A 43,215-nucleotide genomic window follows, 5' to 3' on the forward strand; every position below is an offset into this window, starting at 1 on the left:
TGTGAAGAAGTGACCCCGTAAAAACACTCTCTTCAGAAAACTCGTACGGGAAGAAGGCAAACATCTGCAGGTTAGGCGCGCCATCGATTCGATACGCAACCTTATTGATGAGCCACCGTCGATTCCCTCGCGGACAATAGTGGTCGCCGCTACCGTTTCCATGCCGGGTGTACTCAACGCTAAACTGGCATTTCCATGCTGCTCGAAGCGGCTCGCCCTCAACCACCTAGAGCTTATGATCAACGCTTTTGCCGTTTCCAACTACCGCAGTCTGAAAAACGTTGTTTCGCCCCTGTCCGGTCTCAATGTAGTGACCGGGCCCAACGGGTGTGGCAAATCCAATCTGTACAAATCGCTACGGTTACTGGCAGACACCGCCAAAGGCAACCTGATCGCTTCAATTGCTCAGGAAGGTGGACTTGATTACACCTTCTGGGCTGGCCCGGAAAAACTCACCAACAGCATGAGAGACGGATCTGCCCCCATTGAGGGCGCCGCCAAAAAAAGCAATACCCGCCTTAGGCTGGGGTTCGTCGGAGAGGACTTTGGTTACGCCATTTCATTGGGGATGCCTGCGCCTCAGGGGTTTGCGGGCTACGGGGATCCGTCCATGTTTCAGTTCGACCCCGAGATAAAGCGTGAATGCATTTGGGCAGGCGATGTTTGCCGACCCAGCAGTTGCCTTATCGACCGCGTTGGCCCCGTGGTCAAAGTTCGTTCTGGTCGAAAGTGGGAGGTTTACAACGCCCACCTCAATAGCTACGAAAGCATTCTGAATGAAATCAGTGACCCGGTTGCCGTGCCTGAAGTCCATGCGGTTCGACAAACAATCCGCCACTGGCGCTTCTACGATCAGTTCCGAACCGATCCGCAATCCATCATTCGTACACCGCAAATCGGCACCCGCACGCCAGTGCTGGATCACGACGGCCGTGACCTAGTGGCCGCCTTAAGAACCATTCACGAAATCGGTGATCGTGAGGCACTGTATGCAGCAATTGAAGACGCCTTTCCAGGGAGCACCATCAATTTTGAGGCCGACGCGGGTAACCGTTTTGTGCTGCAGTTTCTGCAGGAAGGATTATTACGCCCTTTAAACCAGTCGGAATTATCCGACGGTACACTGCGCTATCTGCTGTTAGTGGCGGCGTTGCTCACCCCCAGGCCGCCTTCCCTGCTGGTATTAAATGAGCCAGAAACCAGTCTCCACCCAGATTTGCTACCCGCCCTGGGCCGCCTAATAATCCGTGCATCGCGGGACACCCAAGTTTGGGTGGTCTCCCACGCCCCACGCTTGGTAGCAACACTGGAACAAGATGAGGCCTGCCACTCTATTGCGCTGGATAAAGCGTTTGGCGAGACGACTATCCTGGGCCAGGGGTGGCTGGACGCACCGCCCTGGCAGTGGTTGGATTAAAAGCAGACCCATAACGATGTCCTGTTCGTTTAGCTCCGTCGCTAACGGCCTGACGACCAACCCCTCGCCAACGACGTCAATGTACGTTCAGTAATACTAGTATCTAAAGGATTGAGAGAATCCGGCAGTGGTGTAGGTGACCGCTGGATCAATCAGATAGCAAATGAAAAGGATCTCATCATGATTGAATCAATAGAAGAACTCGAAGCGATTAGAAAATCGTGCCATTCGATGGTCACCAAGAGTTCAAGCCTCTCTGCGGGCGCGGCGGTTATACCCATTCCAGGGGTGGATGTAGGCTCAGACGTTGCCATATTGATGCGGCTAATTCCCAGAATTAACCAGAAATTTGGTTTAACGCCTGAACAAATCGAAAGCCTGGATACAGAATCCAAGCTCTTTGTGATGACGGCCATCTCGAATACCGGCAGCAAAATGGCCGGTAAATACATCACGAAAAAACTTATCGTCATGCTTTTAAGCAAGATGGGCGTCAAAGTAGCGTCCAAAGGTGTTGCTAAGTTCGTTCCTTTTGTCGGTAGCGCCGTCGCTGGTGGTATTAGCTTCAGCGCGATGAAGTACATGGGCAGCCGCCATATCGAAGATTGTTACCAAATTGCCTTGGCAACACTGGAGAATGAGCGGCGGGAACATGAAATCGTGATTGGGTCAGAGCCTGACATATAACCTGCCTCTCACTGCCAAGATACTCATTAAAGCTGAATAACAGGCTTTCTAATGAGGCTCCGCTGATCGGCGGTGATATGCTCTAGCTGACTGCTAAACGATGACATCAGGAGAATTTAATGCCCGCTTATGTCGTAATGACCCGAGAACACACCCACGACGCCAAGGAAATGGAGCACTACGGCGAGAAGGCGAAAGCCGCTCGCGAAGGCCACGATCCGCAACCGCTCGCCTTCTACGGTGATTTTGAAGTACTCGAGGGCAGCGCCATGGAAGGGGCCGTGATTCTGCGCTTCCCGGATATGGCTGCCGCCCGCGCCTGGTATGAAAGCCCCGCCTACCAGGAAGCTCGCAAGCACCGTTTTCAAGGTGCCGATTACCGGGTGTTTATCGTAGATGGGATTGAAGAGGCGTAAAGCGCAAAACCCCCCGTTTAAAAGCGGGGGTTTGCGTTTGCTGCCTTGATAGCCAAATCCATCAGCTATCGTGGCGATATGACATCACCAGCGATAGCTCACTTTAGCGCTGATTTCACGCCCCGGATTATAGTAATCAGCCGTGCTTGAGCCGACCACGTGCTGCTCGTCGAGCAAGTTACTGACATTAACGGCTAGGTCAGCATCTTTGGTGAGCTGGTAGCTGAAGGCTGCGTCAAACAGCGTTGCTGCACTGCTCTTGGACGTATTGGCGGCATCAAAGTAGTAGGAGCCGATGTAACGGGCACCGAGACCAACACTCATATCCTGGCTAGGCAAGGTATAGTAGCCCCACAGCGACGCCGTATGTTTAGGTGCTGCGGTGAACTCGTTACCCTCTCTGGCTGCGTTACTGTCGCGTACCACTTCCGACTCCATATAGGAGTAACCACCGGCCACGCTAAAGCTATCGGTCAACTCAGCCTTGGCCTCCAGATCAAGACCCCGTACGCGGGACTCACCCACGGTTTCCCGCTCGATAACGCCATTATCCTGAACCACCGAGATAGTCACATCATCCCGGGTCAGGTCGTAGATGGCCGCCGAGAACAGCGCATTAGTGCCAAAGGGGGCATATTTTGCGCCAATTTCGTACTGTTCTCCCCGTTCGGGATCGACGCCAATCGTGGGCGGTGCGACCGACTCTACCATGCTGATATAGGTCGAAATTTCATCGGTGACGCGATAGGTCAGCGCACCGCGAAGTGAGGTCTCAGAGAAGTCATCGGAATCGCGAACGCCATCCATATTGGTGCTGGAGACATCCATCGAGTCGTTACGCACACCCGCTGTCACAATGAATCGGTCATAGAAGGACAAATTCTGGGTCAGGAAAACCGACTCGGTAGTGAAGTCCTGCTTGTTGCTGCTATAGACGTTGAGGCTACTCGGTGCCCCGCTAAAGACGGGATTTGCGATATCAATTGAGGTCGCATCCCCGTAAAACGAACTGTCTTCGGTTGAGGCATCGCGATACTCGACCCCCACCAACGTACTGCTATCGACCCGGTCGAAGCGCGCGTCGTACTGCAGGATAGCGTTACCGATCAGCTCCTGGGCTTCGTTGTCGGTACCAAAATAGTCTCGATCCACCACGCTGCCTACTCGCGCCGCAGAGTCAGTGATATAAACGTAACCGAAGTCATCGGTCAGATCGCTGTAGCGTAGATTACCGCGCAACGTCAGCCCGTTGTTGAAATCATGGGTAAGCTGCCCGGTGAGGCTGGTACGCTCGACATCATGATAGTTGAAACCAGGCTCACCAAAGAAGTCGCTGCGATCGTACTCCCGATCAAGTGGGTAACCACCGCTATTGGGCGTGTCGTCACGCTTCAGGTAGTCGAAAATAACGCTTGCTGAAGTGTACGCCGTTGGCTCCCAGGCCAGACCGCCCATCAAGAAACCATTGTTGTCTTTGGAGTGATCGTATTCCCGATCGCTGTCCCGAATAGTGCCGGTGAAACGGTAGGCCACGGTCTCGTCAGCGTTCAGCGTGTCACCCACATCAACACCGGCTTCTTTGGCGTCGAATGAACCGTAGGAGAGATAGCCTTCGCCAAAGCGTTCAAACCTTGGCCGTTTGCTTACAAAGTTGACCGAGCCACCTGGATCCGCCGGGCCGAACAATGTGGAGTTAGCCCCACGCAGAACCTCAACGCGTTCGTAGGCGTAGGGCTCCTCGCGAACACCGCGCATTGAGCCTAGCGTCAGCCCGTCACGGTAAGTGGTGGCCTGAAATCCGCGGATTTTGAAATAGTCGTTACGGTCATCGGTGCCGTAATAATCGGTGAGAATCCCGGGGGTATATTGCAGGACTTCCTCGGTGGTCGAGGCGTTGCGCTGTTCGATCTCTTTCTCAGTGATGACCGATACGGAGGCGGGCGTATCGAGAAGACTGGTGGCAACCTTGCCACCCACCCACAGCTCCTGGGCTACTATCGAGTTGGCATCATCATCGGCGTAGGCCGTGGCGTTGACGATAATAGGAGCAAGCCGATAGCCCTCATTATCGTCACTGCCTTCGCCGGTTTCCTGTGCGTTCCCGAGCATGGGAATAGTCACCAGCGTGGTGCCGCACAGGATGGAGGTAGTGGTCTGCTGCCACCGTAACCGACTTGCGTTGCGCCGGACTGTGCTACTGCTATCAGTCATGTTGAAGATCCCTTGAAATGAATAAACCTACCCTCGCGCCTTGTGGTTCTCTTTTAAAAGGCCGGAAGAGTATCCGAAGCTAGCATCCCCGAGTCAAGAGTGATAATGTCAATCACAATCATTTAGTTGAACTTTTGGTAATAATTGCAATACACAGTGACGCCATGCACCACCCGGACTACCCGTCATCTATCTAAACACTGCGTGCTAACCACGCGGTGAGAATTATCCGTTATTTACGTCTTAAGCTTTTGGAGAAGGCTATGGCACTGTTCCATAGAAGTCTGGGCGTTTGCGTGGCGCTTATCGCTGCGTGCAGCCTTAGCGCGGCACCGGTCGGCGCCCAGCAATATCCCCTTGAGATCGAGCACGCACTGGGCACCACCGTGCTACCCGAAAAGCCCGAGCGGGTCGCCACCGTGGCCTGGGCCAATCACGAAGTGCCGCTGGCGCTTGGCGTGGTGCCGGTGGGCTTTGCCGCCGCCAACTTTGGCGACGACAATGGCAATGGGCTACTGCCCTGGGTGGAGGCCCGCCTTGAAGAACTTGAGGCGGTACCTCCTGCCCTGTTCGATGAAGGCGACGGCATCGATTTTGAAGCCGTCGCTGCACGTCAGCCCGACGTGATTCTTGCCGCCTACTCAGGGCTTAGCCAGTCCGACTATGACACCTTGAGCCAGATTGCCCCGGTGGTCGCCTACACCGAAGGCCCCTGGGCAACCGGCTGGCGGGATATGATCCGGATTAACAGTACAGGCCTGGGCATGGCCGAAGAGGGTCAGGCGCTTATTGAACAGCTTGAAGCGAAGATTGCCGACACCGCTGCCAACCACCCTGACCTTGCGGGCAAGACGGCGATGTTCGTCACCCACCTTGATCCCACCAACCTGGGGCGCATTGCGTTCTATACCGACAACGACGCGCGGGTAGGCTTTTTTCACGATCTAGGGTTAGTCTCACCGGAGGTCGTCAAACAGAACTCAACCCCTGGTAAATTTGCTGGTGAGATAAGTTCTGAACTGATCGATGAACTCAACGATGTGGATATTCTCGTCACCTACGGCGGCCAGCCGCTCATTGATCAGCTTTCTGCCCACCCGCTCACTTCCCGCCTGCCGGTGGTAGAAAACGGCGCCATTGTCCTGCTCGGCAATAGCCCGCTAGGCACGGCAGCCAACCCTACCCCCATGTCGATTTCATGGTTGCTGGACGATTATGCAGACCTGCTCTCCGAAGCCGCACGTAAGTCAGAGTAATAGCGTTACCGCAGCTGAACTTAGGCCCAGCAAACCACGTAAAACATTGGCTACGCGTTTTGCTGGCGGCTTACTACTGTTGGTTTTGCTGATCCTTGCGTTAATGCTCTCTGTCGCGTTTGGCGCCCGCGAGGTGGGTTGGCCGGAAATAGCCGCCGCGCTGAGTGGGCAGGTTGAAACCATTGGCGACGCCGCCGTGGCCAGCCGCCTGCCGCGTACCCTGCTAGCCATTCTCGCCGGTGCAGCACTTGGCATTTCCGGCGGCGTCATGCAGGGCCTGACCCGCAACCCGCTGGCTGACCCCGGCCTTTTAGGCGTCAACGCTGGGGCGGCGCTGGCGGTGGTGGTTGGCATTGCCTGGTTCGGCATCGACGAGACGACCCACTATATCTGGACAGCCATTGTTGGGGCCGGACTCACCGCCGTCACGGTTTACGCGATTGCCAGCCTGGCGCGGGGCGGAGCCACGCCGCTTAGGCTGGCACTTGCAGGTGCTGCCACCACCGCAGCGCTAAGCTCGCTGGTTACCGCTGTCATCCTCCCCCGCGGCGATATCGCCGGGCTGGTGCAATCCTGGCTGGTGGGCGGCGTCGGCGGCGCCACCTATGATCAAATCCTTCCCGTACTGCCCTTTCTGCTTGTCGGCTTTGTTATCACGCTATTAGCAGCCCGTAAGCTCAACCTGCTCGCGCTGGGGGACGATACCGCCGCCGGGCTGGGTGAAAAAGTGGCCGTGGCCAGGGCCATGTCGGCGGTGGGTGCAGTCCTGCTATGCGGGCCGATCACTGCCGTGTGCGGCCCGATTGGCTTTGTTGGTCTGGTGGTGCCCCATGCCTGCCGTCTGCTGGTGGGTGGCGACTATCGCTGGCTGCTGCCCTTCTCCGCCCTGGGCGGCGCGGCACTGCTGACATTTTCTGACGTTGCCGGGCGGCTAGTAGCCCACCCATCCGAGCTGGACGTGGGCATCGTGACGGCCTTTATCGGCGCGCCGGTGTTTATCTGGATTGTGCGCAATCGCAAGGTAGGTTCGCTATGAACCAGCCGCCCCTCAACGCGATCAGTCACTTTAGCCACGTTCGCCGGGCGAGCGCCAAGCGCCGTGCTCGCATCATCACGCTCCTGGCCGCCTGCCTGCTCGCGGGCGTGGTGTTAACGCTCATGTTGGGGCAATCCTTCACGCCGCTTTCCACGGTGCTACGCGTACTGGGCGGTGCTGAGGTACCGGGCGTTGGCTTCACCGTGCGCGAGCTGCGCCTGCCCAGGGCGGTGGTATCAATACTGGTGGGCGCCTGCTTTGGCCTGGGCGGCATCGCCTTTCAAACCCTGCTGCGCAACCCGCTGGCAAGCCCGGACATCATTGGCATTAGCACTGGCGCCAGTACCGGCGCAGTATTCGCCATTGTGGTGCTCTCGCTAAGCGGCCCGGCGGTTTCACTGGCGGCCATTGGCTCAGGGCTGGGCGTCGCCCTGCTGATCTATGCGCTCTCCTGGCGCCAGGGGGTCACCGGCGGGCGGCTGATTCTGATCGGCATCGGCCTGGCTGCGATGCTGCAAAGCGTGACCGCCTATCTGCTTATGCGCGCCCCCAGCTGGACGCTGCAAGAGGCTCTGCGCTGGATCACCGGCAGCGTCAACGGCGTTCAGTTGGATCAGGCGCTGCCGCTGTTGGTCGCCCTTATCCTGTTTGGCGGGCTGCTGTTAAGCCGTCGCCGCGACCTGGAAACCCTGCGCATGGGTGATGACATTGCAGCGGGATTGGGCGTGCGGTTAGCCGCCACGCGCATGACCATTGTTATCTCCGCGGTCGCGCTGGTGGCATTTGCCACAGCGGTTTCCGGCCCCATCGCTTTCGTGGCATTTCTTTCCGGCCCCATTGCATCACGGCTGATGGGGCGTAACGGCTCGCTGCTCATTCCCTCAGCGCTGGTGGGCGCCCTGCTCGTTTTACTGGGTGATTATGCCGGACAATTCCTACTGCCCGCCCGCTACCCAGTGGGGATCGTGACCGGCGTACTGGGGGCTCCCTATCTGATTTATCTGATTATCCGCGACAACAAAAGCAGAGGCTCCCTATGAGCGCTTCCTCACTACTCGCCCAGAGCCTGGTGGCAGGCTACGGGGAGCGTACGGTACTCAATGACGTCAGCCTGACAGTGTCAGCGGGCCATACCACCGCCATCGTAGGCGCCAATGCCTGCGGAAAATCGACACTGCTGCGCGTGCTTTCGCGGCTGCTCGCCCCGGAGCAAGGTGAGGTGTTGCTCGACGGTAACGCCATTCACCGACTCAATACCCGACGCCTGGCGCAACAATTGGGCTTTCTTCCCCAATCGCCCATCGCGCCGGAAGGCATTAGCGTACTTGAACTGGTCAGCCGTGGCCGTCACCCGCATCAAGGAATGTTCAAACGCTGGAGCAGCGCCGACGAAGCAGCCGTCGCCGAGGCGCTGGCCGCCACGCATATGACCGAACTGGCCGAGTGCGCGGTGGAAGAACTCTCCGGCGGGCAGCGCCAGCGCGCCTGGATCGCCATGGCCCTTGCCCAGCAAACCGACGTGCTACTGCTTGATGAGCCCACCACTTTTCTGGATATCAACCACCAGGTTGAGGTGCTTGATCTTCTTACCGATCTCAACCGGGAACGCGGCACCACCATCGTGATGGTGCTCCACGAACTCAACCTGGCCGCCCGCTACGCCGACCGGCTGGTCGCCATGGCCAATGGCAAGGTTTACGCGGTAGGCCCGCCGGAAACAATTCTGACCGAACAGATGGTGCGCGACGTATTTGGCCTTGAGAGCCGGGTTATCGAAGACCCCGTTACCGGCAAGCCGATGATGATACCGCTTGGGCGGCATGGGAGGCCTGACTCAGCGTGCCTCGACAGCGGCGCGCCCCTTGATGATTGAGCGGACAAGCATTAGATACGCCACCGAACCACAGGCAGCCATGGCCAGGATAATCGCTTCAAGCGTATGCGGCAGCAAGGCAGACAATGCGCTCAGAATCCCAGCGATGCCGAACTGGGCTGCGCCCAGCAGCGCTGCGGCCGTTCCACTGCTGGTGGGAAAGAATTCCAAAAAGCAGGCCTGAATATTCGGTGAGATCGCCCCCACTGCACCGATGGTCAGCATCATGGCAGGCAGGAAGGCGTACAGCGGCCACTCCATAAAGGCAGCCATCAACAGCAAGAGTATGCCGACTGCCTGACACCCGGTCGCCAACTGCAGAATACGCAGCGACGGCAGCCTGGAAAGTAGCACACGATTGAGAATATTGAATATCAGCATCGCAACGATGTTCGCCGCAAACAACAACGAAAAGCTCGAGGGCGACTGGCCGAAGTGCCCCTGATAGATCAGTGAGGCGTAGGTGATAAACATCATCAGGGTGGAAAAAGAGGCAGCCTGCCAAACGATGAACGGCAGAGCAGGCTTTGTCGACAGCACCAGTTTGTAGCGCGCCAGCAGGCTCATTTGAGGGCTTTTCGCTCGCGACACCTTGCCCGTGCCGGTAAACAGCACCCGCACCAACAGCGGTACCAGCAGCAGCGCGTATACCGCCAAGGCGAAGAAGATAGTGTGCCAGGAGCCCAACAACAGAATCGCGCTACCTACACTCGGGGCAATGCCCGGCGCCAACACCATGATAAAGCCCATCATGGAGAACAGTTTCGCAGCGTCGCGGCCCGCCACCCGGTCGCGCACTAACGCCGGTACCGAGACCAGGGTCAAGCCAGCGCCAATGGCTTGAATTGCCCGCCCGCTGAGCAGGGTGTTCAAGGAATCCGCCATACCAATGACAAGGCTTGAGAGCGCAAAAATCGCCAGTCCGCTCATCAGCACCCGCTGGCGGCCGAAGCGATCCGAAAGCGCACCGCCGATCAACTGACCCAACGCCAACGCAAAGACATACACCGAAACACTCAACGATACCGCTTGCTGAGAAATCCCCAGCGATTCGCCGATGACCGGAAAGGCCGGCAGATACGTATCCATGGAAAACGGGCCCAGCATCATGGTCATTGCCAGGCTCAGTACCACAATGAAGGGCGTTTTAGATTGGGTCATAGAAGCTCACGGTAAAAAGGCGTAATGATAGACAACACCCACGATATGATACCGACTGATGCCATCAAGGCAATCCAATAGAGAATGAAGGGGTAGCCTGTTGGGCGGGAATCGACTAAACACCTCACCAGTTTGTTATCGGTTTGCTCGGTTTTGCATTAAAAACTATTCTAAAAACATGCTTAAAACCGATTTTAAAACCCAACTGACAGCACACCCAACGAGGAACGAGGAGGCAAGGATGTCTACCCCCCAGCCAGAACGGCTCCACCTAGATAGCGATGAAGTGACCGGCTATCCCAACTCCCCACTGCCCGTACTGATTTATCGCCAAGTTCTCGACATCAGCAATGCAGAGGAGCGAGCCGATGCCTTTGAAAGCATATTCAAACGCCACGGCTGGCCGCCAGCGTGGCGCTACCACCTGTATGACTTCGACCACTTTCACTCCACCGCCCACGAGGCGCTAGGCATTTTTCAAGGCCAAGCCAAAGCGCGACTGGGTGGCCCAAACGGCCAGGAGCTGATGCTTTACCCAGGCGATGTGCTGGTGCTGCCAGCGGGGGTTGGGCATGCCAGCCTGGAGGCAGACGACGATTTCTGCATGGTAGGCGCCTATCCACCCGGCCAAAAGCCGGAAATAGAGCGCGGTGACCCCGCACAGCTTGCGGCGGCACAAGAACGAGTGGCTGCCGTGGCCTTACCCGAGGATTCTCCGGTAGGTGGTTCACTAGCGGAGCTGTGGGGGTAAAATTCTTCGCAGGCGTATGCCCTACGTATTGGGTAAGTCAGTGATATATCAAAAAAGGGCCGCTCAAATGAACTGTCCTTTTAGTTTCGCTACGCTTTATCTAAACCTTTCACGCTGAGATATATTGCCTTCAAGCACATAAAAATGGCGTTAAGCGATAGCCTGAATACCGTTTTTTTCTATTATCGCGAGAAGGCGCAGCGCGGGCCCACCAGGCCGTTTTACGCCTCGCTCCCAATCAGAAACCAAATTCTTGCTGACGTTGAGATAACGGGCAAAAACAGGCTGAGAAAGGTGCTCACGCTCACGAAGTGCCCGGATCGCTTCAGGTGGGATCGATTGTGCATTTGTCAGGCAAGTATCATCAAAAGTGCGCATCGTCTTCTTATTGACCGCGCCCACCTCATGCAACGCTTCCATAGTTTCATGGATCGCGGCCATCGCCTCACTACGGTATTCCTTAGTCATTATCTTTCACCTCCGCAAACTGGCCCCTTCGAATCATCTCAGACAAATGCTCTTCTGACAGGCCGAGGATATACTGAGCTGCCTGCTTGAAGGCCGCCTGCTCTTCATTATTAATAGGCCCTTCGTCACTTCATGCGGATTTGGCCTGATCAAACAGGCGGCCCACCGGCCTCTTACAACAAAGGAGAGGCTCAAGCGCGCCCGTCATCAGAGGCTAAGTAAACATAACCATAAACGCTGTTCATTTACACAGCAAAACATTGTCGTGATTCTGTCAAGTAAAAGCGGGCGCTTCAACGCACAAAAACCATCACCGCTAGCACCAACGACAGCAGTAACAGGTACACCCTGGCATGAATACGATCAGGGATGCGTCCGATCCATATCGACGCCAGGCGGATACCGAGCCATGAGCCTATCGCTAACACCAGCAACGCGCGCAGATCCACATAGCCCGCATACCAAGTCCCCAAAGCGGTATTACTTGCTGACAGCAACACATACGTTGCGGTGCCACTTACCGCCATCGGCAACGACAACGGATTGGCCATGGCAGTGGCTGCCGTCATACTTGCGCCTCTCCGGCGCATCAGCGGTACGGTCATTACACTACCGCCAACGCCCAGCAAGGCGGCCATCGCACCAATCAATGTCCCCGTCATCGCCGTTACCCCACGACCCATAGGAAGCACATCACTCTCCGCCTGATGCAGAAAACCGGGCCGCAGAACGGCATCCGCAATCGTAATACCCAGATAGCCGATAAACGCCCAGCGCACCCACTCGCCACTTAACGACACCGCGGCTGCAGCACCGAGCACAGCACCCATTGCGATATAGCCGACCAGTGGACGCACCAGATGCCATTGCACGGTCTGCCGTTGGTGGTGGCGCCATGTCGAAAGGGAAGCTGCAAATACCATCAGCGCCGTCGAGGTGGCCACCGCGATATGCATGGCCGCCTGACTGATACCACTATCCGGCCCATGAACAGAAATCAGTAAGGTATACAGCAGAGGAACCACCACAAACCCACCACCGAAACCGAACAACACGGTGGTCACTCCGGCCAACCCGCCACAAATTAGCAATACGCTATACACCGGCTCTCTCCTAATGAACTCAATAGGAGAAACAATATTCCGGTGAGGGCTGGCCGACATTCGCCATTTGGACAATAATCATTGTGTTTCGGCCAAGTTGACGCCAATGCTCAATACACCCCTGTCAGACGTAGACGATGTAGCACGGCCCCTGGTAGCCATCGGCACTGACTACCGCCCTGGCACACTGCTCGACTTTCATACTCATCGCCGCGCCCAGTTTCTGTATGGGATGACAGGTCTTATGGAAGTCGACACGGATGACGGCACCTGGATGGTGCCCCCGTTCAGCGGCGTCTGGCTGCCTGCGGGCAAGCGCCACCAGGTGCGTATGAACGGGGTTAGCACACGAAGCCTGTATATCGAGCCCTACGTTTCACCACGCGCTTCGCCCAACTGCGAGGTGCTGGTCGTGATGCCTCTCCTGCATCACTTACTGCTGGCTTCCGTCCACATCCCCGCGCTCTATAACGAAAACGGCCGCGACGGTGCCCTGGCTAAACTACTCCTATACGAACTGGAACAGGCTCAGGCCTTGCCTCTATTTGCGCCCCTGCCCCAAGATCTTCTACTCGCCCGCCTGTGCAGAGAGTTTCTTGTCCATCCAAGCATTCACACTCTTCCGGAGGAGTGGGCGCGGCAGTTACATTGCAGTCAGCGCACCTTCAATCGCCTGTTCCGTCAGCAGACTGGACTCTCCTTTGGCGTATGGCGCCAGCAGGCCTGCCTGATGGCGGCAATTCCCAGACTGCTGGCCGGCAGTTCCGTTACTCGAACCGCGCTGGAACTGGGCTACGACAGCCCAGCCGCTTTCTCCAGCATGTTTCGCAAAGTACTCGGTCAATCCCCGACGGCCTTCGTCCAATCGGCTAGCCGCCAAAAGGAATAACTGCCCCAACATACCTAGCTTTTTCAGTTACTCTTCGGCAAGGTGATAACCCCTTTCAGATAAGGCGCCACGCGGCCTTTGATAATCACGCGCTCGCCTTCCACGGTGCAGCCAAGCGCGCCTTTACGGGCACCGCCCTGGCTTGCGGTTAGCGTTTGCTTGCCTAAGCGTATCGCCCAATAAGGTGCAAGCGACGTATGGGCCGAGCCTGTCACCGGGTCTTCTTCTACGCCCACTTTGGGGCCAAACCAGCGGGAAACAATGTCCACCTCATCGCCTTTAGCGGTGACTACCACACCCCGCCCCGGCAGCTGTTTAAGCTGTTGCATATCCGGCGCTAATGCCTCAATCAATCGCGCATCCTTAACCACCACCACGATATCGTCAGAGATCAGCAGTTCCTCAATGTCGATGCCGCCAAACGCCGCCGCTACCTCAGCGTGCATTGCCAAGGGTTCTAGCGTTTTTGCGGGAAAGTCCATCGCCAGCTCATCGCCCTCACGCTTTACTGATAACTGCCCACTGCGAGTTTGGAATTGCAGGGTTACTGCGCTATCGCCTAGCGCATTAGAAATTACCCACGCCGCCGCCAGCGTGGCATGGCCACACAAATCCACTTCCACTGAAGGGGTAAACCAGCGCAGGTGATAGCCGGATTCAGTGGGCACAAAAAAGGCCGTTTCAGACAGGTTATTTTCCGTGGCAATGGCCTGTAACAGCGCATCATCCAGCCACGCTTCCAGCGGGCAAACCGCCGCGGGATTGCCTTCAAAGGGCTTAGAGGCAAACGCATCTACTTGGTAAAGATCAATGTTCATCACAGATAGCCTTTTCTCACTTCAGAGGTCACTTCGGGGGCGGCTCTAAACACATCAACTGCCAAAATCAATCTTCCTTCAGCAGTATAAAATGCTCAATCAACCGTATCATTAACGTTTTCTGATCAGGCAAGCTTTCAGCCACTAACAGCGCTAATGCTACAAGCGTATTGTCGTTGATCAGTTGCTCCACGGGCCGGTCCAGTAGGGCTGCGTTGCGGCGCAGGTACCATAGAAACAGAAACGAACCACAACGCTTATTTCCATCGGCAAGAGGGTGATTCTTGATCACAAAATAAAGCAGGTGCGCAGATCGGGTGGCCACATTGGGGTAAAACAGTTCATCGCCAAAGCCCTGCTCAATAGTGGCCAAGGCTGATGTCAAACCGTCGCCCCGCACCTGCCCAAACAGCTCGGTTGCCTCGCCTTTGGCGATTAAGGTTTGCTTTAACTCACCAATGGCTCTCAAGGCTTCTTCCAATTCCAGCGAGTGCATACCAGGCTGCTTAATACTTAGCTCGGTTAATTGCTGCTCATCGTAGCCCTGCAGCAAGCTCCAGGAACGTGCGTAATCGCTAATCACACGCGCTACGGCCTCGCCTTCCGAGGATACCAAGCCTTGATTGGTCAAGGTTCGGCTGAGCAGTGTTAACGCCTGTTCGAACTCTATACCACGCTCGGATAAGCGTCGCTGATTCAGAGTATAGCCTTGAACTAAGTGGTCTTTTAGCACCTGAGTAGCCCACTTACGGAACTGGGTAGCCCGCTTTGAACTGACCCGATAACCCACCGAAATAATCGCATCCAGATTGTAGTGCTTTATGCGACGTCGAACCTGTCGCTTGCCCTCTTGGCGAACTACTAAGAAATCCTTAGTAGTTGCCTGCTCACCCAGTTCCTCGTCTTTAAAAATATTCTGCAAGTGCATGAGAACGTTTTCGGATGTGGTAGCGAACAAGCTCCCCATCTGCGCTTGGCTCAACCAAACGGTCTCCTGCTCCAGCGTCACCTCTAGGTGTGCTTGCCCATCTTCGGTGGTGAATATCTGTATTTGCTGGTTATTCATCAGTGTTGCCTCCAGGTTTACATCAAGTCTTATGCATCCCTAAAGCAAGCATCACTTAATGCAGCAACATTCACCTTTGCATACCAGAGCAAATACTCAAGCGCGCTTATCATTAGAGATTAAGTAAACCTTAGCATAAAAACTGTTCATTTATACAGCTTAAAATCTCAATATCCCATGCCATTAACCGTTGCCCCTTAAAGGATTGTATTAAGAGTGCAAACGCCGCCTGAGGTCATCCAGCAACCACTGGCCAGCCTTCCCGAGGGGTTGATTGCGCGCATGCGCGGCATAAATCGTTAGCCCTTCATCAGGCGTTGGATCGTTCTCAATATGAAGCGGAACCAGGCTTCCCGCAGATATCAGCTCGGCTACAAGATGTTCAGGCATACGGCACCACCCGAAACCGCCAAGCAAAAAGTCAAGACGTCGAGCCAGATCCACAAAGCGCCAACATCTCGCACTTGAAACCCCAAAGTTTGCACCGCCGGGATCAATGGGGTCGGACAGAACGAGCTGAACATGGGGCTCCAGATCGATTGGCGTTGCTGTTCGTCCGAGCTTAGCCAGCGGATGCCCAGGGGCTACCACCGCCTGCATCCGCACAACTTGTGACGGGCAGGAAGGCAACGGTACTGATTGCATCAGGCGGAGTCTATACCGAAGGCTACCCCATTCAGGATCGCGATATCGCCTCCCAGTACCTTCGCCTAATACTCAACGTGATCGGCATTAGTGACGTAACGTTGGTGGCTGGGGGCGGGGCAAAGGCGGTCGATTTAGGCGAGGAAACCATGCAAGGCTATGTGGAAAAACTCGGTGGGCAGCTTGAACAGGCAGCGAAAGCCTAGGCCTGACGTTTTATCGACGTAGGTCGCCCGCTTCTTATTCACGCCTTCTGTTAGTGCTGGCTGTTACAGCCAGCTCGGCATACTGGCGAGCGAGTGAGTCGTACAACCCTGCAGCCTAGCGAATGAGCCTCCCAGTCTTATAGCTGAGCCAGTCGAATACTGGCTCAGCCAAGACAGCGATCTTAGTTCCCGTCTTCCGGTAGCGCGTAGGCAATTACATAATCGCCTATCGGTGTTTCCATGAAGTGATGCCCGCCGGCCCCGATGACTACGTATTGGCGACCATCCGCCTCATAGGTTATGGGGTTGGCCTGCCCACCGGCCGGCAGCACATCTTTCCAAAGCACCTCACCGGTTTCCGTGTCGATGGCACGAATCAGATCGTCGGTGGCGGCAGCGATGAATATCAGACCGCTGGCCGTCAACAGAGGACCACCGTTGTTGGGTGTGCCGATCTTGAAAGGCATATATGAAGGTATGCCGAAGGGGCCATTCTTGCGTGCCGTGCCCAATGGCTCGTCCCAGAGCGTTTCCCCGGTCGCCAGATCAATGGCCCGAATGCCACCATAGGGAGGCGCGGTACATGGCATGCCGGTGACCGGAGCTCGCCAGCCGGCATTGACGTCGATTGCATAAGGAGAACCCACTTGCGGATCGCCGGCACCTTCAGCGGCCCCCTGAGTCTCGCTATCGGTGTTGTCACCTCCTGCATAGATGGGTCGAAGATTACGTTCCTCGGCTTCTTCACGGGGGATGAGACGGTTGAAGTTGGGAATGTCATTGTAATTAGCAATGATGATGCCGCGCTCTGCGTCTACCGCTGCACTGCCCCAGTCGTTGCCGCCATTGTAGCCGGGGTACTGAATGAAGCGCTGATCCACGGTCGGCGGCGTGTACATGCCTTTATAGGAGGCTCGGCGGAATTGAATACGACACCACAACTGGTCGATGGGCGTCATCCCCCACATGTCCTTCTCTTCTAGATTCGGAAAAGCGAGGGAGTGATAGCCTGAGCTAGGCTGTGTCGTGGAAAGGTTATCGGGCTCGACTCCACCGGTAGGCGCCTCGACCTCTTCCACAGGGAATAGCGATTCGCCGGTTTCACGGTTGAGCACGTAAATGTCGCCCTGTTTGGAGGGCAGAATAATCGCCGGCACCGTGCTGCCGTCATCTCGTGGGAAATCGACCAGGGTCGGTTGCGAACCGAGATCATAGTCCCAGACATCGTAATGGACGGTCTGGAAGTGCCAGGCCGGCTCTCCAGTATTGACATCCAGGGCGACGAGGGAAGTCGAGAATTCGTTTTCTTCCTCGCTGCGGTTTCCGCCCCAGTAGTCGACCGATGAGTTGCCCATCGGCAGGTAGACGTAACCCAACGCCTCATCGGAGGAAGCAGTGGTCCACATGTTGGGTGTGCCTCGGGTATAGGTCTCGCCCTCGGGTGGCAGCCCATCCAGATTGGGCTTGCCCATATCCCAGGCCCACTCCAATTCGCCGGTAACGGCATCATAGCCGCGAATCACGCCGGATGGCGCATCCTCCGCTTGTCCGTCCTTGACCTGGGCACCGGTCACCAGGACGCCCTGGACGACGACCGGTGGCGCGGTGACGGAGTACCAACCGGGAACCTTCTCGCCGATGCCTGCCCATAGATCTACCGTACCGCCGTCACCAAACTCCTGGCACAGCTCGCCCGTTTGCGCATCGACGGCAATCAATCGGGCGTCCAACGTCCCCTCGATGATGCGGGTTGCACAGAGCTCGTCATCTGCGGCATCCGGGACTTCGTAATAGGTCACACCGCGGCAGCTGGCGCTATAGGGAATGGCACCTGGATCGACCTGGGGATCATGGCGCCACTGCTCCTCGCCGGTCCGTGCATCGAGGGAGACCATGATGTTCATGGCCGAGCAGAGATACAGATTGTCACCAACCTTGAGCGGTGTAGTTTCAGGCGCGTATTTGCCCTCCCCTTCTTCCGGCATATCGCCAGTTCGATAGGTCCAGGCAACCTCCAAATGGCTGACATTGTCGGGCGTGATTTCATCCAGCGGCGAATGACGTGAGGCGCCGCTCTCTCGTCCCCAGGCGGGCCAATCGCCGGGCGCTGGGTCATCGCTGGGCTGCGGTGTCGCCGAGAAGGTCGGTGTCTGGGCCTCGCTTGAGGTGGGCTCCTCTGGGCCTTCGGTTTCACCCTCGGTATTCTGGGCAACGGCATGCGTCGCCAGTGACAGGCTGACGGCATAGGCCAGCACTCGCAGTGACGTGAACATGGCAGCGCTCCTCATATTGTGGCTTGGCGGCGTTTGAGAGTGGGCAGGAGCGCCAAGACGATGACACCCAGGACGATGTAACCGAATACCCGGGGCAGCAGCTCCCATGGCGACAAGCCAACCTCCCATAAAGCCCAAATCAGCGTGCCTAACAGGACCAGGAAATAGACCCAGACTCCCGTGAGCGAATCTCTGGCCATTAGGCCACCCGAAATGATCAGCCCCAGCCCGGCAATGAGGTAATACCAGGAGCCTCCCAGCGTCACCAGCCAGAGCCCCCCGGCTGCAAGAATCAGGCCGAGGATAACCAGAATGATGGCGAACACGAGCAGAAACCAACCGCCCACACCCCGAGATGCTTTATCGGTAGCCAAACCAAGTACCTCCGTTGTTCGTGGTTTACTGCTATCAAGAGCGCTTGGCAAACCCACTAACAATGCCTTTATAAAATCAAGCGCCGTCTTACTTAATCAAAGTAGACATTCTCGACCCTGTAAAGGGTCGCTTGACATAATTTATGTGTTGAAGCCTGCTATTCTCTTCTTCCAAATCACTATGAAAAGATCGTTATTTATTTATAAATATCATTCAGATCATCTTCGCCTTTGCTGCATTCTCAGTCGGCAGGAATAACCAAAAAGAGCGCTGCCAACAGTGATTGATGGCAGCGCTCCGGAGCATTCTCGAATACATTCAAAACATCGGGTATTCAAACATTAGCTATTCCGCCCCCCACTGCGGCTATCCTTGCCTCCTTCCTGGCCGGATTCAGAGGCTTTGTTAGGGTCGTCTTGTCATAATCGAGAAAAGCGAAGAGGGCGTACGGGCGAATAATATCGATTCTGTTTTCCGCCGGCGCCGACCCTCCCATAACCGGTAGCAACAGGGTCCCACCATCCAGTTCGCAAACCGCTCCCATCCAAATCTCATCAACGTTGATTAATGTGATTACCAAAGCAAGCCTCCAGCCTCACATTTAACACAACCATTGAGGGCAAACGGTTACCCTGCTACCAAAGTGCTTTTACGTCGAATTGATGGCCCCCGTAGTCAATATCACAATCCGGGGCAAGCTACAGGCTTTTCTTGCACGCCTAGCTAGCAACAAGCCAAGAAAAACCTTCAAGCGGAACATATGCTTATGTTATCGCTCATTTAATCATCTGGGGCTTAACGCATAGATAGGAAAGTATTACCTCGACCGCATGGGCACGCCGCTCAGCCAACCAATCCGGGTCAGCCAGATCCTGCTCGAAGATGATCGATAGCGTGTCGCGTTGATTGATGTGAATGATGGATAGCGAAAGAATCGAAATGTAGAGCTGGGTAGGGTCTACAGCCGAGCGAAATACCCCTGCCTCCTCCCCTCGCTTTAGGGTATCCCTGATCATGCCTACGAGCGGCGTCGTTTGCTGGACGACTTTGCTCGATTTGCGCAGCATGCGCCCACCCAGCAAGTTCTCATTGCGCACCAAGCTGGTGAACTCGGGATGCTCGGCCATATGATCGAAGGTGAATTCGACCAGCGCGCGCATACCTGCAACGGGCTCGAGATAGCTTAGATTGAGTGCCTGCTCCTTGGCGCGCAACTCCTCATAGACTCGTTCGAGAACAGTCAGGTAAAGACCTTCCTTGTCATCGAAATAGTGATACACCATGCGCACATTACAATCGGCTGCACGCACGATACGCTCCATGCGAGCGCCATCGTAGCCACGTTCGCAAAACTCTTGAGTCGCCGCTTGAAGCAGGCGCTCGCGTGTTTCATGACCATTACGGCGGGGTTTTTCCCGGGTGCGGGCACTCACTTTTACATCGGGCGTATCGCTTTTTGTCATGTATACATCCTTGTTCCTATCGGTGCTAGAGCCCTAACGCGATGCCATCGCTGCGGGGGTCATGGGCCGCGTAAAAGCCTTTCGTCGGGTCGATCACGACCGCGCCCGGGTGGCCAGCCAAGGCGCTCTGTGCGGGTAGCGGGCTCACCTGATGACCACGCCGGGTCAATTCAGTGAAGACAGCCTCTCCCGCATCCTGCTCCAGTTTTAACGTGTCACGGCCATCGGAAAAGGTTCGCCCCAGTAGAAAGCGCGGTGCTTTCAGCGCACTGAGCGGATCCATGCCATAGTCTATCAAGCGCGTCAGCACGGCAGCGAGGGTTTGCGGTTGTCCATCAGCGCCTTGCGTACCATAAAGTAAACGCGGCTTTCCACCGACACGATACATCCCCGGGTTAAGGGTATGGAAAGGGCGCTTTCCGGGGGCAAGCACATTCGGATGAGCAGGATCAAGACTGAACGCGGCACCACGGTTATGCCACAAAATCCCCGTATCACCGACACTAACCCCGCTGCCCCAGTCGTAATAAATCGTCTGCAGCATGGAGACGGCATTACCGAAACGATCAGCAGCCGCCAGATACACCGTATCACCATGCTGGTAAGCAAAAGGCCAATCCAATGCTTTCCCCGCCTCCACTTTTGCCGCTTCAGCATCAAGATGGGCAGGCGATAGCAACCTTTCACAAGGTACCGACGCGAAGTCGGGATCAGCCAGGTAGCTATTACGATCGAGGAAAGCACGCTTTACCGCCTCCACCAGCAGGTGGTAATAATCGGCGCTGCCTTCTTTGATCCTGGAGAGGTCAAAACGCGCCAGGATACCCATTATCTCCAGTGTCGTCATGCCTTGGGTTGGGGGGCGATGGGCCAGCAGCTCGCCACCCCGATAGGGCACCGACAGCGGCGTTTCTATTCGTGCTCGGGTAGCCGCCAGATCAGCGCCTGTGAGGGGAGACCCCGCCGCTGCCAGCCCAGCGGCGATTTTCGCCCCCAACTGCCCTTCATAAAAATCACGGTAGCCGTGGGTCGCAATGGACTGCAGTGAAGCGGCCAGCTGTGGCTGGTACAGTTTTTCACCCTCATGGGGAATCTTCCCGCCTGACATAAAGTGCTCTCGCACGCCGGGCATCATCGCCATGTCATCGCGACGAAAATCAAGCCAGAAGCGCTGCGATGGCGTCACTGGAAAACCCTCTCTCGCTAGCTGTATCGCTGGTTCAATGAGCGCTGCCCAGCCCATTTGGCCACCACAGTTCTGGCGGGAAATCTTATGCGCCTGCCCCCAGGTATCGACCGTGGCAGCCGTCGTTAACATGGAACCAGGCCCTCTCGCAGGCAATTGGCCAGACAGTTCCAACTTAGCCTGTGGCGCCTGGCCAATGCCTGACAGGGTTTGCACACCACCGTTTGCATCCGCAATGATCATGAAGGCATCGCCGCCAAGACCGGTAAAGTGCGGGCAAGTCACTGACAGACAGGCCCCCATGGTGATCGCAGCCTCAACCGCATTTCCACCTTTACGAAGTACCTCAAGACCCGCTTCTGTTGCCAGAGTATGTGGACTGGTTACAACCCCCTCATGGGAATGCGCCAGCGCTGATGAAGTTATACTAGAAGCCATTGCTACCATCCTTATTCTGGCTGTTTAGCTGCTATACACCATATTGGGTAGCCACATACTGATCGCGGGAATATAGGTCAGCAGTATCAAGGCAAACAGCGCAATGCCAATAAAGGGCAAGGCACCACGAACCGCCTGGACGTAATCGACTCCGCTGATAGTGCCCGCCACAAACAGGTTGAGGCCAAATGGCGGCGTAAACATGCCAATCGCCCCATTCACCGTCAACACTGCCCCCAGATGGACAGGATCAATACCAACACGGATGCCAACCGTGTAAAACAGGGGGGCGAGAATCACCATAATGGAAGAAGCATCGAGGAACATGCCGGCAATCAGTACCGTCACATTGATCAGCAGGAAGATATGGTACGGATTGTCGGATAACGACAGGATAGCGTTGGCCAACATCGCGGCTAACCCATTACTGGTAAGAAACCACGCCAGCACCGAGGCAGCCGCGAGAATAATCATTACCTGGGCCGTTGTGGTCGCCGCGTCAATCATGCTTTGAAATAACTCTGCAAAGCTCTTCTCACGATAAATCAGGGCTGAGACCAGCAGTGCATATATCACTGATACAGCGGCGGCTTCAGTGGGCGTAAAGATACCCAGGTAAATCCCACCCAAGACAACGAGAGGCACCCCTAACCCCCACGAAGCATCTTTGAATCCCAGCAGCACTTCACCCCAGCTAGGCGGCTTCATAGGGGTGACACCATCCTTCTTGGCGCGGTACCAACAGTAAGGCAACAAACAGGCGGCGTATAATAAACCGGCGCCGACCCCTGCCATGAATAGCGCACCCACTGATACCCCGGTGACAGCCGCGTAGACGATCATCACTACCGAAGGAGGAATGATAATGCCCAATGACCCGGCAGACACCAGCACACCAATCGAAAATTGACCGGAATATCCCTCCTTGCGCATGGCCGGATAAAGCAATGAGCCCACCGACACCACCGTGGCCGGGCTCGATCCGGAAATAGCACCAAAAAACATACTTGCTGATACCGCCGTCATCCCCATCCCACCGGTAAAGCGTCCTACCAACAAGTTGGCCAAGCGGATAATACGCTGCGATAACCCACCCGCACTCATCAAACTACCGGTGAGAATAAAAAAGGGAATGGCCATCAATGGAAACTTATCCAATCCGGCAAACAAGCGCTCAGCCACGATGGTCAACGGAATATGGCTAAAGCTTCCCATCGCCACCGCGACAGAACCTGCCAACGCAATAAAGATGGGCGTTCCCACTAACATCAACACAGCTAATAGAACCAGGAATGTTATAACCATGTTGTTATCCAATTTGATCAAGGTGGGCAGAGGCTTGCTCTCGACCAAGCAACGTCCGGAAGAAATGCTGGGTAAAGCGAATGCCCATCAAGAGAGCGCCTACTGGAATGGCCAACTGAACGATCCACATAGGCGCTTGTAGAGCAGAACTCACCTGACCAAACCGATGGGTTTGCTCGGTTAACTGGATACCGTAAAACACCAGGAAGAGGCAGAAAGCGATGGAAACCGCATGAACGAGCAACTCAATCCATTTCGCCAAAAGTGGAGGGCTAAACCTGAGCAGAATATCGATGCCAATATGGATCCCTTGCCGCGCAGCGACACTCGCGCCAAGCAGCACCATCCATACAATTTGGTAACGGACCAACTCTTCCGCCCATGAAAAACCATCGTTGAACACATAGCGTGCAATAACGTTAGCGAAAAGAATAAAAGAGGCAGATAAAATCAGCAGGCCAATCAAAACCTCCTCGGCACGCGATATTAGGCGATCAAGTATGCGCATAGCGGACTCCATCAGCGATGAAAACAAAGGGGAAGGAAAGGGCTATCGGGATCACCGATCAGCCCTTTAATGGGTTACGCGCTACTATTCGGCATCAGCAATAGCTTGCTGGAATTCCGCCATTAGATCCGCGCCAATTTCATTGGCAAACTCATCGTGCACCGACGCTGTCGACTCTCTGAAAGCCGTCAGTTGTGCATCATCCAGTGTGCTCACGTTAGTGCCACTGGCTTCGATAGTGGCAATGTAGCCCGTTTCACGGCGGGCGGTTTCTTCGCGCTGGAATGCGGTGGTTTCACGTGCGGCGTCCGTCAATAGCGCCTGATTCTCAGGGCTTAAGCTATCGAACCAACGCTGGCTAAACAGAAATGCATAGGCTAGATAAGCGTGGTTGCTGATGACCACATCCGACTGCACTTCATAAAATTTCATTTGTGTAATCGATACCAACGGATTTTCCTGGCAGTCGACAATGCGTTGTTGCAGCGCGTTGTAAGTTTCGCCGAAGGCAATCGGCACTGGGTTAGCGCCCATCGCTTTAAACTGTTCCATGATGATAGGGCTTTGCATCACACGAACCTTTTGGCCTGCGAAATCTTCGGGGCCATTAACGGGTTGGTCACAGGTAAATTGCTTGAAACCACTCTCCCAGAAAGTAACCCCCTTCAGACCCACCTGTTCCACAGTCGCCAATAGGTCATCACCGGCCTGCCCATCGAGAACGGTATGGGCGATTTCGGGAGAAGGGAACAAGAAAGGCAGGTCGACGATCTGCATAGCAGGAACGAAGCCCGATAGCTTAGCAGTCGGAATAATCGCAGCTTCCACAGCCCCCATCTGCAACTGTTGGGTGACTTCGACATCATCACCGAGTGTGTTATTGGGGAAAATTTCTACTGAAATCTCACCGCCGCTACGCTCAGCCACCATGTCCCTGAAGCGCTCAGCAGCTAGGTGCTGTGCGCTATCTTCAGGCAAATCATGATGGAACTTGATATGGATATCGGCACTCGCCATGCCGGTGTGTACCAAGGTGCCCAACGCGAAACTACAAGCGAGAGCCTTCAGCTTCATGTTCTTAAATTGCTTTTTCATGGTGTGATCCTTGCCATTGCGCCCATTCAGAAAACACTCTTCATGGAGCGAATTAAGTAACTATTTACTTACTTAAAGAAACAGCAATTATCGTGCCACCTTAAAAAATGAGAGATTCTGCGGGTTGTTGAGCTTGTCACTCAGGAAATCCGCACCAACTCAGTGCTAAAGGGCTCAATATGGTGCGAATTTATTCGGGGGCCTGATGCCACCCATCAAGCCAGCGTCGTGCATCTAAGTGACTTTGATTTACCGCTCGTTCAGCACTGTGGTGGCATGGCAAAGACACCGTTGTGAGCGCACAGTCTGAATCGCTTTGAAGCTATCGTCCTCTTAGTTAATTCTTGGCAGGATCAGACCGGCAGCTCTTTGCCGCCCGGCAGTTTTTGAACAGCTTTTGCATCGAGGGCTTGGGGGTCGAACAGAGCGCGCTACTTGAAGGCTTTGAGGCAGCGCGCAGTTACTCCGTTAAAAAGACGGCCAGTGGTGCTATTCCCAAATATACATGAGCCGACTGCATCATCTATTCAGATCATCTTATGAGCCGAATAAGGTTTATATTCGGCTCATGGGCTAGTCGGAGGGTATGTTGGGGTAAGAAGAATTTGTTAAGCAATTAAAGTGCCCGGCAGACCGCACCAGTTAGGCTTCAAAAGGGTTAATGACGTCCACATTGGCCGCCTCAAAAGGAGCCATATCTCGGGAGGCGACTTGATAGCCTTGTGATACGGCAATAGCAGCAATGTAGCCATCCGGCACAGGAAAACCACGCCCGGCGGTTCTGGCTGTCACGGCTAGCTCTGCATACTTGCGAGCGGCGTCAACGTCAAAGGACAAAATCCGCCCTCTGAACAACTCCACAAGGCCGCCCAAGGTCTCGCTCAACATGTCCTTGCGCTTCCCGTTGGGCAGCGCCGCAATACCAAATAACAACTCTGCAAGTGTGACACTAGACAGGTATAACGTTTCAGCCGACTGCTCATTAAGCCAAGCTCTGACGGCTGGATCAGGCTCGGGTTTCATCGCCTCGGAAACGACATTGGTATCCAGAACGATCATTCAAACCTCATCGGTTCAGCAGGCGTCTTGTCACGCACCTTTTCAAAGACCGCAACGTCTTCATTGGTCAACCCGATCTTGCGACCCAAATCAGCCAGGGCATCGCCCATTTTGAGGCGACTTTCTGGCCGTGTGATCTCTTCCAGAATGGCCCGCACCTCAGCCTCGGCGCTGCGGTGATTCTGCTTGGCTCGCGCTTTTAGTGCATTGTGTACTTCGTCAGGAATGCTTCTAATAGTCATCATGCCCATAGCCCAAACTCCTATTGCATGTGGTAAGCGCAGCTGCGCTCCAACTGCATTCAATATAGTATACTGGATGCAAAAGGCAAGCATTTGAATACTGCTTTTCAGATGTACGTACACTTTGAGGATACTTTGAAACCGCAAAGCGATGCCTGGATAACTAATCCCATGAAGAACACTCCCGCACCAATTGCTGACATATTTGGTCAAGAGGCTGCTTTTGTGGCCAAAAGACAATCAGATTATGGTCACACCGGCTTCTTTGCTGAGCGGGTACTACTGATCCGCCAAAACGGCTATTCATTACTGACTATGAACCATTGCATCAGGTTATTTCATGGCATGGGGAATGTCTGCCATCCTCAGCAACCAAATACAGAAAGGGCAGCCACTTGGACTGCCCTTTCGTTTTATGTGTGAAGCGGGAATACGTAAATGAAAGCACGGATCAGCGCTGACCTTCAGTACGCAGCTTTGCCACTTCACCTAGCGCCAAGCCTATCGCTTCAGCAATCTGCTCATCACTCAACACCTCACGCAGCCAACCCAATAATACCTCGCTGCCTGGGCGCTGAGGTGCGCCTTGACATGTGTATAGGGCAATAGCATCGTGCTGGGGCGATGGGTGTCCGGAATCAGTGAACCACTACATAAAGCAGTTTAGTGCCGTAAGGTTGGCGCGGATCCTTATGTAAACCAACTACTCGCCAACCAATGAAATTGGGTGGGCAAAAAGCTATTATCCAGCTAAAGAATTTTTTTGCCGCTAATTTTTCGGCTGCATCATGCGCGTTTATATCCTCTCACTGGACACTCTATGCATAACCTATGGATTCCCGTCGTCGCCATTTTCGTCGTTGCTGGCCTGGTGTTCGGTAGCCAGGCCTATTCCGAGGCCCAGCGTGATGCCCACATCGCCGCGACGATAGCTGAACGCCTCGACAGTCAGGCACCGGCCGAAATCTCCCACTTGACGCAAGTCAACAAGGGCTATGGGGTGTGCGGCGACTATGAGCTTTCACGCGCCGAGTCCGGTCGCTTCTACTACAACCACGCCACCAAGCGCCTGGCGTTGGGCACCGATGCCCCGCTGTATCACGACAACTGCGGGGGCGTCTCTGAATGACCCCTTAGCACCAGTTCACGAACTTTTAAGCAGTAACGTGATTGCGCCCAAACCCCATTACCCTTCTAACGGAGCGCTTTTCTGTGCAGTTGCCGATTACCCCAAGCAAGCTGCCAGATCGTAGGCGAACCGCCTTCTTATCAGGGGCGCAGCCTTCGCTTTTGTCGCTGCTTTAGTGGCCCTTTTTAGCCCTCGAAACTTCCCCCATATTCTCTCGGGACGAGATCAGTCTCTTCGTCGCCCATCCTGATAAGGTTGACGATCATTTGCGCGACCAATGACGGAGGGTGAGCTATCGAAGTTGCCTCCACCTCTTGCGCCTGTGCCGTGCTCAGGCCTGATTTCACCGAGCCATAGAACTCGGTCGCGGTCATGAAGGGGTGTATCAACGAGACGGTGATGCCAGCATCCGCCAGTTCAAGCCGTGCAACTTTCGAGATCATGTTAAGTGCTGACTTTGAGCTCGTATAAGCTGCCACACCTGGGTAAGTTGCTAAAGTCGCACCCGAGCTAACATTGACGATGCATCCGCCTCCTTGTTTGCGCATAAGAGGAATCACCGCTTGCATCATAATCAGAGGGGCAACTGTATTGAGATTTAGTAGCCCCCGAAAATCTTCAATGTCGATGTCTTCAATCGTGGCATATAGCCCCTGTCCCGCATTGTTGACCAAGACATCGATACGACCATATCGCTCCTGCGCGATCTGGACAGCTTTTTGAACCTCGGCTGGGCTGGTGACGTCGCAGGGTAAGGCAAGAACATCATTTCCCAGTTCTAACGCCAAGTCGTCGAGCCGGTCTTGACGTCTCGCCAACAACAAAGCACGCGCGCCAGCTTGAACGACCGCACGTGCTATCGCTTCACCAATACCGGATGAAGCCCCCGTCACGAGGACGACCGAATTTTTAAGCTCCATAGCGCATTCCCTTTCTAAAGACGTGACGTTGTGAAAATAAACAGAACTGAAACGCTAGAGCGTCCCTTAAAGAGTCCAACTGAACCGTCAATATTTATAACAGGGCGCCTAAACGGTGGCGTGTCTATTCCAGCCTATAAATTGCACATTCCTGCTTAATTCATGGATGTGCCATGCAAGCCATGCTAGAAGTAATGACATGAATAATTCGATTGAAAAACTCAGATCTCTGGTAGAAAAACGTGCGAAATCCGTGCTTACCCAGACTCACATCCCGCGTTTGGATATTCTCCGGGTTTGCGAACCGACCGAGCTTTTTCCAGAGATCTATCAGCCCCTGATTAGCCTGATCCTGCAAGGTAGCAAGAAGATTGTCATCGGAGATCAAGTCGTCAACTATCAGGCAGGCCAAAGCTTTATTACATCCGTCGAGCTGCCAGTGATTGGGGAAGTCGTAGAATCGAGTCCGACCACGCCCTACTTGGCTTTGCGCCTATCGCTCGACCGTGCTTTAGTCACAGAGATATTGTGTAAGGTTGATAGTCCTTTAAGCATGTCTGAGACGAGAGGTTTCTGCATCGACCGAGTGAGTGACGATCTGGCTGATGCTTGGTACAGGATGGTTCGCCTTACTGATCATCCGGAGGATATCGCCTTAATCGCGCCTCTCATTGAGCGCGAGATCCTGTATCGAATGCTGCGCGGCCCACAAGGTGCGGTGCTAAGACAAATAGCAGGCATCGATGATCGTTTTTTCCAAATCAGAAGTGCGATCACATGGATTCGCAAAAACTACGCAGCGGCATTCCGAGTTGAGGAGCTTGCGGCGACAGTGAATATGAGCCCTTCGGCTTTTCATCGACGTTTCAAGGCGACGGTTAGCTTGTCGCCCCTTCAGTATCAAAAGCAGATCAGACTCTATGAAGCGCGCAGAATGCTCTTCACTGAATCTGGTGGTGTCACCGCCGTCGCTTTATCGGTTGGCTATGAGAGCCTGTCACAATTCAGCCGAGAATATGCTCGGCTGTTTGGCGCGCCCCCTGCGCGCGACATAAGAACACTGCGCCAAGATCCACGAGGGAGGCAGCCAACAGAGTTCACTGACCCCGTCACTTTCAGCACGCTGAGCCGTTAAAAAGCACCACCGGAAACACCGACGTAAACCTTAGTCGACATGCGCCTTCTTATTAGGAACGAGGTGCAACGCCCCCACCACCACCGAGCCCACCAAAAAGCCAATCACCGCAGAGCACAGCGTATTGAAGCTCCAGCCCAGCGTGCCGCCCAAGGCACCGGTTGCCTCACTAATGCCATGCTCGATGTGGTGTACCCATTCATAGGGCGCGTTAAACCAACCCGTGCCATCGGCCCCCAGATTGGCCATCAGGATATGCCCACCCACCCAGAGCATCGCGACGGTGCCCACCACCGAGATGGTCGCTAGCACCTTGGGCATGGCTGTCACCAGACCACGGCCCAGTGTCTGTATTCCCGAATTATCCCGCTGAGCGAGCCTCAGGCCGATATCATCCATTCTGACCAACAGCGCCACCACGCCATACACCAGTATAGTGATGACAAACGCGACCACTACCAGGCTCACCATCTGCGACCAGAACCCTTGATGGGAAACGGTTGAAAGTGCGATCACCATGATTTCGGCGGACAGAATCAGGTCGGTACGAATGGCACCACTCACGATCTTTTTCTCGGCTTCCGGCCCCTTTTCTACCGCGGGTTTGTCGTCGTCATGCTGGCCAGAGAGCTTGTGCCACACCTTCTCAGCGCCTTCAAAGGCCAGGTAGGTGCCACCTACCATCAGGATGATCGGCAATAGCGCGGGCAAAAAGTGATTCAGTAGCAGCGCCACCGGCAGTATAAAAATCAGCTTGTTGCGAATCGACCCCAGCGCGATCTTCTTCACAATCGCCAGTTCCCGCTCCGCTGTCACTCCTTGCAAATATTGCGGCGTCACCGCTGTATCATCCACCACCACCCCGGCCGCCTTCGCCGTCGCACGCCCCGCGGCGGCACTCACATCGTCCAGTGATGCTGCGGACAACTTCGCCAATGCGGCAATGTCATCCAGTAATCCTATCAAGCCGCCTATGGCCATGGGTTCTTCCTCCGTGAATAACAGGTGCTGATAGTAACGCACATAGCTACTGAGTTACCTGCAAATGGATTTGAGACACTGCTTAAACACCTTGCTCAAGGGGCTGAACAAGTAAGAACCGGAGATTTCGTGGACGTTTTTTCGATGAATACATTAATCGGATAGAGAAATGTACTACAAAGTAAAGGACTGTCACTTGGAATGCCCTTCCGTTCTATAAGTGAATCGGGAATACGGAAATTAAAGCAGATTAGCACTTACCTTCAGTGCGCAGCTTCGCCACTCCATCTAGTGCCAGACCTGTCGCTTCAGCAATCTGCTCATCACTCAGCACTCCCAGCTTAAGCAGATTACGGGCTGTTTTCTCAATACCCAGCTTTTCGCCTTTCTCGCGTTCTTGCTGCGCCCAGTTTTCCAAATTTTCTGCCAACATGTCTTTATCCTCCACCAAACGGCTGATCTGACTGACCGTCGAGCTACACCACGATCACCCGCCACCACTACCGGTCTAGGCGTGCCACGCTTAAACCGGGCGCTTGACCGTGTCTCAACTTTCCCGGCGTCTGCCCAGTCGACCGCTTGAAAGCGCGACTAAAGGCGGCCTGAGAGCCGTAGCCCAGGCGCCAGGCGATCTGATCAATGGATAGCTGCCGCTCGGCAATCCATCTCGTGGCCAAGCGCATACGCAGTTGGGTGACATAGCCGAGCGGCGAGATACCCAGTGAGCTGCGGAAGCGTTCGGCGAACACCGAGCGAGAGCTGCCCGCCTCCGCCGCCATGGTGGCCACTGTCCAGTCACGCCCGGGCTCGCGGTGGACAGCGGCGATGACTTTACCCAGACGCGGATCGCGCAGCGCCTCGACCCAGCCACCGATATCACCGCAGCCACACTCAACCCAGCCTCGCACGATGCTGGCGGCTACCACATCCGCCAACCGGGAGAGAATGCCAGCAGAACCGGCCCGTTTGAGACTCGCTTCACGCGCCATCGCTTCCAGCATCGGCAACACCTCCGGATAGCGCGACAGCAGCGTCCCCACATGCATGACGTCAGGCATCATCGAGACCAGCGGTTGCATACCGCCGAGATCGAACTGCATGAAGCCGCTGAATAGACGCACCGATGGAGCGCCATCTGCAGTGTCCGGGCACTCGTTGACGCAACTAAAGTTATCACACACCGGCAGTGAGTCGATCTGTTCGATGTCGCGACTCATCACCTCGGGCGAAGAAAGCAGGCAGTGCTGGCCACCGCGAGGCAGGAGTATGGCATCGCCGGTCTCCAGCATCTGTTCCTCGCCGCCAAGCCGCAGGATGACAGCCCCCCGGGCGATAAAGTGAAATTGCGCACAGTTGGCGTCGGTCTCGAAATGAATGCCAAAGGGCGGCGCTACCTGGACATGCCGATAGCTCAACCCGGACAAGCGCATGCCAAGCAACAATTCGTTGATCCATTCGCTGGAGCTGATCTCAGAGCCAACAGTGGCGAAACTTTCGGACGTTTTATCAAACATACCGTACTCATAGTGATAGAGGGTCTTGAGCTAATACTTTAACCTACGCGTCATCCCAAGTCTTAATCGGAAGTATCGAAATGACGACATACGAACCTCAACATTCGACACACGAGTCGCAGACCCCATCGCGCTGGATCGCCGTGTTTTCGCTGACGATGGGCGTGTTCAGCCTAGTGATGGCTGAATTTCTGCCGGCCAGTCTGCTAACGCCGATGGCGGATTCGCTGATGATCAGCGCAGGGCAGGCCGGACAGGCCGTCACGGTCACCGCGGTGGTGGCGCTGCTCGCCAGCTTACTGGTGACCTCCGTCACACAGCGACTCGACCGTCGCCACGTGCTGCTGGCGCTCTCCGTGCTGATGATCGCCGCCAACCTGATCGTCGCATTCGCGCCGCATCTAGCCTGGTTGCTGGTCGGGCGGGTACTGCTCGGGGTAGCGCTGGGCGGGTTCTGGGCGCTCTCTGCCGCCACGGTCATGCGGCTGGTGTCGGAACATGACGTGCCGCGCGCGCTGTCGTTGCTGTTCACTGGCGTGCCCATTGCCACCATCAGCGCCGCCGCGTTGGGCAGCTATCTCGGCGACATGATCGGCTGGCGCAATGTTTTTCTGCTGGCGACAGCGCTCTCGGTGCTGACGCTGGTGCTGCAGTACTTCACTCTGCCGCGGATGGCACCCGGACGCCCGACGCCGCTCGGCACGCTGGTGAGCGTCATCAAGCGGCCGGGCATGGCGGTCGGCATCGTCGCCATTCTGCTGGTGTTCTGCGGCCATTTCGCCTTCTTTACCTATATTCGTCCGTTTCTCGAAGGCGTATCCCGGATGGGTATCAACGAGCTCTCTTCGACCCTGTTGGCGTTCGGTGTCGCGAACTTTGTCGGCACGCTAGCGGCGGGTTACCTGCTGGAGCGTAGCCTGCGCCTGACGCTGCTGCTGATGCCGCTGATCATGGGGGTACTGGGCTGGTTGCTGGCCACACTGGGCGGTTACTCGATGGGCACCGATATCTTCATGGTGGCGCTGTGGGGCTTCGCCTTCGGCGCTGTACCGGTCGCCTGGTCGACCTGGATCACCCGTGTCGTGCCGGATGAAGCCGAAAGCGGCGGTGGTCTCATCGTCGCCTCGATCCAGCTGGCGATCGCGCTGGGCGCCGCCGTCGGTGGCGTGATGTTCGATATCAGCGGCGTGCTTGGTGTGTGCGCGACGGCCGGCACGCTATTGCTGGCCGCTGCCGCCCTGGTGCTCGTCGGCGTGAAAACGCGGCCTACTGTCTCTACCGATGGCGATGCCGTCGCGGCGGCCTGTCAGTAAAGAAGGGAAACTTTCGCCAGCCGTGAAAAACAGCCACGGTCGATGGCCATTCCGGGCGACATCAAGCAGGAGAGGGGAGTCGCCTCCCCTCCTCCTCTCACACCACCGAACATCGAAGCGGTGGATCGGCGATTCATGAAAAGTAAAGGCTCTCAATCTAATTACTGATAGCAAAGCCGCGTCAACACTTGTTCTAATTGAAGACTACCTGCCCGACGCTTATCCTCGAAACGCTTGCGATGTAGCGTTTATCCCAAGTGCTCATCCAAGTCCCTCGGTAACGTGATCTGATAAGTCGGGTATAGACGACCACCGGGCACCAGAACGCGTTTACCGCTGCCGAGATCCACCCCATCTAACGAGATTCGTTTTAGCCATGCATGCTGGTACCGATCCGCCAAGGTGAGAAACAGTCGCTTTGCCTTGATGCTGCTGCAATGGCGCAACAACGCTGTCACGCGCTTTGGGCTCAATGTTGTCAAACTTTGCATTAACGTATCGGCTCCATAGACCAACGCCGCGCCGGAGGTGCCATTGCACAGTTCCAGAATCGCGCGCTCCGGCGTAGAACAAACGATAGTTCCTGCACCAGAAAGCACCTCTTGCCGCTTAAGGCCCTGCTCAAGTAGCTGATCCTTCTGCGTATCCACAGTGAAATCAGACAACGGCCAGTCAAAGGGAGGCTTGCCGCAGAACTCAAATCGATCAGGCATAGCCAACTGGCTAAGCCAACCAGGCGGTCGAGTAGACCCGTAAAGCGTTACCGTGGCAGCTTCGCCGAGCCGCAGGTAGTGTTCATACCCTTGCATTGCCAACGCGAAGCGCCCGCCGACGTATAACGCCAAGCTCTCCCGCTCTTGCAGGCTTCGCACTACGCCCTGCCACTGCAGCCGCCCTCCCTTTCTCAGATAGACGCCACGCGCCGGAGACACCAGCCAACCGCTGGCGACATAGCGCGCCACAAGGCTTCTCGAATAGCCATGCGCCTGCAGCCAGCGGCTGGAGACTAAATCCGTGTCTCCGAGATTGGCTAGCAACCGGTTTAATTTTAACGGTTTTTGCTCACTCATAGTGAACATAATACGGATTTCAAAAACGCCGTCTAGTAATTACGGGGTTTACCTAAAAGACTTTTTGATCACTATACGTGAGCCTATTAGCTATATCCTGAACTCGCTACTGATTCACGTCAAACGGCTATTCATTACTGAATCTAAACCACTTCACCTAACGCCAAGCCTGTCGCTTCAGAAATTTGCTCATCACTAAGCACACCCAGCTTGAGCAGATTACGGGCTGTTTTCTCAATACCCAGCTTCTCGCCTTTCACAATACCTAGCTTCTCGCCTTCCTGACGCTCTTGCTGAGCCCAATTTTCCAAATTTTCTGCCAACATGTCTTTATCCTCCATCAAACTGTTGCGCTGTTGGCTACGCGGTCAGCAATTCCATTTCCTCGCGGCTACGAACCGGATGGCGGATTGCCTCTTTGGCTATATTCACTTCCAATGCCATTTTCGCAGTCTCCAGCACAGCAGCATCAATTTGGTAGCCCCCTCGGGTCATCAGCCAGTAAAGCACCTCCGCCAGGTGCCAGATTGAGGCACTACCTTCGTGAACCGGCACAGGAAAAGTCGCTCGATGGGTAAGCATCAACTTCCGCATTGCCTGACGGGAAACACCCACAACGTCTGCGACATCCGTCAGGCCAACAAGATCCGGCGAAGCCTCGATCAGCCGCGCGGAAGGGATCGCTTTTTTTACGTCAACCAGGGCAGTGCGAACCGCTTCCGCGGCGCTGCCCGCTTCACGAGAGAATTCCAGCGCCAAGCGGCCCGGCTGCCCCACGCCCACCAGCGCATCATCGCAACCGGCCGTGCCCAAACGCTCCACCAGCGCATCTAGGTCGGAGTCACTATCAGCCAGTTGGTATTTCAGCGTAAAAACATATTCCATTCTTCAACCCTCCGGCTCCGCTTTGTCTCGACGCTTGTGGGTCGAGCACTTGTCCACCACTCTCCGAATTGCCCGGGCGTGGCTGCCGGGATTTTTCGGTGTACTCCACACGCTCGCGATACAAAACTCACCGCAGCGGCATTCATCATCATTATCGGGACAGTAAAACTTGCCCCAGGCGTGACTACCGCCGACTTCAACTCGCCAGCCCTCCGCTTCCGCATGTTTGAGGGCAGTTTCGATCTCTTTTTTCGGATGTGCTGGACGAGTCATTATTTGCCTCTGAGTATGAAGCCCTCCTAAATGGTTGTCAATTGACAACCATTGAGGCAGCAATTTGCTCATCACTAAGCACACCCAGCTTGAGCAGATTACGGGCTGTTTTCTCAATACCCAGCTTTTCGCCTTTCTCAATACCCAGCTTCTCGCCTTCCTGACGCTCTTGCTGAGCCCAATTTTCCAAATTTTCTGCCAACATGTCTTTATCCTCCACCAAACTGTTGAGCTGATTGAGGTCGACCTCAGCCCCGAGCCGCTGCAAGTGGCGTTTAAGCCAGCGGGTAATAATCTTATCTATACGTTCTTTATGAAGATCGGCCTGGATAATCGCCACAATACGATCCACAGCTTGCTGCAGCCCCTGGCGATTTGTGGAAGCCTTCGTGATACTGACCACACCATGTCCTCAATTTTTCTTCGAACAATGCAGGCCAAAGAACAGACTCATCCCACCTATTCAGATCATTTTATGAGCCAATTATGGTTTATATTTGGCTCATAATATAGCCGCGCACTAATTGAAATTTGGCAGAATAGACTCAATAGTCGAAAAAAACTTGATGCAGCTATTGCTGGAGGGCATGCGTAGAGTTAAAACCAACATTGAAGAGGCAATTAGATGGCCAAAAAACTCACCCCGTTTGTTATTGCCTATGATTTTGATGGTATTTTAGCTCCTGGTAATATGCAGGAGCACAACTTTATGCCTGCATTACGTGTCAAGCCTAGTGAATTTTGGCAGGATGCCAAGCGCATAGCCAAAGAGCAGGATGCTGATGAAATCCTGTCTTATATAAGGGTAGTCTCGACGTACACGACAACTCGATCATTAATAAATTTGTCGAACCTGATAACCGCCCAGTCCCCTTCCAAAACATGCTATTTATAGGTGACGGCGAAACTGACATTCCCAGCATGCGCTTGGTGAAAGATCAGGGCGGCCACTCGATTGCGGTCTATCCTGCAAACAAGCGTGGTGCAAAGGGAAAAGCCAAACAACTTGTTGATGAACGGCGCGCAAATCTAGCAACTTTAGCCGATTACACAGCAGACTCAGCCATAGATCGCGCAGTTAAGGCAATGATCGACAAAGTGGTTGCCCAGCGTGAGATTACCGGAGCAGGGAGCTAAGATGGCCGACAACGACCTGATTCTCTACACCACCGACGATGGTGAAGCTCAACTGGTGCTTCGCGAAATAGGTGGCCAAGTGTGGCTGACCCAGCTAGAAATGGCAGACCTATACCAATCAAGCAAACAGAATATCGGCAAACATGTGAAAGCGGTTTTGTCAGAAGGTGAGCTCGCTGAGGAGGCAGTTGTAAACCGCAAGTTTACAACTGCCGCAGATGGCAAGGAGTATCTGACATTGCTCTATGCCTTGCCTATGGTCATTGCCGTAGGCTACCGCGTTCGTTCACCCCGCGGTACCCAATTTCGAAAGTGGGCGACACGAACTCTCGCAGAATACATCACCAAAGGCTTTGTCATGGACGATGAGCGGTTGAAAAGCCCGCCCGTTGGCCACTCTACAGCGCCAGATTACTTCGATGAGATGCTGGAGCGGATTCGCGATATCCGGGCTAGCGAACGCCGGGTCTATCTGCGTATACGTGAAATTTTCGCCCTTGCAGCAGATTATGAACCATCGTTGAAAGAAACCACTAAGTTCTTTCAAACCATACAGAACAAGCTGCATTACGCCTGTTCTGGCCATACAGCTGCAGAGCTCATCTATTACAGGTCAGATGCCACAAAACCCAATATGGGTCTCACCCATTTAAAAGGAGCCGAGGTACGCAAGCAGGATGTCACTACTGCCAAGAATTACCTGAGTGAAAACGAAATTCGCGAACTTAACCGTATCGTCAGCATGTGGCTGGATTTTGCAGAAGATCAAGCCAGCCGCCGCAAACAGGTATTTCTAAATGACTGGCAGCAAAAGCTCGATCAATTCCTGCAATTTAATGACCGCGATGTACTGACCAATGCGGGCAGTATGAGTAAGAAAGATGCCGATGCCAAAGCGCTAGTCGAGTACGAACGCTATGCACAACAGAGGCGCATTGTTAAAGAAGTGAAAGGCGAGCAAGATATTGCCGAACTACTAAATTGGCGGCCACCGAAAAAGAACAAAAATAATGAATGAGAAACAAATGCTAAAAGGGAGCCAACAAGGCGTAATAAGGAGCGTGCTCAAAACCCCCAAGAGTTACTTACCCACGGGATTCGGCGACTGCCGTTTAGGCCAAAAGGAAATCAGGTTGCCACTAGCTTGTTTTGCTAAGCGCGCACTTCTGATTCACGTCAAACAGCTATTCACTACTGAATATGAACCACTGCATCAGGTTCTTTCGTGGCATGGGGAATGTCTGCCATCCTCAGCAGCCACATACAGAAAGGGCCGTCACTTGTGGACTGCCCTTTCGTTTAATGTGTAAATCGGGAATACGGAAATGAAAGCAAAGATCAGCGCTTACCCCTCAATGCGCAGCTTAGCCACTTCATCTAACGCCAAGCCGGTCGCTTCAGCAATTTGCTCATCACTAAGCACACCCAGCTTGAGCAGATTACGGGCTGTTTTCTCAATACCCAGCTTTTCGCCTTTCTCAATACCCAGCTTCTCGCCTTTCACAATACCTAGCTTCTCGCCTTCCTGACGTTCTTGTTGAGCCCAGTTTTCCAAATTTTCTGCCAACATGTCTTTATCCTCCACCAAACTGTTGAGCTGATTGAGGTCGACCTCAGCCCCTAGCCGCTGCAAGTGGCGTTTAAGCCAGCGGGTAATAATCTTGTCGATACGCTCTTTGTGAGCTCGTACAAACCTTAGCATCACTCATCACCCAACACCTCACGCAGCCAACCCAATAACGCTTCGCTGCCTGCGCGTTGGGGTGCGCCCTGGCGTGTGTATAGGGCGATGGCATCGTGCTGGGGCAAGCTCTCGGCCACCGGGCGGATCAGATCGCCATTTTCAATTAATCGTTGTGTTGTGCGCCGCCATCCCAAGGCGATACCGTGCCCCGCAACAGCCGCTTGCAGTAGCAGTGGGTAGCTGTCGAAAACAGCACTCTCCGCTGATGAGAGTTCAAAGTGCCCCATGGCACGCAACCAATCATCCCACTCTAGCCAATCCGCCGGGTCAGCGTGGTGGTGCAGTAGCCGCTGGTTCAGCAAAGCGTTGAGACTCAACGGCGTAGTGGCCCCTTTCAAGTAAGCTGGGCTGCAGACCGGAAATATCTCGTCCTCGGCGGTAAACACCAATCGATGGCTGCCGCTGGGGCGCCCGTTGGTTTGCAGCGCAATGTCGAAGCGGCCACTAAATTCGGTAATCGGCCGTGTCGACGTCGCCAGCTGAATCTCAATTTCAGGGTAGCGACGGTTAAAGTCAGCCAGCTGTGGCATCAGCCAATAGAACGCTTCGCATAACTGGCAGAACAGCACGACGCGCTTATCGTCCGGGTCGCCACGCAGCCCCTGAGCCCCCGTGGCAATACTTTCCAACGCCTGGGAGACCGTACGGCCAAACTCGCGCCCTTCACGGGTAAGAAAAACACTGCGATTACGGCGCTCGAAAAGCATCACGCCAAGATCTTCCTCCAGCGCACGGATCTGTCGGCTGATAGCCGCCTGGGTCAGGTAGAGTTCATCGGCCGCGCGCGAAAAGCTTTCAAGCCTGGCGGCTGCTTCAAAGGGGCGCAGCGTCGCCAGCGGTGGAAGAGACTTGATGAAGTTATCCATAATCTGAGCTCATGCATTGTGACGCAGAAGTCGTTTGAAGCACTGCTAGCGGCAGCGGCATTCTAGAGCGGAATTCAACTCTGGAACGCTGCAATGAAGGCCACCGCTGAACCACAAGATAATATCCTACAGGGCATAAGCCTTATCGTGGGGGCTGTGTTTCTGCTGGCGTTGACCGACGCCCTGGTTAAGCATCTAAGTGCCAGTATGTCGCTATGGCAACTCTATGTCATCGGGTCATCAGTATCGCTGCCGATACTGTTAGCGTTGATCATTGGCCATTCAGGCCCCCGCCCCAAGGTAAAATCACGCCGCTGGGTGGCGATAAGAAGCCTGCTGCTGTTACTGATGTGGATAGCCTACTACACAGCTCTGCCGTTGATTCCGCTTTCGGTGGCAGCGGTCGCCATTTACACCACACCGCTGTTTATTGCCGTGCTGGCTGCTTTTGGGGCAGGCGAGCATCTTTCACGCCAGGCGTGGCTGGGCATCTTCTGCGGATTCCTGGGCGTGGTGGTGGTGTTGCGCCCTGGCGGCGACACCTTCACACCTGCCACACTGCTACCCGTACTTGCCGCCCTCTTTTATGCGCTAGCCATGCTGGTCACACGCCACCACTGCCAAAGAGAACACCCCCTACTTCTCACCCTGGGATTAAATCTAGCCTTCCTGGCAGCAGGCAGTCTCTTCAGTGTATTGGTGGCAATCAACAGCACCGCATCGCTCGCCGAACGCGCACCATTCCTGTTCGCCGGTTGGCAACCGCTAGACGCCACAGCGCTATTGATCGTGAGCGCCTACGCCCTACTGCTGATCATTGTGAATACCGGGGTGGCAAGGGCTTATCAAATTGCCCCTTCGGCTTTGATCGGCACCTTTGATTACGCCTACCTCATCTTTGCCAGCCTTTGGGGCTACCTGCTATTCAGCGAGGTGCCCGATGCTATGACTTGCCTGGGTATGGGCATGATCTTAATCGCGGGGGTGATGGTGTTACGGCAACAGCGGAGCTGACGCCTATTTTCATGATGAACTTCCGAGACATCCTAGGTAGTTGCTTAACCTAGTATCACCGAATAACACTTACTCCGCCTACCGCTTCAGACTCTGGTGCTGTTATGCAAGTGGTTAATTCGGCCGGCTCTAATCCCAGCTGGCGGACCTCACAGAGCCAACATCCCGGAGCTCACCTTCGATTTCGCTGGTACGAATAGCATTCTGGTTCAGTGCATCGACCTCCATCCAGATCGGCCTAACCGTGAACCGTCTCAGTTTTACCCAATACCCGGGCCGCACATCATTTAACGTAGGCCGCAAGGCGGATTCATCCCACTTAAAATGCGTCCAACGTCGCTGTTTCTAGATATACTTGAGCCGATTTCCGCACCTGCTCGAATCAATTTATGATTCGATTATGGGTTATATTAGGCTCATAGATTACTCAAAAAATTGCTTCTGGTGCCCGGTAACGGCATAACGGTGGTATGAGTCCAAGACAGGCAGAGGAAAATTACTAGATTAACTATAAACATGTGGCCAGTTTTACTTGACCACTACATTTTCAACCCTCACAGCCTTAAAGACTATTTTTTCGCATGAAACAAAAAGCAAAAAAAGCCCTACTTACTTTCCATACATTATTAGCCAATTTCAACATGCATTGCTTATCATTAAAAAACAGTTACTTGGCACTTATGAGACTTGCTCTTTAATTTCAGTCGTGGCACCATCGTACTGCTATCAAAATCATAAATGATAACATCTGGGTGGTAAGCATCATAAGCTTGGCCAATAAAAACAGCAGCTGCATTAGAAACGCAAGTGAACAAGTGTATTGTGTTGACATTGCACTCAGATTTAAGCTTGTGTAAAAGAGACTGTAGTTCAGCAGTCAAAGCTTTGCCATCTTCAGGGTGAGAAATTGCTCCATTACCCATAAATTCTTTCGTAGCTCTAATAGTTATGATTTGAGCATTTTTCGCTGCACTTACAGCTTCCGAAGCAGAAATTAAAATTTGCGGCTCGGCAGTTAAAACGATATTCATGATGATATCGGTGTTTTCTTTTAAACTTTCTAGCCCATCAATTTCATAAAAACACCCTACTGCCACATCACTAGGCCAAGACCAGCCCCCTTCTTCCCTAAAACGTAGCATAGGTATAACATTATTTTTATTACCCAACTTAGCACCTAATCCAATAAGTGCAGAAATTGGCCCAAAGCCAAACAAAGCGGCATTGAAGCCGAACCCCCTTATTTGTTGGATTATTTTTTCTGCAGCATTATTAATCAAATCAGGCATCAACCTCCAAAGTATATCTGGCGAGCTACTCAATAAGTCTTCGTTATCACTCAAAATATTTATCTGTTCGTGCACTCTTCGCTTGATTCTGGATAGGCTATTGGCAACCTGAAGATGAGAGGGTGGTGAGACAGTTTGAGAATTTACTGGCCATAGTACGGCGTAAACTGGAATTGGCTGGTATTTAAGACCATTCAGCAAGCTATTAGCAACACTACTAAAATCTTTTTTCATTTCTGATAATATGGAAGCGGTATAGTCACTTGCAGCCACTTTATCTATAAGTCGATGATGCTTGTCACATAGAAGCAAAATATTTTCAGGATCATTTGAAAGCTGACTAGACAGCTCTGTTATTCCTCTGGCACCCTGCTCTGAAGATGAAACGTTATGCGCTAAATAAGCATAATTTCCTGTTGTTCCAGAAATAGTATCGTGATCTAATTTCTCACCGCATCCGGTGAACATGCACCGACTGAAGCTTTCTCTCCAGACTGAATTTTTTGTATCAGCAGTAAAATCTTTTCCTCTGCCTTTTTGCTTCCGGCCATCCTCAAAACGTACAAATAAATCCTTCAACTCCTTGAACTTTATATTAGCACTTTGCCTTTCCGCTCTAGCCCATACACTACCTATTGATTCTAATGTTAACAGGTCTTCCCTTTTTATTTGATAACCTTGAGCACTCCTATAAATAAAAAAATCTTTACCCACAGATAATTTTGATAAACATTTTGCTGTATCATGTGGCTGTAGACACAATCTTAAAGCAGCTACCACACTTTCACTACAAACAAGTAAAATAACAGTATTCCTATTATTCTCATCTGTTAAAACACCTACTCCATCCCAGCTCACTAGCTCTTTAAGATTGGTAAGGTACTGAGAAAAAGCATCTGGCGAATCAATTGGAGAAGCCTCTGTTTGATTAAAAAACTGACTTTCCTTATTATTCATTAAATCACCCTCGATATTATTACCAATAAGTTAGCACATATATTAATATAAACATTAATTTTAAAAATGTAACAACCGATGAAAGCTGTTATTTTAAAATCCATATCTACTATCGTATTCATCACGACAGTAGATAATAGTTATTAGAGCAATTTCTCCAAGTTAACCCTCATACTCCTAAACGATCAATAGCTCAATAACGTCTCCCTTCTCTAAGGTATAAACCGATGTCGTTTTTATACCTACGACAATAAAAAATAGTAAGCGATCAGGGTTGTCCTGCACATGGGTAAGCCAGTCAGTTTTATCAGGGCTTGAAGGACGCGGTACATCTTGAGGGTGAGTATGCCAGGTTCCAACGTAGCCTAACAAACGATCTGATTCAGTATAGGCTTTCTCAATTTCTGCCTGATGAGCCAATGCATCTAGCTTGAATGTCGTCCGAGTTCTTTTATCGGATACTTTTGGAGTAGTAAAGGTATCTATCAGGACTTCATCGACCTGGTTGTAATACCCAACGAGAAGCCCAGCTGACTCTAAAGATGTTGGTTCTTCTTGCCGGTAGGTAGACAATTTCTGATGAAGAGCCTGAGGTAGATGAAGGCGCTTTCCACACATGCTTTGAAAGGTGATGTAATCTTTGGGCTGGCAAACATCACATTGAGGATTCCGTAAAGGCAGCTTTTTCAAAGAGGATGTAAAAATTTGATACCTTTGAGTCAGATTAAGTCCTTCACGCTCTGCATCGGAGCTATCGCCTCTCCAGCTAATCTTCTTTGACTCTGTCAACTTTTTTTCCAGATAACCGACAGCCAGCTCTGCAGCGAGAAGAGCAGTTTGTGTGGAGCTGATTGCGCCATACGGGATAAACATCTCGCCACAACCAGCGTAGTTTTTAACTACATCTTGGTTAGCTTCTATAAAATTGAGGTTGGATGCTAGACCACGCCCCCCACTATTTGGCTCAACATAAGCACATCGCAAACAGCCCGGTTCATTTGGAATATCAAGAACTGCATGACCGCCAATACCATATCCTTC

At 53.8% G+C, this 43,215-nt stretch carries 45 protein-coding genes; 18 read left to right on the plus strand and 27 right to left on the minus strand.

Annotated features, from left to right (window positions below; genetic code table 11):
• Positions 1–235 precede the first annotated feature (235 nt).
• The 3 genes from ACT3UM_RS23195 (at position 236) to ACT3UM_RS23205 (ending at position 2,520) form a co-directional block, all read left to right on the plus strand.
• Positions 236–1,417, plus strand: coding sequence for an AAA family ATPase (locus tag ACT3UM_RS23195; RefSeq protein ID WP_498902369.1), 1,182 nt, complete (start codon positions 236–238; stop codon positions 1,415–1,417).
• 180 nt (positions 1,418–1,597) lie between these two features.
• Positions 1,598–2,104 (plus strand): hypothetical protein, encoded by a 507-nt coding sequence (locus tag ACT3UM_RS23200; protein WP_498902370.1) that lies wholly within the window; start codon positions 1,598–1,600, stop codon positions 2,102–2,104.
• 119 nt (positions 2,105–2,223) lie between these two features.
• Positions 2,224–2,520, plus strand: a complete 297-nt coding sequence (locus ACT3UM_RS23205) for a DUF1330 domain-containing protein (protein WP_498902371.1) — start codon at positions 2,224–2,226, stop codon at positions 2,518–2,520.
• 84 nt (positions 2,521–2,604) lie between these two features.
• Here the strand turns inward: ACT3UM_RS23205 and ACT3UM_RS23210 are convergent, their stop codons facing one another.
• A complete protein-coding gene (locus ACT3UM_RS23210) occupies positions 2,605–4,731 on the minus strand; it encodes a TonB-dependent siderophore receptor (RefSeq protein ID WP_498902372.1) in 2,127 nt (708 codons plus the stop codon).
• A 263-nt stretch (positions 4,732–4,994) separates the two neighbouring features.
• Between ACT3UM_RS23210 and ACT3UM_RS23215 the strand changes: the two genes are divergently transcribed.
• The 4 genes from ACT3UM_RS23215 to ACT3UM_RS23230 are packed head-to-tail and all read left to right on the plus strand — an operon-like array spanning position 4,995 to position 8,896.
• Positions 4,995–5,987, plus strand: a complete 993-nt coding sequence (locus tag ACT3UM_RS23215; RefSeq protein ID WP_498902373.1) for an iron-siderophore ABC transporter substrate-binding protein — start codon at positions 4,995–4,997, stop codon at positions 5,985–5,987.
• 46 nt (positions 5,988–6,033) lie between these two features.
• Positions 6,034–7,023, plus strand: coding sequence for a FecCD family ABC transporter permease (locus tag ACT3UM_RS23220; protein ID WP_498902374.1), 990 nt, complete (start codon positions 6,034–6,036; stop codon positions 7,021–7,023).
• Positions 7,020–8,063 (plus strand): FecCD family ABC transporter permease, encoded by a 1,044-nt coding sequence (locus ACT3UM_RS23225; protein ID WP_498902375.1) that lies wholly within the window; start codon positions 7,020–7,022, stop codon positions 8,061–8,063. Before ACT3UM_RS23220 ends, ACT3UM_RS23225 begins: the two co-directional genes overlap by 4 nt.
• Entirely contained in the window at positions 8,060–8,896 is an 837-nt protein-coding gene (locus ACT3UM_RS23230; RefSeq protein WP_498902376.1) for an ABC transporter ATP-binding protein, read from the plus strand. Before ACT3UM_RS23225 ends, ACT3UM_RS23230 begins: the two co-directional genes overlap by 4 nt.
• Here the strand turns inward: ACT3UM_RS23230 and ACT3UM_RS23235 are convergent.
• Entirely contained in the window at positions 8,858–10,057 is a 1,200-nt protein-coding gene (locus ACT3UM_RS23235) for a Bcr/CflA family efflux MFS transporter (RefSeq protein ID WP_498902377.1), read from the minus strand. The genes ACT3UM_RS23230 and ACT3UM_RS23235 overlap by 39 nt on opposite strands.
• Before the next feature lie 241 nt (positions 10,058–10,298).
• On the opposite strand from ACT3UM_RS23235, the gene ACT3UM_RS23240 reads away from it, so the two are divergent.
• Positions 10,299–10,808: a cupin gene (locus tag ACT3UM_RS23240; RefSeq protein ID WP_498902378.1), complete on the plus strand. Its 510-nt coding sequence runs from the start codon at positions 10,299–10,301 to the stop codon at positions 10,806–10,808.
• Between the two features lie 150 nt (positions 10,809–10,958).
• Here the strand turns inward: ACT3UM_RS23240 and ACT3UM_RS23245 are convergent, their stop codons facing one another.
• Both ACT3UM_RS23245 and ACT3UM_RS23250 read right to left on the minus strand, forming a co-directional pair.
• Positions 10,959–11,276: a helix-turn-helix domain-containing protein gene (locus tag ACT3UM_RS23245; RefSeq protein ID WP_498902379.1), complete on the minus strand. Its 318-nt coding sequence runs from the start codon at positions 11,274–11,276 to the stop codon at positions 10,959–10,961.
• Positions 11,277–11,569: 293 nt separating this feature from the next.
• Positions 11,570–12,379, minus strand: coding sequence for a sulfite exporter TauE/SafE family protein (locus ACT3UM_RS23250; protein WP_498902380.1), 810 nt, complete (start codon positions 12,377–12,379; stop codon positions 11,570–11,572).
• Between the two features lie 106 nt (positions 12,380–12,485).
• Here ACT3UM_RS23250 and ACT3UM_RS23255 point away from each other — a divergent pair, with 106 nt between their 5' ends.
• A complete protein-coding gene (locus tag ACT3UM_RS23255; protein WP_498902381.1) occupies positions 12,486–13,268 on the plus strand; it encodes an AraC family transcriptional regulator in 783 nt (260 codons plus the stop codon).
• A 23-nt stretch (positions 13,269–13,291) separates the two neighbouring features.
• Here ACT3UM_RS23255 and ACT3UM_RS23260 read toward each other — a convergent pair whose 3' ends face one another.
• The 3 genes from ACT3UM_RS23260 to ACT3UM_RS23270 all read right to left on the minus strand — a co-directional run bounded on the left by ACT3UM_RS23260 (position 13,292) and on the right by ACT3UM_RS23270 (position 15,752).
• Positions 13,292–14,086, minus strand: a complete 795-nt coding sequence (locus tag ACT3UM_RS23260; protein WP_498902382.1) for a PhzF family phenazine biosynthesis protein — start codon at positions 14,084–14,086, stop codon at positions 13,292–13,294.
• 67 nt (positions 14,087–14,153) lie between these two features.
• The gene (locus ACT3UM_RS23265) at positions 14,154–15,152 is read right to left on the minus strand and encodes a virulence RhuM family protein/type II toxin-antitoxin system death-on-curing family toxin (RefSeq protein ID WP_498902383.1); all 999 of its coding nucleotides are present in this window, start codon (positions 15,150–15,152) and stop codon (positions 14,154–14,156) included.
• Between the two features lie 210 nt (positions 15,153–15,362).
• Positions 15,363–15,752 carry a LysR substrate-binding domain-containing protein gene (locus tag ACT3UM_RS23270; RefSeq protein ID WP_498902384.1) on the minus strand — a complete coding sequence of 130 codons (390 nt, stop codon included), beginning with the start codon at positions 15,750–15,752 and terminating at the stop codon, positions 15,363–15,365.
• 11 nt (positions 15,753–15,763) lie between these two features.
• Between ACT3UM_RS23270 and ACT3UM_RS23275 the strand changes: the two genes are divergently transcribed.
• A complete protein-coding gene (locus ACT3UM_RS23275; RefSeq protein ID WP_498902385.1) occupies positions 15,764–16,003 on the plus strand; it encodes an NAD(P)H-dependent oxidoreductase in 240 nt (79 codons plus the stop codon).
• A 182-nt stretch (positions 16,004–16,185) separates the two neighbouring features.
• Here ACT3UM_RS23275 and ACT3UM_RS23280 read toward each other — a convergent pair whose 3' ends face one another.
• The 8 genes from ACT3UM_RS23280 to ACT3UM_RS23315 all read right to left on the minus strand — a co-directional run bounded on the left by ACT3UM_RS23280 (position 16,186) and on the right by ACT3UM_RS23315 (position 25,956).
• Positions 16,186–18,615: a pyrroloquinoline quinone-dependent dehydrogenase gene (locus tag ACT3UM_RS23280; protein WP_498902386.1), complete on the minus strand. Its 2,430-nt coding sequence runs from the start codon at positions 18,613–18,615 to the stop codon at positions 16,186–16,188.
• An 812-nt stretch (positions 18,616–19,427) separates the two neighbouring features.
• Positions 19,428–20,114: a TetR/AcrR family transcriptional regulator gene (locus tag ACT3UM_RS23285; protein WP_498902387.1), complete on the minus strand. Its 687-nt coding sequence runs from the start codon at positions 20,112–20,114 to the stop codon at positions 19,428–19,430.
• A gap of 25 nt (positions 20,115–20,139) precedes the next feature.
• Entirely contained in the window at positions 20,140–21,738 is a 1,599-nt protein-coding gene (ggt, locus tag ACT3UM_RS23290) for a gamma-glutamyltransferase (protein WP_498902388.1), read from the minus strand.
• Positions 21,739–21,762: 24 nt separating this feature from the next.
• Positions 21,763–23,043, minus strand: coding sequence for a TRAP transporter large permease (locus tag ACT3UM_RS23295; protein ID WP_498902389.1), 1,281 nt, complete (start codon positions 23,041–23,043; stop codon positions 21,763–21,765).
• Positions 23,044–23,047: 4 nt separating this feature from the next.
• Positions 23,048–23,551, minus strand: a complete 504-nt coding sequence (locus tag ACT3UM_RS23300; RefSeq protein ID WP_498902390.1) for a TRAP transporter small permease — start codon at positions 23,549–23,551, stop codon at positions 23,048–23,050.
• Positions 23,552–23,635: 84 nt separating this feature from the next.
• On the minus strand, positions 23,636–24,646 hold the full coding sequence (locus ACT3UM_RS23305; protein ID WP_498902391.1) for a TRAP transporter substrate-binding protein: 1,011 nt from the start codon (positions 24,644–24,646) through the stop codon (positions 23,636–23,638).
• Positions 24,647–25,288: 642 nt separating this feature from the next.
• Positions 25,289–25,705, minus strand: a complete 417-nt coding sequence (locus tag ACT3UM_RS23310; protein ID WP_022519783.1) for a type II toxin-antitoxin system VapC family toxin — start codon at positions 25,703–25,705, stop codon at positions 25,289–25,291.
• Positions 25,702–25,956: a FitA-like ribbon-helix-helix domain-containing protein gene (locus tag ACT3UM_RS23315; protein ID WP_022519784.1), complete on the minus strand. Its 255-nt coding sequence runs from the start codon at positions 25,954–25,956 to the stop codon at positions 25,702–25,704. The genes ACT3UM_RS23310 and ACT3UM_RS23315 overlap by 4 nt, the downstream gene beginning before the upstream one ends.
• A gap of 84 nt (positions 25,957–26,040) precedes the next feature.
• Here ACT3UM_RS23315 and ACT3UM_RS23320 point away from each other — a divergent pair, with 84 nt between their 5' ends.
• Entirely contained in the window at positions 26,041–26,370 is a 330-nt protein-coding gene (locus tag ACT3UM_RS23320) for a hypothetical protein (RefSeq protein WP_498902392.1), read from the plus strand.
• 397 nt (positions 26,371–26,767) lie between these two features.
• Positions 26,768–27,076: a hypothetical protein gene (locus ACT3UM_RS23325; protein WP_498902393.1), complete on the plus strand. Its 309-nt coding sequence runs from the start codon at positions 26,768–26,770 to the stop codon at positions 27,074–27,076.
• Positions 27,077–27,261: 185 nt separating this feature from the next.
• On the opposite strand, the gene ACT3UM_RS23330 is transcribed toward ACT3UM_RS23325, so the two are convergent.
• Positions 27,262–27,996, minus strand: coding sequence for an SDR family oxidoreductase (locus ACT3UM_RS23330; protein WP_498902394.1), 735 nt, complete (start codon positions 27,994–27,996; stop codon positions 27,262–27,264).
• Positions 27,997–28,195: 199 nt separating this feature from the next.
• On the opposite strand from ACT3UM_RS23330, the gene ACT3UM_RS23335 reads away from it, so the two are divergent.
• Positions 28,196–29,131 (plus strand): AraC family transcriptional regulator, encoded by a 936-nt coding sequence (locus ACT3UM_RS23335; protein WP_498902395.1) that lies wholly within the window; start codon positions 28,196–28,198, stop codon positions 29,129–29,131.
• A 30-nt stretch (positions 29,132–29,161) separates the two neighbouring features.
• Here ACT3UM_RS23335 and ACT3UM_RS23340 read toward each other — a convergent pair whose 3' ends face one another.
• From ACT3UM_RS23340 to ACT3UM_RS23350, 3 genes are all read right to left on the minus strand, one after another.
• Complete coding sequence (locus tag ACT3UM_RS23340; RefSeq protein ID WP_498902396.1) at positions 29,162–30,112, minus strand: DUF808 domain-containing protein; 951 nt, start codon at positions 30,110–30,112, stop codon at positions 29,162–29,164.
• 250 nt (positions 30,113–30,362) lie between these two features.
• Complete coding sequence (locus ACT3UM_RS23345; protein WP_498902397.1) at positions 30,363–30,545, minus strand: hypothetical protein; 183 nt, start codon at positions 30,543–30,545, stop codon at positions 30,363–30,365.
• A gap of 67 nt (positions 30,546–30,612) precedes the next feature.
• Positions 30,613–31,626: an AraC family transcriptional regulator gene (locus ACT3UM_RS23350; protein ID WP_498902398.1), complete on the minus strand. Its 1,014-nt coding sequence runs from the start codon at positions 31,624–31,626 to the stop codon at positions 30,613–30,615.
• Between the two features lie 80 nt (positions 31,627–31,706).
• Here ACT3UM_RS23350 and ACT3UM_RS23355 point away from each other — a divergent pair, with 80 nt between their 5' ends.
• Positions 31,707–32,939, plus strand: a complete 1,233-nt coding sequence (locus ACT3UM_RS23355; RefSeq protein WP_498902399.1) for an MFS transporter — start codon at positions 31,707–31,709, stop codon at positions 32,937–32,939.
• A gap of 248 nt (positions 32,940–33,187) precedes the next feature.
• Here the strand turns inward: ACT3UM_RS23355 and ACT3UM_RS23360 are convergent, their stop codons facing one another.
• The 4 genes from ACT3UM_RS23360 to ACT3UM_RS23375 all read right to left on the minus strand — a co-directional run bounded on the left by ACT3UM_RS23360 (position 33,188) and on the right by ACT3UM_RS23375 (position 35,570).
• A complete protein-coding gene (locus tag ACT3UM_RS23360; protein WP_498902400.1) occupies positions 33,188–34,009 on the minus strand; it encodes a type IV toxin-antitoxin system AbiEi family antitoxin domain-containing protein in 822 nt (273 codons plus the stop codon).
• A gap of 143 nt (positions 34,010–34,152) precedes the next feature.
• A complete protein-coding gene (locus ACT3UM_RS23365) occupies positions 34,153–34,335 on the minus strand; it encodes a hypothetical protein (RefSeq protein ID WP_498902401.1) in 183 nt (60 codons plus the stop codon).
• Between the two features lie 34 nt (positions 34,336–34,369).
• A complete protein-coding gene (locus ACT3UM_RS23370) occupies positions 34,370–34,894 on the minus strand; it encodes a helix-turn-helix transcriptional regulator (protein ID WP_498902402.1) in 525 nt (174 codons plus the stop codon).
• A gap of 310 nt (positions 34,895–35,204) precedes the next feature.
• Entirely contained in the window at positions 35,205–35,570 is a 366-nt protein-coding gene (locus ACT3UM_RS23375; protein ID WP_498902403.1) for an RpnC/YadD family protein, read from the minus strand.
• Positions 35,571–35,792: 222 nt separating this feature from the next.
• Here ACT3UM_RS23375 and ACT3UM_RS23380 point away from each other — a divergent pair, with 222 nt between their 5' ends.
• From ACT3UM_RS23380 to ACT3UM_RS23390, 3 genes are read left to right on the plus strand one after another with little or no spacing between them, the layout of a single operon-like run.
• Positions 35,793–36,062, plus strand: a complete 270-nt coding sequence (locus tag ACT3UM_RS23380) for a hypothetical protein (protein WP_498902404.1) — start codon at positions 35,793–35,795, stop codon at positions 36,060–36,062.
• 26 nt (positions 36,063–36,088) lie between these two features.
• Complete coding sequence (locus ACT3UM_RS23385; RefSeq protein WP_498902405.1) at positions 36,089–36,304, plus strand: hypothetical protein; 216 nt, start codon at positions 36,089–36,091, stop codon at positions 36,302–36,304.
• A gap of 1 nt (position 36,305) precedes the next feature.
• Positions 36,306–37,322: a virulence RhuM family protein gene (locus ACT3UM_RS23390; protein WP_498902406.1), complete on the plus strand. Its 1,017-nt coding sequence runs from the start codon at positions 36,306–36,308 to the stop codon at positions 37,320–37,322.
• Between the two features lie 327 nt (positions 37,323–37,649).
• Here ACT3UM_RS23390 and ACT3UM_RS23395 read toward each other — a convergent pair whose 3' ends face one another.
• Positions 37,650–38,006, minus strand: coding sequence for a hypothetical protein (locus tag ACT3UM_RS23395; RefSeq protein ID WP_498902407.1), 357 nt, complete (start codon positions 38,004–38,006; stop codon positions 37,650–37,652).
• On the minus strand, positions 38,006–38,914 hold the full coding sequence (locus ACT3UM_RS23400) for a LysR substrate-binding domain-containing protein (protein WP_498902408.1): 909 nt from the start codon (positions 38,912–38,914) through the stop codon (positions 38,006–38,008). The genes ACT3UM_RS23395 and ACT3UM_RS23400 overlap by 1 nt, the downstream gene beginning before the upstream one ends.
• A 93-nt stretch (positions 38,915–39,007) precedes the next feature.
• Between ACT3UM_RS23400 and ACT3UM_RS23405 the strand changes: the two genes are divergently transcribed.
• Positions 39,008–39,928: a DMT family transporter gene (locus ACT3UM_RS23405; RefSeq protein ID WP_498902409.1), complete on the plus strand. Its 921-nt coding sequence runs from the start codon at positions 39,008–39,010 to the stop codon at positions 39,926–39,928.
• A gap of 656 nt (positions 39,929–40,584) precedes the next feature.
• Here ACT3UM_RS23405 and ACT3UM_RS23410 read toward each other — a convergent pair.
• Together ACT3UM_RS23410 and ACT3UM_RS23415 are read right to left on the minus strand one after the other, a co-directional pair.
• Positions 40,585–42,174, minus strand: coding sequence for an SAVED domain-containing protein (locus tag ACT3UM_RS23410; RefSeq protein ID WP_498902410.1), 1,590 nt, complete (start codon positions 42,172–42,174; stop codon positions 40,585–40,587).
• Positions 42,175–42,351: 177 nt separating this feature from the next.
• The coding region (locus ACT3UM_RS23415) for a Mov34/MPN/PAD-1 family protein (protein WP_498902411.1) at positions 42,352–43,215 on the minus strand (864 nt) is incomplete at its 5' end.

The sequence above is a fragment of the Halomonas sp. AOP13-D3-9 genome, from assembly GCF_052379125.1.
Taxonomy (GTDB): domain Bacteria; phylum Pseudomonadota; class Gammaproteobacteria; order Pseudomonadales; family Halomonadaceae; genus Vreelandella.

Excerpts from the sequence above, each read along its gene's own strand:
- ACT3UM_RS23230 (WP_498902376.1), top strand. The coding sequence starts at position 8,060 with ATGAGCGCTTCCTCACTACTCGCCCAGAGCCTGGTGGCAGGCTACGGG.
- ACT3UM_RS23405 (WP_498902409.1), top strand. The coding sequence starts at position 39,008 with ATGAAGGCCACCGCTGAACCACAAGATAATATCCTACAGGGCATAAGC.
- ACT3UM_RS23310 (WP_022519783.1), bottom strand. The coding sequence starts at position 25,705 with ATGATCGTTCTGGATACCAATGTCGTTTCCGAGGCGATGAAACCCGAG.
- ACT3UM_RS23380 (WP_498902404.1), top strand. The coding sequence starts at position 35,793 with ATGGCCAAAAAACTCACCCCGTTTGTTATTGCCTATGATTTTGATGGT.
- ACT3UM_RS23330 (WP_498902394.1), bottom strand. The coding sequence starts at position 27,996 with ATGGAGCTTAAAAATTCGGTCGTCCTCGTGACGGGGGCTTCATCCGGT.
- ACT3UM_RS23215 (WP_498902373.1), top strand. The coding sequence starts at position 4,995 with ATGGCACTGTTCCATAGAAGTCTGGGCGTTTGCGTGGCGCTTATCGCT.
- ACT3UM_RS23210 (WP_498902372.1), bottom strand. The coding sequence starts at position 4,731 with ATGACTGATAGCAGTAGCACAGTCCGGCGCAACGCAAGTCGGTTACGG.
- ACT3UM_RS23315 (WP_022519784.1), bottom strand. The coding sequence starts at position 25,956 with ATGGGCATGATGACTATTAGAAGCATTCCTGACGAAGTACACAATGCA.
- ACT3UM_RS23350 (WP_498902398.1), bottom strand. The coding sequence starts at position 31,626 with ATGTTTGATAAAACGTCCGAAAGTTTCGCCACTGTTGGCTCTGAGATC.
- ACT3UM_RS23325 (WP_498902393.1), top strand. The coding sequence starts at position 26,768 with ATGCATAACCTATGGATTCCCGTCGTCGCCATTTTCGTCGTTGCTGGC.
- ACT3UM_RS23295 (WP_498902389.1), bottom strand. The coding sequence starts at position 23,043 with ATGGTTATAACATTCCTGGTTCTATTAGCTGTGTTGATGTTAGTGGGA.
- ACT3UM_RS23205 (WP_498902371.1), top strand. The coding sequence starts at position 2,224 with ATGCCCGCTTATGTCGTAATGACCCGAGAACACACCCACGACGCCAAG.
- ACT3UM_RS23235 (WP_498902377.1), bottom strand. The coding sequence starts at position 10,057 with ATGACCCAATCTAAAACGCCCTTCATTGTGGTACTGAGCCTGGCAATG.
- ACT3UM_RS23370 (WP_498902402.1), bottom strand. The coding sequence starts at position 34,894 with ATGGAATATGTTTTTACGCTGAAATACCAACTGGCTGATAGTGACTCC.
- ACT3UM_RS23395 (WP_498902407.1), bottom strand. The coding sequence starts at position 38,006 with ATGCTAAGGTTTGTACGAGCTCACAAAGAGCGTATCGACAAGATTATT.
- ACT3UM_RS23305 (WP_498902391.1), bottom strand. The coding sequence starts at position 24,646 with ATGAAAAAGCAATTTAAGAACATGAAGCTGAAGGCTCTCGCTTGTAGT.
- ACT3UM_RS23365 (WP_498902401.1), bottom strand. The coding sequence starts at position 34,335 with ATGTTGGCAGAAAATTTGGAAAATTGGGCTCAGCAAGAGCGTCAGGAA.
- ACT3UM_RS23335 (WP_498902395.1), top strand. The coding sequence starts at position 28,196 with ATGAATAATTCGATTGAAAAACTCAGATCTCTGGTAGAAAAACGTGCG.
- ACT3UM_RS23345 (WP_498902397.1), bottom strand. The coding sequence starts at position 30,545 with ATGTTGGCAGAAAATTTGGAAAACTGGGCGCAGCAAGAACGCGAGAAA.
- ACT3UM_RS23340 (WP_498902396.1), bottom strand. The coding sequence starts at position 30,112 with ATGGCCATAGGCGGCTTGATAGGATTACTGGATGACATTGCCGCATTG.
- ACT3UM_RS23260 (WP_498902382.1), bottom strand. The coding sequence starts at position 14,086 with ATGAACATTGATCTTTACCAAGTAGATGCGTTTGCCTCTAAGCCCTTT.
- ACT3UM_RS23200 (WP_498902370.1), top strand. The coding sequence starts at position 1,598 with ATGATTGAATCAATAGAAGAACTCGAAGCGATTAGAAAATCGTGCCAT.
- ACT3UM_RS23410 (WP_498902410.1), bottom strand. The coding sequence starts at position 42,174 with ATGAATAATAAGGAAAGTCAGTTTTTTAATCAAACAGAGGCTTCTCCA.
- ACT3UM_RS23265 (WP_498902383.1), bottom strand. The coding sequence starts at position 15,152 with ATGAATAACCAGCAAATACAGATATTCACCACCGAAGATGGGCAAGCA.
- ACT3UM_RS23240 (WP_498902378.1), top strand. The coding sequence starts at position 10,299 with ATGTCTACCCCCCAGCCAGAACGGCTCCACCTAGATAGCGATGAAGTG.
- ACT3UM_RS23285 (WP_498902387.1), bottom strand. The coding sequence starts at position 20,114 with ATGACAAAAAGCGATACGCCCGATGTAAAAGTGAGTGCCCGCACCCGG.
- ACT3UM_RS23390 (WP_498902406.1), top strand. The coding sequence starts at position 36,306 with ATGGCCGACAACGACCTGATTCTCTACACCACCGACGATGGTGAAGCT.
- ACT3UM_RS23255 (WP_498902381.1), top strand. The coding sequence starts at position 12,486 with ATGCTCAATACACCCCTGTCAGACGTAGACGATGTAGCACGGCCCCTG.
- ACT3UM_RS23300 (WP_498902390.1), bottom strand. The coding sequence starts at position 23,551 with ATGCGCATACTTGATCGCCTAATATCGCGTGCCGAGGAGGTTTTGATT.
- ACT3UM_RS23355 (WP_498902399.1), top strand. The coding sequence starts at position 31,707 with ATGACGACATACGAACCTCAACATTCGACACACGAGTCGCAGACCCCA.
- ACT3UM_RS23400 (WP_498902408.1), bottom strand. The coding sequence starts at position 38,914 with ATGGATAACTTCATCAAGTCTCTTCCACCGCTGGCGACGCTGCGCCCC.
- ACT3UM_RS23245 (WP_498902379.1), bottom strand. The coding sequence starts at position 11,276 with ATGACTAAGGAATACCGTAGTGAGGCGATGGCCGCGATCCATGAAACT.
- ACT3UM_RS23385 (WP_498902405.1), top strand. The coding sequence starts at position 36,089 with ATGCGCTTGGTGAAAGATCAGGGCGGCCACTCGATTGCGGTCTATCCT.
- ACT3UM_RS23270 (WP_498902384.1), bottom strand. The coding sequence starts at position 15,752 with ATGCAGGCGGTGGTAGCCCCTGGGCATCCGCTGGCTAAGCTCGGACGA.
- ACT3UM_RS23195 (WP_498902369.1), top strand. The coding sequence starts at position 236 with ATGATCAACGCTTTTGCCGTTTCCAACTACCGCAGTCTGAAAAACGTT.
- ACT3UM_RS23360 (WP_498902400.1), bottom strand. The coding sequence starts at position 34,009 with ATGAGTGAGCAAAAACCGTTAAAATTAAACCGGTTGCTAGCCAATCTC.
- ACT3UM_RS23225 (WP_498902375.1), top strand. The coding sequence starts at position 7,020 with ATGAACCAGCCGCCCCTCAACGCGATCAGTCACTTTAGCCACGTTCGC.
- ggt (WP_498902388.1), bottom strand. The coding sequence starts at position 21,738 with ATGGCTTCTAGTATAACTTCATCAGCGCTGGCGCATTCCCATGAGGGG.